Raw genomic sequence first — 57,671 nt, 5'->3', positions numbered from 1 at the left:
CTTCGGCAATCCCACACCATCAAACCTCCTTTCAATGAAGCCAAGCCGCGCAAGCAATACCAAAAAAGCACCAGATAATCCAAGGAAGAGGAGAGGCCCAAAATCATTTACCATACCTCCAAATCCCCAAGTCAGAAGATACCCCCACTCATAAGGAGCGATTTCATAAGGCAACCCATATTTGTAAAAAATTATAGAGTAGAACGGCAAGCAAACCAACAACCCACCAAAAATGCACGCTATGAGCTTCAGGACGAACCTTTTTTTCAATTCAAATTGGTTTGCAACAAGCGCATAAAATGGAAAAAGTACGATTGATGATGGATGGGCCGCAACGGATATTCCTAATAGAATAAATAAAAAAATTCTTCCTCGTCCGGTAGAAAGGATTGCAGCAATATGCATTAGTGTATATGCAAAAATATGTAGCGTTACATTTGATGCTGTAACTAACACAAATACTTCAGAGATTGTAATAAGTGCCCCTAGTACTCTAGCCCTCTTTAAATACTTAAAAAAAAGCATATATAAGCTAGCAAAATAGAGTGAAGCGATAAGTAAATGCTCAAACAGTCTCACAGTTTCAAAATCAGATATAAAAAATGCGCTTGTAAGACCAGCCGCAAACTGAAAATACGCAGGCGGATATGTAAACGGTCTTCCCAAATAACTCAGGAGATCAGAGTAAAACACCCCCCCTTTATCCATGACGGCCTGCACATGCCTATAATAATAAGGCCCCCACAAATCCAAAGAACCTATAAAAATGTTTGATAGGACAACAAGCCCCAAACCAACTAATACAAACCATAGCACTTCCTTCTCGTCAATCTTCGGTAGCCAAAATCTCCACCTTAACTTCCTACTAACAAACAAAATAGCAAGAAAATCAGCTATTGCAGGAACAAAAAATTCGGCTTTAAAAAGCGACACTACCTCATAATGAAAAGCAAAAAAAATAGCAAGAAAGCAGAACATACTAAAAATTCGTTCAAGATGCCCTCTCCCAACTGCAAGAGCCAAAATCACAGAGCAGGTAACAATGATTACTTGAGACACAGGAACCGTTAATCCTTCATAATCAAATACACCTTCAACCACGACTCCATTGACGTCAATCTGATAGGTGTGCTCCCCCCTATCAAATCTAAATTTTTCACCAAAAACAAACTCCCCAGAGACGTTTTTTTCAAAAAATCTTCTTTTTAGTATTCCATCAATAAAGTAGCTAACTTGCAAGTCACCTCTGTTTTTTGTTGCCCCACTAACAAAGATAACTCCCGCTCCCCCGTCATCTTCCCTTTTACTCCATGTATTTAGGTTAATAACCTCAGCTATTTTAGGACGCAAAAAAGCCAGAGAACTATTCCTCCCTTGCTCATCAGCGCATTCAACTATAATGCGGCTTTCACAACCTCCATAACTCAACCGGTTATCTCCACTCTGAATCTCACGCCTTATACCACATATGCTACATTCCCCATCAAAATTTGCTGAAAGATTAAACGAGTCCCCACCCCGCCAGCTTACAAATATCTCTTGAGGCTGTTTGATCTGAAAAAAATTCAAGTCAAGATGCTGGATATTGGCCCAAACAACAAGCAGCGAAGAAAGAAAAAGCAGCAACATCAACCAAAACAAAATTTTTCTCTCCACACATGCATCAAAACAATTTAATCTTTTAATCCTTTCCAGATTCAATAAAAGAAACATTTTATAACTTATAGTCGTATTACCTTCGCTTATGCAAAAAATCAGAGTTGCATCGCGAGTAGCACATATCACTTATGAAATTCGGGATATCGTCCAAAAAGCAAAGGAAGTTGAAAAAAAAGGAAAGAAAATGATTTGGCTCAATATAGGCGACCCGAATCTGTTTGGTTTTTGCCCCTCTCAGCACATAACCGACGCAGTCATCGAAGCGTTACACCAACCAAAATACTCTGGTTATTGCCCTTCGGAAGGAGATCCTGAACTTCGCCAAACAATAGCTAAAAGGGAAGGTGTGAACCCACAAGCAGTTTTTATAACAAACGGACTCTCCGAAGGAATAGACTTCCTTTTCCAGTCACTCTTAAACCCAGGAGACAATATACTACTTCCATCTCCAGGCTATCCGCTGTATAATACAAAATCACGGGTTTTGGGAGGAACCGACAACTTCTATCCATGCGATGAAAACTATCTTCCAATTCCAGATGAGATCAGAAAAAGAGTAAATAAGAGAACCCGTGCAATTGTAGTCATAAATCCCAACAACCCTACAGGCACAGTCTACCCTCATTCACTACTAAAAGAAATAGTTAACATCGCAGGTGAAAACTCACTCCCAATCATTGCAGATGAAATATACGACCAGCTAATACTCAACGAGCAACCCATGATTAATCTACGCTCCATTTCACATGACGTTCCTCTGATTTCTGGAAACGGTCTATCAAAGAACTTTATCTATCCCGGTGCACGAGTTGGATATCTTGCATTTCATGGTGAAGGTACAGAAGACCTCCAGACTGCAATAATGAAGCTATGCAACCAGCGTTTATCTGTCAATTGGGAGATGCAGCGTGGGGCATTAGCTGCCTTTACCCTACCTCCAACCCATCTTGCAGATGTCAAAAAACAACTTCTTTTAAGAAGAGACGCACTCATCCGCTCAATATCAAAAATACCAGCCCTTCAGTGTCCTACTCCAAACGCAGCGTTTTATGCATTCATCAAAGTAAAAACAAAAAAATTCAAAAACGACAAAAAGTTTGTGTATTCGCTTCTAGAAGAAACAGGAGTTGTAGCTATCCCAGGTAGCGGTTTCTCCCCAATTTTGAACGGTCTCTACTTCAGAATAACCTTTCTCCCTCCTCCCGATATAATAGAAGAAGCAGTATCCAAAATTGGACAGTTTATAGAAAAGTACGCCTAAAAAATCCAATCTATCAACAAACAATCAACCAAACAACAAACAATCAACCAAACCAAAAGCAGAATTCTAAAACCCTCATGTCCTATCTTGCAATTATCTTTATGATGTCGCCATCCTTTAAGATGTACTCCTTCCCGACCTTCTTTTTTGTCCTTGCATCAATTGCACCAAGAAATCCGCTCTGTAATTCAGTATGTATCTTTCCAGCAAACTCAAGCGCGGTTGTGCCGTCTTTTACAAGATATGCGTCAGGAAGCACACTTCCAGCAGAATCCGAAAATCTGTTTTCATCCTCAACAGGATAAACAACCAATAATCTTAGTACCTGTCTTGCAACATAATCTATAATATTTTGTACACCTGTGCCGTTCTCTCTAACCATAGCTTCAATTTTTTCAAGAGTCTCCCTCTGCTTCCCAGTTGCCCCCTTTAGTATTTCGAACCCCAACATTCCAGGCACATAGCTTACCACCCCTGCCCTTTCTCCTTTTCTTAGTGCAAGCTCAACAGCCGAAGAACAAGGGAATACTCCCCTAACTCCACGCAGACCGTTAAGTTCCGAAGCCAACTTTTTGGCGTTTTCACGTGCCTCTGGAATATCACATTTATTGGCAGCCACCACAATAGGCTTACTCTCTACCCTGACTTCTTGTGCAAACTTTAATATCTCCTCATCGCCCCACGCAATTCTTTCAGCATCTAAACCTAACCGCTCAACGATTCCCTTAATCTCTCTTTCGCCGACCCCAAATCCACTTAGTGCAGAGCAAACAAATTTTATGTCTCTTCCCTTTATTTTGTCCCAGTTTCTTTTTATTATGCCAGCAACCCAAGCATCAATTTCCCTTAAGAGGAACAAGACTTCTTCTGCGGGGTTTGACCATTCAACAGGTTTTCCTTCTAAATCTGTCTTTCCAGTTGCATCAACAACTTGAATCAGAGCGTCAGCCTGCCTCAAATCGTCTAAAAATTTATTCCCCATCCCGCGCCCGGAATGTGCACCAGGCACGAGCCCAGCAACGTCAACCATACTAATAGGCACAAGCCGGGTACCACCTCTGCAAACACTGTTTCTTGCGTTGCAGGTTACTCCCAAACCTACACAGGCACATCTAACACCCACATACGCAACCCCTCGATTTGGCTCAATGGTAGTGAATGGGTAATCTGCAATTTTTGCATCAACAAGAGTAGCTGCTGAGAAAAAAGTGGTTTTTCCTTTATTTGGAGCTCCAACAACACCAACAAGCATACTAGATATACCCACATCTACTACTCCTACTAATACTTAATCTCTTGTTTCCGGCCATTTATCCATTTAGATACATACATCAGCACTTATAATTCTTCTGCAGAAGCTTCATTCACCAATACGCCGCCAATCAAAACAACAACCACTCAAATTCTAACAATCAACGTTTAAACTCACTAATAACCAATGCTATCAAAATCCAAATCCAAGGCGGATGTACTCAACTCCAACAGCTGAGACTATTATCCCTATAAGCCTGGAAGATATCTCTAATCCCCTCACGCCTACTAACTGCGCTATCGGGTTAGCCGCCATTAAGACGACATAAACGACAATGCATGCAGCAATCCCCCCCATAAGCGTTACTAAAACACCATGACTTGCTGAAAATAAAAGTGCAGTTGTCATAGTTCCAGGACCACATATAAGAGGGACGCCTATAAGCAATACCTCACTCGTAATCTCCTTCTTTCTTCTTGAATTATCCTCAAAATGGAGGCCAAAGACGAACACAATCCCAATCAACAAAAGCAAGAGCCCTCCAGCTATTTGAAAACTCTCAACCCTCACAGCCAAAATCCGAAGCATCTCAGGCCCAATAAGTGTAAACGTTACTAGAACTATGCCTGCAGTAATGGTTGCAACACCCGCAAGACGCACTCTCTCTTTCACACCCGCATTCTTAGTAACAGCTAAGAATGGGAGAACAGATGAAAAGGGATCCATAATAATGAAAAATATTATAGCTACATCCGCAATTTCCGACAGAAACATAATAAGGCTTACCCACAATATCCATAAAAATATATCCATACATTAAACTGTCCGGGGCTTTTTTTGATAGGCACACGGTCCATAGCACTAATCTGTATCGCTGGTTCGGCAATTTCCCTCCTTCTATCTATCTCTGTCGGCTCAGCTTTCTTTGCGTTTCTCTGCGCCTTCTTATTGTCAATTTCCTTTTTTCTTTGGAAGTATGGCTATGCAATAATGCCGTCCATATTCCTTGGATTAGGGCTAAAGGAGAGAATAGGCGAATTTCAGATACCGCCGAGTCAAGACGTTCTTGTCAAGAAAACACAAAACGGCTATCTTGCAACAACATTTCTTTCAATTAATCTTGAGCCAGTACAACCAACAGCCCAACCCAACAGCTCAAGCTTTGCAAAAGCAATATCTTCAATACGTTCACCCTGCAAACTTTCCGTACTTCTCTATAATCCAGACCTCTCATCAGTTTTAGATGAGCTAAAGGCACGGAGAAGTCTGGCTGAGAATAAGAAGTCACAACTGCTTCTTGATCAACACAAAAATGCCGCCCAAATAGCGGTTCTCGAGCGCGAGATTTCGATGTGGACCTCACAAATAAACAAACTTGCAAATGGAGAGAAGCCAATCCAATCGTTAGCGTTTGTCTCAACAACAGCATATGGTGATAGCTTCGAAGAAGCTCAAACCAAATCACGTTCACAAGCAAACGAAATAAAAGCAATATTCGCAAACGCGCTCTCTGCGCGGGTTTCAATTTTACGCGGAGAAGAAATGAAAAAGTGCTTTGAATGGGAGTACGCAATCCCAGAAACAGCTACCGAAATAAAAGAGGAAACATCCTGAGTTGCTTAATATGGGTAATATCAATTTAGAGAGGTTTTTTACCTCTGATTTTGATAGTAGACAGATCTTTTTTTCAGAAGAGGAACCTCCCATTACCTTCCTTTCAAACAACCCTTCAAATTCAATTTACGTTGGCAGAACCTCTATTTTTTCAACCCCATTTTTCTGGAATCCGGCACTCCTTGCAAATCCACACATAGTAATCTTAGGTATATCCGGAAGCGGGAAGAGCTACCTTATAAAGACATTCCTGGTAAGGGCAAGTCTCGTTTGGGGCGCAAACGCACTAATTCTTGATTGGTCAGGAGAATATGTGCCATGGGTACGGGAAGTTGGTGGAAAAATAATAAGCTTTAAGGAAGGGCATAGCCTCAACCTTCTTGACTGCATAGGAGAAAAGGAGGAACGAATAACCCAGATAATAGATGCGCTTGAAATACTCACAGACATTTCCAACTATCCATCACAAAAAAGAATAACTGAGAAAGCTTTTCGCCAGGCATATAAATGTTCAAAAAACAGAGTCCCTACAATTGCAGATGTTTTTGACCATCTTCACTTTTTTTTGAAGAAAGCAAAAAGTGAACAGAAAAAGGACGATATTGAAGAATGCATATACCGACTTGAGAAACTATGTTCCCCAAACCAGAACTTCTTTTTTGGAAAATCTACAACTAGCATTTTACAGCTTGCTTCTTCAGGCTTAGTATGCGTAGACCTCCATAGCTTACCCTCAGAGCAATCAAGAAGCCTAGCCGGCCTCACTATCCTCCAATTCATAATTGAATTAATGCGCAGCCAACCAACTCAAGAAGATAAAATAAGGCTGTTTGTTGTGCTTGACGAAGCATGGAAAATAGCTCAAGATGAAAAGAGCGATGCCGTTTCTCTGATAAGAGAAGGAAGAAAGTACGGCTTCTCTCTCATAGTGGCATCGCAAAATCCAACCGATATAAGCAAAACAATCCTCTCAAATGCAGGAACAATTTTCATCTTTCGTCTTCTTCTTCATGAATACAAAGACTACGTCCGCTCCTCCTTAGCTTATTCTGATGAAATAGCCAAACAGATATCAACCTTCAACGTTGGGTCAGCCGCAGTTCATCTAATACGGAAAGAAAAAACAACGAGCTCGACAACGTTTATAATAAAAAAAATTGATGGTGAAGAGCCTTTCGTGCTCCTATCTCTGCGGGGTGATGGAATGAAATTCGAATTTGAAAAAGAAGAGCTGAGGCGAAAGCTACACTTATTCGGCCTTCAAGACGAACAGGTTTCAGAGATCCTTTTAAGGTTTTCACTGTCTGGCAACACTATTCCTGCACAGGAACTCGTCTCCTTACTCGAAAAATATGGTTTTGCAAGAACACGGATTCTATCACTCTTCAGAGAACTCGGAGCGCCAGAGGCATCACTTTTAAGCCTCTTTTCTACCCTTCAGCGTTCTCGTCTCGGAGCCGATGCTGATAAACTCGCAACACTAACTTTGGATGGTGATTAGATTGAAATTACAAACAGAAAAAATTAGCCTCAAATGCAAGCGCACAAAAAACGCAGACGAACTAATTAAGAACCTCTCCTCCATCGGCTTTCGCCCATTAAAGAGTTCAGATACTATTAGTATAACCCATGTAGAATCACAAGACTTCATTGGCAATCCACGCGCTTTTTGGACTCTTTCTTTAATGCCCACTGGATTTGAACTTGAATTTACAACTGAATCAGAGAGACACCTCACGCGTCGCCTCTCAATGCTACTTAATTTATTTGACATACTCGCCATCTGCAACTGCTATAATATACCTCTTTCACAAGCCCATTCCATCCTCAGAGGTCCAATAGACCATCTTCTTAAGCTTACAAACACCCAGCAGGAAATCCTCTCCAACCAATGTGAAAAATTGACAGCAGAATGCAGACGCCTATCTAAAGAGTACAAGACAATGTCGCAATTATTGGAAAAGGAAAGCTCAATCAGAATGGAACTTGAAAAAACAAATTCAATACTAAAAAAACGTCTTGATTCAATTGATGGAATATCCGACACTGAGCTTGAATGTATGGTTTTTGATTGGATAAAGATACATGGTGGTAGAATACGTATAAGTTCCTTTTCGAAGGCACACGGCGTCTCCGAAGTCCGCGTTGAACAAGCACTTGATAGGCTCCTAAAAGGCGGTTATATTGCAAAAGCAGAAAATCCCTGAACTCTATTTCAGAACCTTAAAATCAAAGCAGAAGGACCTTTCTTTTATTGTTATAAAGGAGCGCCTCAACCTTCTATCCAAAATAAAAAAAGTATTACTTGATTTACTCCACATTTAAAATTCTTCTCTTAAAATAGAATATGATACGATGGCGCAGATAACTACCTCACTTAGAGATATCCAAAACCAGACAGGACTTTCCGAAGAAGATATACTACAAACTCTTCCGCTTCTAGGAGTACCAACAAACAGAGCAGACAAGGACGAGCTTCATCTTGAAATAACTCCAAACAGACCAGATATGCTTTCTTCAGAAGGAATATCACGGGCGTTAAATCTATACTTTGGAAAACCACCAAACACATATGTTGCAGAAGAAGGGCTTGCCGGCGAGCTCATAATAGACACTTCTGTGCGGCGGGTGCGTCCATTTATTGCAATGGCCAGAGTGGATGGCGTTAGTCTTGACGACTATTCAATAAAATCAATAATCCAAATACAGGAGAAGCTCCACGAGACACTTGGACGAAAAAGAAAAAAAGTTGCAATTGGAATACACAATGCAGACGCCGTCAAACCACCCTATAAGTATTTTGCATGCAGCCCAGAAGCCGTTTCATTTGTGCCACTTGACATGCACTCCCCAATGACTCCAAAACAAATTCTTCATGAACATCCAAAAGGAATCGAATACCGCCATCTTGTAGGAAGAAAATGTCCTCTAATTACTGACGCAGACGAAAACGTCCTATCCTTTCCACCAATAATAAACGGAGAGCTTACGCGTGTTAGTGAAAACACAAAAAATTTACTGATAGACGTAACAGGCACCTCAAAAGATGCAGTGCATGCAACCCTCAACATATTGGTCTGCATGTTAGCTGACCGTGGCGGCAAGATTAAAAAAATAAAATGTGGAAAAGAACTAACTCCTAACTTAACCCCACACATAAAGAAATTTTCAATAAAAAGATGCGAGCGCCTTTTAGGAATAAAGTTTACAGAGTCGCAAATTAAAGACTATCTACTCAAAATGGGCTATTCTCTGGCCGGCCCTTCAGCGGTTCTTGTCCCACCTTATCGCGCAGACATAATGCACGAAGTGGACATATACGAAGATATAGCAATAGCTCACGGATACGACAACTTCACTCCAACACTTCCCCAGCTATCGACAACCGGAAGCTCAAAAGATGAGCATCCAGCAAACGCTATTCTCGTGGGAGCAGGTTTTCTTGAAATAAAAAGCTGGCTCTTAACCTCTCCCCACGAGTTGTCACTTTGTGGAATAGATGCTAGAGGCGTAAAAATAAAGAATCCTCTAACAGAAGATTTCACGACTTTTCGCCCATCACTAATCCCAGGATTACTCCGCGTCTTCTCAGAGAGCAAAAACGAGCGATTGCCTCAAAAAATATACGAGATTGGTACCGTATCAGTTCCAGAAGAAAAAGAGAAACTATGCGTTGCAATTTTGTCTCACAACGCATCGTTCTCAAAGATAAAGTCTGTGCTTGAGCTACTGATGCGCGAGAGCAACAAAACCTACACCCTAAAGAAAGAAGAAGGAGTTGCCGGCACAACATTTATTGAGGGCCGCTGTGCCACAATTAATTTATTAGGAAAATCTGTCGGCAGGATTGGCGAGATTCATCCACAGGTCTTGGAAAATCTTTCAATTGAACACCCAGTAGCCCTCTTTGAGATTGATGCTGACTTTTGAGTTTTCAATCGTGACTTAGACAAACAACGTTAAACAAACATCGGAAGCCCAAACAACATTCCAAACAATTCTTAACAATTCTTAACAATTTGCCCCACCATCAAAGCAAGCTCTTATTTGTTCATATATCTTACGCGTGAGCTGTATTCCCTATAAAGCATCTCGACTTCTCGTTCCCAATCACCCCTCCCACCTCGATGCCCATGAGAAAGGAGTGCACCTGAAAACGTTTGCGGTATGTGCATAAGCTCATGTATCAATACCTTTGTCTTATCCTCATCACTCAGTCCATCAAACCTCTCACTCAAGACCTCAATAACATAAAATGTGCCTATGTCAAGCGCTTTCTGCCAAATCTTGGGCATGCTCCATATTCTTGCATAGGCTCTTGAACTTGAACCCCGGCTCCGCATACAGATTATCCTAAACTGGTTTATCCCCTTTGGCCGTAGTGCATCAATAATTTTTTCGATTCTCTGCTGTACGTCAAGAGCCTTTTCGACTTCCATAATCCCAATCTATAAAATCTTCATTGAACCATATTAATATCTGTATGGGACTTACAGACAAATTGAGGGAACTTGAAGAAGAACTCAGACGCACTCAGAAAAACAAAGCAACAGAATATCACATCGGTATATTGAAAGCTAAAATTGCGAATATCAAACGACAACTTGCATCGCCAAAAAAATCTGCTAAAAGCGATACAGGGTTTGCTGTAAGAAAATCCGGCGACGCAACGGTGGCGATAATAGGCTTGCCATCAGTAGGAAAATCAAGCCTTCTAAATGCTCTTACTAACGCATCAAGTAAGACGGCGCCACATTACTTTACTACAACCTCCTGCATCCCAGGAACGATGGAATATGCGGGTTCTAAAATACAGTTACTGGACCTTCCAGGCATCTTAGAGGGTGCTCATGAAGGACGAGGCAGAGGCAGAGAGGTTATTGGAGTGGCAAGGAGTGCCGACCTGATCCTCATCCTTCTTGATATATTTAAACCGAACCCCGAGCCAATCAAAAATGAGCTTGAAGCAATGGGCATTCGACTTGACAAGTCACCACCTAAGATATCAATAATAAAAAGAACATCTGGAGGCTTAGAAATAAGCTCAACGCTTAGGCTTACAAAGCTCTCTCCAAAGACAATAATAGGAATCCTAAACGAATACAAAATACATAACGCCCATATAACGTTTAGGGAAGACGCAGACGAAGATTCTCTTATCGACATCTGCGTAGGAAATAGGTGCTACATCCCAAGCTTAATAGCAATAAATAAAGTTGATCTGGCGCCGCCAGACTATCTCTCAAGCCTCCAATTTGACTTTATCCCAATATCAGTTGAAAAGAACATCAACATAGACCTCTTAAAGCGTGAGATATACAAAAAACTCAATCTAATCCGAGTATATACCAGGCCAAGAGGCAGCAAGGCAGACATCCAATATCCCCTCATGCTACCGTCAGGTTCAACAGTAGCGGATGTATGTAAAAGGATACAGGAAAGTCGGTTAGAAGACCTCCAGTTTGCAAGAATTTGGGGCCCATCCGCTCGCTTTGAAGGTCAAATGGTTGGGCCCTCACACACACTGCAAGATGGAGACATCTTAACTCTCTACTTCAAAAAACCTCAAACCAGCCAATGAGCAACCAACAAACTCAAATCCAACAAACACATCATGATCTTTCCATTTCAATTCTATATCGTTCGTAACGCAAGAGTTTTTCTGCATCAATGGGAATCCTACATAACTTATTTATAAATGCAATAATTTCAATAACGCAGCTTGGAGAAACCCCGGACTGCTTTATTATTTCAGATGGCGTCTTTCCTCTTTTGTACAACTCATAGATCAACATTCCATCAGAACCAAAACACTTCAAAATTTCCGCACCAATTGCTCCATACTTCTCTTTTATTTTTTCTCGCCCAAATCTCAGGATGGCCACAATCTTCTTCTTTTCAAAAAATTCAATGATGTTTAACGCATGCTTTATACTAATACCAGCCTCTGCCGCTATCTCCGGAACAGTTGCCTCTTTTTTTATCATTTTAAACACTATCAGCGCCGCAAGCCCAAACCGCATTATGGCATTAAAAACTACTAAAAAATATAGTGGGTTCCACAAAAATTTAGCATAGGCAATTGCATTTCGACCAAGATTTCTTATGTACTTCACAGAAACTGCAGATGTGTCGGTTTCTCTGTTACGTTCAAGTCTTATTATCCCCTCACGTTCCATCTCAAAAATAATCTTTTTAGTTTCATCTGCTGGGATACCGCTTTTTCTTACTATATCCTCAAATGCAGAATCACCTTCTACGCTATCGTAAATTCTGATGCCTTTTTCTCCCCAAATGCTTTTAATGCGTTTTTTTGTTTCTCTAATTTCCTCTTTTTCGCCTGCATCTACTTCTCTATCACGCCGATACTCTAAAAAAATCCGGTTAAGCTCAATAGGTTTTCCCATATCATCGAGCGCTCTTATTACTCCTCCAACCTGCATGCTTGCTAGAATTGAGCCAAGCTCATTTTGAGTCAGCAAAACTTCGCGTTCGATGTCAACAAACTTACGCTTCCCTTCAATTCGTTTATAAATATCAATCCCAACCTCACCAATCTGTTGTCTTACCCATTCCTCATCTCTCTGCCTTTCTTTGGCAGTTTTGTTTGGCTTTATCACACTTATCTCTTGCAGATCCTGTACCACTCTTGTTTCACCCAACTTCAAATAAACTTCCATCCACATCTATAAAAAGACTTTTTGAATTTTCCCTCCCCTCAGACGCCTCCTTGTTAATCTTTAGAACCTCCCCAACAATTATGGCGCGCTCTCCACATTCAAAGCTTCCAACAGCGCGGCACTCTATATTTGCAAGTGCACCTACAATGTAGGGAGCACTTACATATGCTCCCCTTTCCGTAACAATCCCTGCCTCTAAGACTTTATCCACCACATTTCCAGAAACGCTTCCTGCAAGGCGTACTGCATCTTTAAACCTTGCGTCAACAATTGCAATTACAAATTCCTTTGATCTCTCGATAAGTTCAAGCGTAAATGAGTTTTTTGTAAGAGTAAAAACCACAAAATCCGGTCCGTCGCCAACTGGAAGGATTGCATCTAGACACGAGAGATTGCTTCTTCCGCGATAGGAGGACGTCAAAAGAACAACCTGACGCGGATAGAATAATCCTTCGCCCATACTATTACCTCTGACTCATCACACTCAATCTTTATTAATTCTTCTTACACATCTTCAATTATATGGGAGAACAATTCCAGACAGATTTTGCATCACTCTCCAAAGCGGTAGCACAAATGGAGAAGAAAGCAACAACGCCAAAGAAAACGACAAGCTACGAGCCGATAGTTCCCCTTGCTTTTTTTCAGCCCGAGCCAATTATCTATCAGAATCTGCTAATACGTGTCAATGCTCTTGAATCACTCCTTGGAAAAGCACCAAAAACGCAAGAAGTAAGTCAAAGAATAACCTCCACCAAGCCAATCAAAGAACCTTCACCAAAGAAAATAATACTTGACGAGATATACTTGACTGTTCCGCCAAAACCAATGGAAAAACCAACGCCAAGCATGCAAGCAAACCAAACCGAACAAATCGAATTGACTAATGAAACGGATACCTTCCAACCTCAACAAAAATACCAAAAACAACGCGACGACATGCCTCTCACTCCAGAAGATCTCCTAGGTGATATAGAGCTTGCAAGAAAAGAAATTCATCTTTCAGAAGCCCAAAAGGAGATAGAACGATTAAAAAGAGAAATAAACAAACTGAAAGCGGAACAAGAAGCAAAGCTAAGCGAGGAAATAAAACGCCTAAAGGAGGAGGCAGAAGAAGCAAGAAAAAAAGAAATGGAAGAGGCGCAAAGAAAGCTCTCTACAATTGCAAAATCGCTAGAAGACGAATATGAACGAAAGCTTGCAAAAGAAATAGCGAAGGTAAAAGCGGCCAAAACCGATAGCGATATTTCAGCAACTTATTTATCTAGCTCGCGCACACTTTCAAAAATAGAGAATTATGCTCGTAGATTCGGTTCATCTAAGAAAAGCCTGTTTGAAAGCATTTCCCTTTTAAAAGACCTACTTGCTAAAAAAAGCTCGAGCATTTCCAAACCCAAAATAGAAAAAGGGATTCCCTCTAGATACACTGCGGGTCTAAAAGTATCCAAACAAAAAGAACCTTCTACATACCCCAAAGTTACCAGCTCCCCCTCAAAACAACTAGACGAAATAGATAAACTGCGAGAGGATTTTGAGAAAAAATCAAGAGAAATAATGTCTCTCCTAACTCCAAAAGAGGAAAAAAGTAACAAGAAAAAGTAACATCTAATCGTGCTTCCAAACCCACCATCCAATAGCAGTTCCTAAAAGTACTACATATTCCCAATAAGGCATTTTCTCAATCACTACAGGAACAAGCGCCAGCAAAACCCCCAAAACCCCAGCAACCCTTGACCAGAAATGCATATAGGCGCATACAATAAAGCCCAAAAAAATTAAAACAACTGACACGGCCGAGAGAATTATAACATCTATTTTCCCATAAGCCCAAAGAAAAAAACTCAACGACCCCAAAACAACAAGTACGTAAGAAGAGAGCCTCCCTCTAAATTTTTTTTTGTGCCTCTTGTGCATATCCACCAGCTTAATCCGTTTTCCCATAAGCTTTCAAGCTCCAGAACACATCTCTTATTTCTTCTATATTGAGTGTATAAACCTTTCTGTCTTTGTGGGGCAGCATCTCAAGAACCGATGAGCCAAGAGTTTGAAATGCATGCTTAATTGCATTCTTCACCTTTTGTTTTTTATAAGAAAATATCTTCCTGATGAAATCAGACTCTTCATCTCCAAGCGCCTCTCCTCGTCGCTCCAGCATAACTATTGCTGAATCTACCTTTGGCTTTGGTCTAAACGCTTCGGCAGGAACAATGCGCATTATTCTGCTGTTAAAACAGTGCCCTGCAGTTACCGACAGTCTTCCATATTCCTTTGTTCCTGGCTTTGCCACAAGTCTGAGAGCAAATTCCTTTTGCAAGCATAATACCGCTCTATTAATTTGTTGCCTTGCAAGCAAAAACAGAAGCGGAGAGCTTATACTATACGGTATATTCCCAAACACAACATCAAATCGAGAGAAATCAACCTCAAGCGCATCACAGTTTAAGATTGAAACATTACTCATATTTTTAAACTCACTTTCAAGTACTCGCGCAAGATTCCTATCTTTTTCAATTAGTACAAGCCTGCTTGGGTTTTTCAAAACAAGTTTCTTTGAAAGTCTTCCATCGCCTGCGCCAATTTCAATGACTCTCTTTCCACTTATCTCAACAAGACTAGCTTCAAATTCAAGTATATCCTCATTGCAAAGAAAATTCTGTCCAAGCCGCTTATCTGCCACGTCCTGCTTCCTCCCTACCAAGTGTTCGCTTTCGCGTTTCCCTAATCAAATCCACTCTCTCTTCTTCCAAAACAAGCTTTCTACAAATAAAAACGACACCTAAAAACCCAAATACAACTACAAGTGCAAGCAAAAAAGAAAAAAGAAGAAAAAAATCGGCTTGCCCCTCAAACACCCTCGTTCGCGGCTTCTCGTCAAAGACAAACACATCTCTTTTTTCTTCCCCAACCCAGATCTCCCACCTACCAACCTCACTAGCATTTATTCTCCCCTGCCCATGATATAATTCAAAAAAAATTTCAGCGCCCGTTGGAGTTTGAGCCTTCCCCACCCCATCAAACAACTCGCCTCTTTCCTCATAAACTAAAACATAAATGTCCTTTCCAACAGTGGCATTGGAAACCAAAAGCTCAAGACCATAAAATAACCCAACCAAAACAAAGAAAAAGATAAAAGCGCAAACCGATTTAATCCTCCTTCTGCCTGCCGACATCCTCCCCCCACCTTCTAAACCAAATGATGCCTAAGCCAAATAACGGGCCCGACGGGATTGTCACAGTTATGCTTAGGCAATGTCAAAGTCCTAACATCAGCTGATTCGAACCCGCAACCTCTTGGTTTCTTCCACTTTCAGGCTCAATTGTGACCGAAGCCAAGCGCGCTATCCGTTGCGCTACGGGCCCACCAACACTAAAAAATATCCCCTTTTCTTTTTAATATAATCCTTTCTTTGACGATAGAGGAGGCTTTACAAAAAGATAGTATTTTTCAACGCCCTCTAACTCCCGCGCGATCCTTGTAACAATTATATTTAATGGGTCACTAAGCAAGGTCACTCTGTTTCTTATATCAGCAAAGGTCTCAAATCCCCTCAACTCCCTCTCCTCCAATATCTGCTCCATATGCTTTTTTCCAACCCCCGGAAGAAGCTCAAGTTGGTGCAGTCTTATTGATATAGGACCGCACTTGTTAAAGAACTGTACAAAATCCTTTTCTCTTTCCTGCACAATTTTTTTCAAAACCGGATGCAGCTCTGTCTTTGCAGTATTTGTTAGTTCTCGGACACCAATTCTTCTTTTTATCCTATCAACCTCTACGCGTTTGTCTCGCCCCACATAAACCTTTGATTCAATAGAAACCGCAACTCCCGGCTTCAGAATAACTTCAAGTAAGGTGAAAAACTTTGTTCCAATAACCTGTGCCAACGGTTCGGCTTCTCGAGAAGCAGCCATCCCCTGCGGCATAAAATCAAGAACGTAAGCCCATTCCTCCATTTCTCCCATAAGCAACAACCACAACCAATATAACACTCACTTCCCTTTCTTCTTTTGACTCTTTTTCTTTTTTTCATCTTCTCCCTTTTCAGATTCAGAAATCTTTTGCTCATCTTTTTCTACTTTTCTACTTTTATCTGCAACTTCCAAATACTTTTTTACAATGTTTAATATTTTCTCAACTTCATTTTCGCTTAACTCTACCTTTGCCTTCTGACAAATGAGCCGAATTTGAGACGCATATTCTGGCAATATATCCACTATCTTTATCCTTGCTTCTTCGTTTAGCTTCTCAACTTTCCCTAGTTCTTCCAAAAGACCTTTTGCGTCCTCTAGACTAAGGTGACAAAACTTCTCGCAATAATCATAAGACGCCTTTTGCTCAAATCCGAACTCTCCATCTTTCTTTCTACTATCCAAAATTTCCTTTACTTCTGCAAGGCATAGTGGTGTTTTTGACTTTATGTTTTTTCCTATCACAGAAATACCCCCAACACAAAGTTTAACTAAACTAACTTACCGAGCCTGAAGATGCATAGGTAAGACGACTAATTCTTTTTCTTTTTCTATATCCTTTATTCTAACAACACATCCTTTACCCCTTTTCCCTACAATCATTCCTGCCTTACCATTAAACCGCGGGTTAGGGGCGCCGCCATATCGCGCATTTATTTTTATAACTACCCGGTCTCCAATCCCATATGTCTTGACAACACGGTTTATGCTGAGTCTTTTTGATGACCTTCCAAGGGCACGCGTTTTCCTTCTAAGCAACCCTTTTGACATCTTTGCCATCAAATCACCCACTAAACTCAACACTACCTATAGCTCAAAGGCGTCATGCTATTGATAGCTCCATTATAAATTGATATATATACCTTTTTAAAGCCGTCATCCAAAATATACCTATTTAAAAATGTTTTCAAAGTAGCAGGTGTTGTGTTGAGATGAGTGGAATAAGAATACCAAAACCAAAATTCAAGATAGAAAACATTGTCGCAAGCGCAAACCTCAACATAGAGCTTGACCTCTATTCTATAGCATTTAAAATACCTGGAGTAGAATACGAACCCGAGCAATTCCCAGGCGCAATCCTGAAGCTAAAAGAACCAAAATCCTCTCTCCTTCTTTTTAAAAACGGCAAGATAATCTGCACGGGCTGTCAGTCAGAATCCCAAGTCCAAACAACAGTCAACAGAACAATGAACCTTTTAAAACCATACGCAAAAACAACTCCACAAACACACGCAAAACCAAAATTCAAGATAGAAAATATCGTTGCTTCAGCATCACTTGGCGTTTACCTTGACCTTTATTCAATAGCTGCGGAAGTAGAGGACGTAGAATACGAACCCGAGCAATTCCCAGGCGCAATCCTAAAATTCAAAAATCCAAAATCCTCTCTCCTTCTTTTTAAAAACGGCAAGATAATCTGCACTGGCTGTCAGTCCGAAAATGACGTAAGAAAAACATTGTTACACCTTACCAGAGTATTAAAAAACTATGCCTCAAAGCCACCTTCAAAATAATCAAAAAGCAATAACTTAAATTTCCCCAAAAACCCTGACAATATCATCTATATCGCCTGCCTTTGATATCTTCTCACGCATTTCTCTAGCTCTCTCAAGCCCAAAGCAAAAATCTAGTGCATGCGACCTGACACTTTGCAGGTTCAAAATCCCAAACTTTTGTGAAAGTTCAACATATCTTTTCAAAGCGCTCATCCTCTCATACTTTACCCTTTCAGGATTCTCAATTTCTTTGCTCGTTATTTTGACGGATGAAGCTTTCAGAAATATAAATGGATCATACAACGCACCCCGCGCAACCATTACAGCATCGCATCCAGTCAAGTTGCGCATACGAATTGCATCTTTCCAGCTAATGACTCCCCCATTACCTATAACTTGAATATTCACGCTCTCCTTCACCCTTTTTATAACCTCCCACTGCACCGAATTTCTTTTCTTTCCACCAGCGATAGTCCTTGCATGAACGGTCAGAGCAAAAGCACCACAATCCTCAATTTCCTTTGCAATTTCAATAGTTCTTTCTACCCCTCCGTCTATTCTAATTTTTGCACTGATTGGTATTTTTGAATTTTCAATACATGCGTTAAGTATTCTCTTAATCTCTTCTTTATTTTTAAGAAGGGCAGCTCCAGCACCACACCTCATAACATTTTTTCCAGGACATCCAAAATTTATGTCAAGAATGTCAGGGCAGATTCTCCCGTGCTCTTTCAGCTCATTTATTTTTCTACAAGCCTCTCCCATCCTTTTAGCACCTTCCCCAAATATTTGCACTCCGACCGGACGCTCTGATTCTTCAGTTCTCATCACTCGAAGAGCGTATTCCTCATTTCTCAATATGCCCTCGGCACTTGCAAATTCACAAAATACCAATGAAGCCCCTAATTCTTTGCACAGATGCCTAAACGCAATATCTGTTTTTCCAGCCATAGGGGCAAGAACGAGCCATCCATCAATTAGAATATCTCCAATCCGCATCAGAAAATTTCTCACTTAGAAATCAATTTAAATTAATTATGTCTAGTGTTTATGATGCTTGGCTTTGTGATTTTTGACAAGCGCTCCATATTCGCCATACTATTTTTCACTCTTCTCCTTTCAAGCGGAGTTTTCTTTGCTCAAAGTAGCCCCCCTGCTCACATATGCGGAAACGGAATAGTCGAGCAACCACAAGAGCAATGCGAAATTCACAGCGATTGCCCATTCGGCTTTTACTGTAACCCCGGATGCCAGTGCGTACAGGATAACTCAGTATGCGGCGACGGAAAAATTACGGGACGGGAACAGTGTGACCCGGCTGATTCTAAAATAATCTGCAAAAGCGGACAACTCTGCGATCCTCTAAGTTGCCAGTGCGTATCTTCCCTTCCAGTATGCGGTGATGGATTTTTAGATGCTGGAGAGGAATGCGACAAAGAACAAAACCTCAACTGTGGCGCATACGTCTGCTCGCAATCTTGCACATGCAAAACATCATGCCTAACAAATGCTGATTGTAAAGCAGGATATTCCTGCCTAAATAACCAATGCAGCCCAACAGCCGAACAGATAGCTTTTGGACCACAGTGCGGTGATGGATTTTTAGATGCTGGAGAGGAATGCGACATAAACACAAACAATTGTGCTCCAGGCTACACATGCTCTCAAAATTGCACATGTGAATCAATTAGAGATTTCAATCCCTATACTTTCACATCCAGCTGTGGAAACGGAGTTCTTGACCAAGGCGAAGAGTGCGATTCAGATGCAGACTGCCAAGTCGGTCAGAGATGCTTCTCCTGTTCTTGTGTGTCAGTAAATGAAGTGGCTAGAGCAAACCCACCTTATTGTGGAAACGGAATAATTGACGAAGAAAACGAACAGTGTGAATACACCAACCAATGTGCAGACGCCTTTATTTGTGAAAGTTGCCAGTGCGTTTCAGCCCCGCGCCTATTTGGCAATGCAGTCCAAATCGCTATTTCACCAATAATCCTAATAGGTCTTTTTGCAGCCGTCGTAATTTCAGCCATTGCCTATATGCTTGCAGAATTTACCAACTCAATCCAACTCCACGTTTGGTCAAAATCAGAATTTAGAGAGGTTTTTGCAAGTGCAGCATTAATAATTGCCACCATTATTGCTATAGCTGGAATAGAGACATTTGCAAGTGCGATTACGGGTTCTCCAGATATGACTTCAGCTGCGATTTCTCACATTGATTACTTTATCCAGAATTCGAGAAATTCAATAAACTATCTGGCTGAAGTAAACTTTTACATTTCAAAGATTTCAAGTTTTTCTTATTCATTAAGCACTCCACTTATTCCGTTTTACTCAAATAAATTTATATCCCGTTCTCCATCAGCTGGACTATCTATCCTAACCTCAAGCATCCTCCAAGCTTTGGATAATTTATCAAAAATAATATATGCCTTTTCAATACAAAAAATGCTTCTTTACTTTTTCTCATCAACAATCCCAACACTTCTTCTACCAGCTGCGTTTGCCCTAAGAACATTTCCATTAACAAGAAGGGTAGGTACTACCCTTATTGCTGTGTGTATTGGAGCATATCTTTGGTTTCCTGCCAGTATCGTTTTTGCCTCATGGGCCTATACACAAACAAACTTAGACCTAAACTCAATAAAAAATGCAACTGATTTTGATCCCGGTAGTCCACCAGCACAAAGTTTAGTGTGTTCATCTACATTTGCGCTGTTCGTTTTACCCGGAGAAGACTTCTATGAGTGGCTCATATGTAGTATTCTTCTGTCAAATCCTGCCACTGCAGGCGGCTTCTTTTCATGTGCGAACATAGTAAAGCTAACTTACCTTGCAATTGTGCAGGGATTCCCGCTTCCATTTGGGCCAGCACTCTATAACTATGCAGCAATATCTCAATCAGAGCTCATTTCAGACTATTACTCCCCTCTTGAATCAGTTCTACATCTAATATCTGGCTTTTACACAAATGCGCTAATATCCATCCTCTTAACAGTTTTTATAACGGTCGTAATGACCAAAGGCACATCAGAAGTTCTTGGAGGCGATACCAGAATAATTGGTCTTTATAGGTTGATATAAATGAAAAGCCCCTATAGTTTCATCCTGCTCTTTCTAGTATTTGCTGCTCAATTTCTTATGTCACAAAATTGCATAATCGGTGATGATGACGAGGGTGCAGGCGGTAATGTTGTGTCCGGCATTCCAGAAAAACCAGAGCTCACACTAATTTCAATTCCTTCGTATTCAACAACAGTTAGCATAAGCAATGACTGGAGCGGAGGCTGCCGAGCAGGGAGTTATTTTGCCAGCAGATTATGCCAGCTTGCTCAGGGAGCTCAAAATTCACAAGCAAGATGCAGTATCCTAAACCAAAATAATTGTAATTCTTTGAGTGCCCAATATAGCGATTATAACGCTCCTTATTTTCTTCAAGAGCAACCCGCCGGTTGTCACTGGGATGTAAACTCAAACTCTTGTGTCCCAGATGAAGGGCTTGAAGGCGAAAGTGGACCTCCGTGGAACATTCGATGCAGAGGATACACTTCAGGAATAGATTCAGCCACTGTCGCAAATAGAAATTATTGCAACCAAATATCCGGCCGCTCCTCATGTCAACTTGTCACTGCCGGACAGGGAGACGCAAGTAACTTTATCTATCAATTTAAGTGGGTTGCCTATCTTGGAGACGGACCAGACTTTGAAACTCCATGGATGGAGGGCCAATCAGCAATGTCTTTTAGATGCTCAGACTATCCAGGGTGCTCAGCCTCATCACCAAGAAACGTTCATGTTCGTGTAAGGGCATGCTCTGTTTATGCTTGCACTGATTACTCTCAATCTGACGATGCATACTATGAACCTATCCTCCCACCATCAGTTTCAATTAAACCAAAACGTGCGAATCCCCGAGACGTTTTTAACGGAATCGTCACAATACCTGAAAACATCATTGAGCCCAACACTATAAACTGGCGCTTCGAATTAACGCAACCGGACGGAATGAGTGTAACCATTCATCAAGGAACACAGGCCTACAGAAGAGGAACAACAAATTACTCATATCAAACCTACTACTGCTTCAATCTGGATAACGGTTGCCCTGATCGTTCAACTCTTAGGTTTTATGCAACTCTTTCTTATGGCCAAGGAGAACGCTACACCTCCAATGAAACATTTGACGAAGCTACTATAGATGAATTAGTGCCAGAACATCCCCCTCCAATTCTTTCTGACATTACGCCAAACCCCGCCACAGAGTCACAATCACCATCATTACGGATCACCATTCCGTCTCCAGAAGGTGTTAGCCCCCAAAGTCTTGAGTGGGAGTGGGTAATCCGTTCAGAATCTTCATCCGAAGTGCTGTTAAGTGGCTCTACACAAGTACAGGCAGACCAACAACTAACAAGGTCAATAGTATGCCCACTCTATGAGTCCTGCTCAGAAGGAAAAACACTGGTGTTTAAAGCGTCGATTATCTATTCAGATAGCATAATCTCAGCGCAAGAAAGCAAGGAGGTTTTAATAACTAAACAGCCTCCTCAAATGCTTTGTGGAAACGGAGTTCTTGACCAAGGCGAAGAGTGCGATCCTGGAATAGAAAACAACTGTAGTGAAAAGTTTAGTTGCGACCCCTATTCTTGCAGGTGCATCCAAACATCATTTGAATGTGGAAACGGCAGATGTGAAGGAGCAGAACCTGTCTATTGTCAACAGGACTGCCCTAGCTCAGGCAACATCGCTGCACTGGTGCACTCTGCATTTTTTTTAATCGTCCTGCTCATAGCCCTTGCATTTATGTACTCAAAATATTTCGGAGGCAATGTACATCTTGACATATTGCTAAGAGACGAAGCAGTGCATCTTGGTTGGTCAGCTATTTTTGCCGTTTTGATTCTAGCAACAAACTTTCTTGAAAACTCAAACGCCGTCATAGGCTCATTTTTAAATGTCCCGGAAGGTACAACGATGTACGTTTACTCAACAAAATACCTTGACTCTCTTCAAAGAATCGGAACGGCAGAAGTTCAACGTCTAACTGAAGGTAGTCTTACTAATCAACTCAAAGCAACAAACTATCTCTTTGTTGGCATTCCATTTAAAGGTGGCAAAGGAGAATCAAAAGACGCAATCAGGAGAGCGTATTCACAATCCCAGGAAGTGATGATAGACCTGCTCATACCAATGATAGTCAGCATAAAACTCCAGTTAGAACTATTTAGGCTTCTTTTCATTTCCACCCCTCAAGAAAACCAACCAATAATAGTACTCTTCCTATCCTTTGCAATTTTTCTAAGAGTCCTTCCACCAACCAGGACCGCAGGAAACTATCTTATGGCACTCTGCTTTTCACTTTACTTAATATTTCCAGCAATCTATACCCTCTTCGCAAACACATATCCTCTAACAAGCCAAGTTCTTGATTCATTTTATATTGCTGCAGACCCACACGTTTCCTTTAAAACGCTCGCCTTGCTTCTCCCACAAGCCGTTTTTCTTCCGAATCTCGCGATAATTATAATAATAACCTCAGTGCATGGGTTTGCATCCGCAATCCGTAAGGTTTCTGAAATAGGGATGTAAATGAATACAAAATTAAAAAAGACGCAGATCCTCCTCGTTCTTTTGCTATTCTCTACTTTCTCGTACCCACAGCCACTCCTACAGCTATCCCCCATAGATCTTACATATAATCAATTTCTTGGAAATGGAAATTGGCAATCGGCATCAATAATCGCGCTGGCCATCTCCTTATCCATCGTTTCTATTGCATATATTGTTGGGATAGGGCTAAACATCCCAGAAATAAAAGTCTGGGCAAATACAGAACTCTCACAAGTCTTTGCTTCAGCTCTGATAATAATCTCTCTTATCGCTATTTTCTCGTTCCTTTCTTCGTTTCTACTATCAATAACAGCAGGCCAATTTGCCTGCCAACCCATCCAGAATCAGCCGTATGTAATCTCGCTTGGTTTGTGCTACTTAGATTCGCTTCTTTCAATTACAAACTCAACGCTAAAATCAAATCTCATAGATGCGTTTGAAAATGCAAAAAAATCCTCTGAGCGAGAAGGAGTGTCTACCAACACGTACTACACACTCTGGGCCGCTTATTATTCAGGAAAAAATGCCGGCTATTCCATGTACACAGAAAGATATTCATACAACTTCGATGTTCTCTCAGGGATATACTCTTCGCTTGCCACCCAAAAAAGCTTTCTATCCAATCTGGCTTCAACAAATAACCCGCAGTCAGCATCTCTTTCATCTGTGCTCATTTTTTATGGAGTTATCCTCCGCACATTTTTCTTTTCGCGCAGATTAGGAGGGCTTTTACTTGCAATCGGAATATCCCTGCTTTTAGTCTGGCCAATGCTCTACGTCTTTTCTTGGTTTACTCTAAAAGTTGCAGTGTTTGGAGACCAGATGGTCTCCCCACCTCCAGATTATTGTCCTGGAGAATGCACTTTCAACCCACCGAAAATAAACACTTGCGAAGAGCTTGGAAGTTGCAAGAGACAACTGACAAATCAAATGGTTGTAAATCAAGAAGGTGAGACTATAACTGGCCAAACCGTAATCCTCTCATGTCCCTCCATATGTAGAGAAATTCCCTATCCTATCCAAAATCCTTCTTGCACCAAATCAGATCTCATAGCAGAAGACTCTGAACACGCAGGTCAAATAGTTAAGGACGTTGATGTACGGGCCGTTTGCTCCACTTGCCCGGACGAGTGTAAGGTTGGAGGAAAAAGTAAGCTGAATTCAGACAACCAAGCATATGTCCCTTATCGCGAGAGGACAACATGTTTTTCTGATGACGAAAAACCCGACCCCCCGGAGGAAATCAAACAGTTATTTGGTGAAAATACTTGCTCCAGAGCAAATAGAATAGAAGATTCTCAAGATGGCTGCTATATATCTGGATGTGCAATAATAAATTCAGTCAGTTATATGTCGCCAGAATGCCAAGGCAAGTGCACACTATGCCCAGACTTTTGTCGTGTTTATTACTTCAATCCACTTTATCCGGATGATAAGTCAGATGATGACCCAAACGACCCCGTCGATGGCTATTGGAGAATTCCAAAGCCATCAGACTTTCCAGTGCAGGAAAACGGAGAATCTGTCTGGAAAGCATGCGAGGAATGTACAGAAGAACATTGCCCAATGGGAAGAAGCGAAAACGAACCAAACTGCAGGATAGGGATTCCAGACCCAAAACTACTTGACTGCCTTACCCTTTGCGGAAGCTGCCAGCGCGAATGCCGCATCGCCAACATCCAAGACAATGAGGACGCTGACAACTACTTCCAATTACATTGTAGGACCAACCCTTCCTGTGTTGCCTGTCGAGCTTATTGTGGAATTCAGATCCCCTCTCCCTCTCAAAACTGTGCAAACTTTCCAACTCGTCAAAACTACGGCTCAATACAACCACAACCCGACGGAACATGTTCTGCATGCCCAAAAAGGTGCAGAGTTGCAGACGCTGGAGACATAAACTGTCCCGCAAGTTGCCTTGAACCATATTGCAACAAGGAATGCAAAAGCAATTTCACAACAGACTCACCGCCATCACTTTGCACTTCGTGCCTCAAATGTGATGATGACTGCACCACAATACCCCCAATACGGACAAATTGTGCAGAAGTTTGCAATCTCCCAACCGCCGCTTCACGCGATTTTACCCCTGCAGGCTTTATATCCAGCCAGACAGGAGCAAAAACAACCATGAGTGACACAAAAAATGTAGGTGTGCTTGCAATTCCTGCTTACGTTCTTCCACTCTTTAATATAGTTGTCTTGATAGCATTCATTAGAGTTTTTTCCCAAACATTCGGAGGAGATATAGAACTTCCGGGAATATCAAGATTTTTGTGATGTGGAGCAAAATGAAGCAACAAAAGGCGTTGATACTTGAGCTCTTTTTCATTATCCTAGCCTCAGCTGTTCTTTTCTCCGCTGGAGAAGGAGGAAACGCTGCACTCTGCTCCCCTCCATGTCAAGAAGGTTATATCTGCCAAAACGGCGAATGTATTGCAGAAAACGTCAACGTTCAGCTTCCAATCTGTGGAAACGGAGTTCTTGACCAAGGCGAGGAGTGCGAAGTTTCTGCAGTAGAACTAAGAGGCGGATGTCCTTTAACTGCCTCATGCTCTAACTGCCGTTGCCAGTCACAATGGCTTCCTCTAGTACTCATAGCTTTTCTTATCTCCGCTTCATTAATATCGCTACTTTATATGGGTAGCTCCGTCTTCAATATAACTGAACTAAAAACCTATACTAAAGATGAGCTGACCCAACTTATCTTTACAGCACTGATTCTAGCTTCTCTTACTAGCATGGCTTATTATCTAGACGCCTCTCTCCTCCCAGCATTTAAGTCTTTAGCTGGTGGGGCAGAAGTAGAGGGGACATTTTATGACTACGCGTTTGCAACCCTTGAAGATGTAAAGAGCAATTACGAAGACCTACTCTCAAACTATCTTGAAATTTCAAAGAAATCGGGACAAGAAGGCTCAAAATCCGGCTATTGCTCAATATTAGGTGTTGGGTATTCAATAATCACATGTTCCGCCATAAATGCAATGCGCCCTTCCATCACCCATGCGACAACATCATTGTCTCTTGCTGTTACAGATTTTCAGGCAATTTTCCTTATCATGAGCTTTGCAAAGAATTATGCTTTCTCTATCCTGCTTCCTATAGGAATCTTCCTTCGCACTTTCAACTTCACGCGAAAAGTAGGTGGAACGTTAATAGCATTTGCAGCTGGGCTATACCTTGTCCTGCCGCTTACTTTCCTTTTTTCAGAAAAAATTCTTTTTGGAGAAATTTTAGACTCTAATGAGTACTTGCAAGCTTACAGAAGCAACCAAAATTCTAATCTTGCAAATACGATTCGCACTCAAACATGCGACCCATTTGATTTTTCCTACGCAAGCACACGCGAAAAATTCATCGAACCATTAATCGGCCAAACAGAAATAGGCGATAACAAAAGCATTTACAACTTTGAACCACTCATCTTTCAAGTATATCTGCGCTCCATATTTGCGACTGCGCTGAACCTAACAATAACGCTTCTGTTTATCCAGTGGCTTGCAGCAATGTTTGGCTCTCAAATAGACATATCGACCCTTGTGAGGTTGTCGCAATGATAAGAACAAACAACACACTATTATTTTTTGTTCTTGCCCTCGGAGGGTTTGCATTTTCCCAACAAGCGATATGTGAGCAGCCACAAAATCTATTTTCGCCTGCAATCTCTTACGCAACCGCGGGATTTGCGGCACTTGCAGGACTGATAGCAATAACATATGCTGCTGGAGAGTTTCTCAGCTATCCTCGGCTAGTGGCCTGGTCAAAAGATGAAGTTATGCAACTTATCAGCACTGCCATTATAATTGCACTAATACTCCAAATTTTGACGCTCTTCTGCTCTATTGAGGTAGGAAGCGCAGTAACGCTCACCAACCTTCCGCAGATACCTATTGAATCTCAAGCCAATGTAGATTTTCAGGAGTCAGACAACGTCTACACTGCAGCAAAAAAGTTTTTAGTCTATATGCAAACAATCTCCTATTCTACGTTTTATAATCTACGCGAAATTATAGGCCTAAATGAAAGGAAATTGACTCTCACACTATGGAACTGCAAAACCCTCTGCATCCTTGGGGGTTCTGGAGTTTCTTTAAATCCAGAATCCGGAGTGCAGGCACACAACGCAGTTCTCACTTTGTTTATGAACTCGTCTCTAATATCCCTTGCTACCATCCTTGCGCAGATAGGCGTCTATAACATTCTTCTTGTAGGCACCGATTATACTAACTCCTTTCTCATCTTCTGCCTTGTTTGGGGTATCATACTTCGCAGCATACCATTTATGCGCATGTTTGGAGGTTCCCTGATAGGCCTTGGAGTCGCGCTTTACATCTTCTTTCCGTTCCTCTTGATGTTGGAGGGCCTTTTCTTTCCAGCGATTTACTCCTCTACAATCCAAGAAGGTACAGACGTTATCTTCCTTATAAAAAATGCAACTCTAATATTCTTTGGTTCAGTCTTTATAACTTCCATCAATCTTATTGTTGTTGTTGCGGCTATATCGCAGGTTTCAGGATTGTTAGGACAAGAGGTTGATGCAGGAAGATTATCGAGGTTGATATGAATGGAGCCCGCATACATCCTCCAATCTTATGGCTCAACCACAGGCCTCATCTCCGTCTGGGAAGGCCTTGGGTGGAATGCCGTTGCGCTTTCAGCAGTAGCACTATGCATTTTCTTCTTTACAATAGTATACGTCATTGGAAGGTCATTATCTCTTGAAAATATAAAGCGCTGGGCCATTTCAGAGATGCTTCAGGCATCTGCATCATCAATCCTCATAGTCATGCTTATAAATCTTGTCAACCTAGCCGCATTTATCACCATTGCAATAATAATAGGCCAAGATACCGCAATAGAGTGTGGAGGACAGCCGATAACATTTTCAATCGACCAAAACGGACTTATAATCGGAAACCCAATATCCTTTGCAAAGTGCAGAATACAGGAAAAAATAAACTTTCTTGACAAAATGTATCAGAGAATTTTTGAACAAAACAAAGAAACCGAAAAGCAAGCTGCATTTTGTTTGAGCTTTGTAGGCATTCAGGTTTACTGCGGTGACTGGTTCTTGCGTGGAGATGTTGAGCGCGCCCATCTTCTTGGCTCAAAAATAACTCCACTCCTTATCCATCTACACGCGCAATACATCTTCCTCGATTATATAGAGAAGAATATGCTGTCAGTTTTTCTTCCTCTTGGCATCCTCCTTCGAATATTTCAATTTACAAGAGGGGCCGGAGGCCTTCTTATAGCCGTTGCGATGGGCTTTTATTTTATACTCCCTGCATTCTATGTCGTTATGGATCCAGCATATGCTCACGGATCCGGCGATATAGACGTCACTCCAAAAACAGAGGTGTTCAATGCATGCTATGCCGGTTTTTCTGGCGCATCAGTTACACTTTCAACAATAACCCAGAACGTTGACATAAGCAGAAGTACATTTGAACTCTTCTCATCAGAGCTTGCAACCCTTACCATCGGTATAATGTACTATCCATTTATTGCTTTTGCTCTAACTCTTATTTTTGTGCGCATAATAACACCACTCCTTGGAGGGGAATTAGGAGAACTTACTTCAGCTATATCAAAGGTGATATGAGTACATGAAAAAGATTTCAGTTTCGGCATCAATCGGCTCGTTCATTTTAGTGATATCCCCTCTCCTTTTTCTTGTCGGATGCGTTGCTCAAACCGCATACACTTCTTGTTGCGCTTCAGGTAACTACACCTCAAGCTTTCAATGTAGAGATGTTCTAAGCCTCAATGGAAGCCAGAGGCTTGAATGCCCAAGCATATCAGATTTAGGTCCCGAAAATGAAAGGCTAAACTGCACATATTACTGCGACCCTTCTATCTGTCCAGCAGATGCAAATGGAAATCCTCAATGGTGTCCACCAGGCTGTGTCAATGGTGTAGACAGCAAAATCCCCGTTTGCGGCCAAATTCCATCTGACCCCTGTATAGCGCCAGACTGCGCGGCAATGATTTGCGGCAGGACCTCCTATAACCCACGCATATCTATGAGTTTGTCTGACTACCTTAATGCACGAGACCGAGCACTACCCCAACCACAAGACCTAAACCCAACCGCCTTCTCTACTTCTTCTTTTGATTTTACAGATGTTCCGGAGGGGCTGTTTGGAACTTTCTGTTCTTTCAAGCCACTCAACAAAGAGACAAATAGGGAATTTAAGTCGTCTCCGACAGCGTTCATAAACACATTCCGCTTTGGAGTCGCAAACAATTTCTCAACATTCGAAGAGGCGCGCCTTTATACTCCCATCTCAGATGTCTTCTGCGGCTTTAGTGATTATAACAAATACCAAAAAGACAGATATCTAAATTACGTTGAGCGGCAGTTTGCATCAGGGCCACTCAAAGGCTACCTTATCGGGTATACAACTAAATGGGGCGAAGCCCACCCCGTAAATTCTCCTTCGGGTGTACTTATAACAGCAAACTGTTATTCAAACATAGATGAGCTTCTAAGGGGAACACCATGCGAGGACTATAAATACGGCGACGGCGGCGAGTGCCACTGGACAAAGGAGTTTAACATATCCATAGTAAAGAGAATAAAGTGGACTTGTGCCAGCACAGGAAAGCAGTACTCAAGCAAAGGAGCGTGCATGGATAATTGCTACCCACAGCGTTCATGCTCTCTCCCAACAGGACAGGCTGATGAGAGAGTATATCTACCATTCTTAGCAAGAAGTCAATATGTAACAACAGAAGAAAAATTAAATATTTCAAGGCCCAATGGCACGCTTTACGCAACAGAGACTACAAAAAAAATAGACACCGATTATTATATCTCCAAAATAAAAGAACAATACGAATTTGAAATAGCAAACGGCTACTGCCCAGAACCAGGCTGCGTTTGCTACTTGGATGAAAATTCCAACAACAGGCTTGACAACGAAGAGCAGGTAGGGCCAGAACTGTGTGATAATCGCAACTCAAAAATCCTAAACATAATTCCGGGCGCAAGTGCGCTTTGCCAATCAAACGGGGAGTGCTACTCTGGCATCTGCAACAAGAATATACTCCCAACCAACAAATGCATTCTTAAAGACGGAACGCCCGTTGACTGCGGCTGCTACATCGATAGCTTTGGAAAGACAAAGTGCAAGGTAAACGCTCTTTCTGCTAACGAAAAACTTCCTATGAGAGCTACTATTCATCCGCGAGATACATCGGTCGGTTCAGCATGTTATGTTTGCACAGGAGGCAACTTTTCTAACAGCGGCAGTTCCCAAACCTTTCGCTGTACTGCTACAATTGACGGCAATACTTATTCATTTTCTAGAGACGGAGACTCCCGAGGTTATCAAGGCCTTGGAAATCAAGACTTCTGCCCATACGAAGGACAGCCTGAAAGAGCAATTCCACCAATTCCAGATGAAAGAACTCTATTCCCTAATGATAGGTGGTCTGATACGCTGTATATCTGTCACTCAATTTCAGTAGGCAGTGGTGAAAATCAACAAGGAGTTGGTCAGATAGGCGATAACCATTATAATTGCAGATACTGGTACGAGAACAACAGACTCGAAGGCCCGCTAGAGATAGACATGTCCAAAACAACGACTTCTAATGAAACTTCTCGTGCCTATACTGTCCTGTACAACTCCCACTACACAGAACAAGAAATAAAACAAAGAATACCACTTCTTAGCGCCTGCAACATGAGGCTTGGAACTGATTTTCACATAAGATACGGCACATTCACTATTTTCGAGCTTAAATTCTTTGATCATGAGGGAGGCAGTTTAGATTGGTGGCCCCATGAACTTTTCTGGGAACCAACAAGAACCCAAACCCTTGTGCTTATCACTCCACACCAAGGAGAAGGCCAAGATGCTGGAAAAATCCTTTTTGGAGACTGTCTTTCCGACCCAGAGCGCGAAGGCCAACTTCTCATCTACTCTTGGGGAGGGTGCGAGCCCTGCTCACTTTCTACCAGTGCAGTGCAACAAATTTCGCCTACCGAGCAAAACACTCCAGTTTGCCTTACTCAAAGCGAGAGCTATGGGGAATGCACAGCTTCCAATGGATATTGTTATGACTGTGCGCCTCCCTCTCCCTTTAAGTCATACAACGACACAGACGCAAAGGGTGTGACAGTGTATGTCCAAGACGAACAACCCAACCAATCACCCCATCCAACAATGACTGCCCAAGGTCCCTCGTTTTTGCCAGACCCAAACTACCTCCATGTAAAAATACAAAAATATCAAAAAGCCTCCACTCTTCCAATTCTTGTTGTTCCAAACACGCTTCCGTATTTAGCAAATGTAACTTCTTTTTCCTGTATAGGCGACTGCGAAGACAAAACCATGCTTCGATGCGAAGATTCTCCATCATGTGAATGGACCGGTAGTGCCTGTGCATCAAACGGGTGGTGCGAGCAACACAATCCTTCAGAATGTTACTCCTATTACTCCTGTAGACTCTCACCACAAAACAAATTCGACACATTTCTTCCAGCAAATCTTGCAAAATACCTAAAGGACCAAGGAACAACAATACTTGCTCTTCACACTATTAACCTCTCAGAGGTTACAATTCTAAACAACAACGGACAACAGTACCTTCTGCGAAACACCTCTAAGATAGAAGACATAAAAAACAAAGTCATATACTACAAACGCAAGTTTCCTCACGCCCTAACTGCAGTCATAATTCCTGCCCTTAGAGGCGTTTCACCGACTTTAGATGGCGAGGCTATTCCAATGCAAGACGTTAATGCAATTTCTTATGCCTTGCTCCTAAATGAGCAGGCAGACGGAAACGTACAAACAATTAACGGGATAACTTACAAAAGAGTAGTGCACACGCCCTCGCCAGGTACGATAGACACTGAATTTTTAAAAGAGCTTGACCTGATAATCATAATGCCCTATATTCCCGAAATGGCTTATTATTCAGGAGGAAATCCGTCGTTCTGCGCGCTGTCCCCGGAAGAGCAAGCGCTCCTGATGGCAACAAACTTGACAAACGCTTCAAGAAAGCTTCTTATGGATTTCAACTTACCATCCCTCATATACTTTGGAGAAAGGGCAACAGAGGCTCCTCAGTGTGACAGCTGGCAAGATATAGACAGGGCGCGACTGATTCAGGAGCTAATAAAACTCTCGTCAAACTTATCCTCCAGTGGAATTATAGGAATCCATGAGCCAAGAAATGAACTCCAACCTTATGGTTTTAATGAGACTCTCTCTCCAGAGGAGCAGCCATTTTGCGTGATTCAAAACGCCTCAAGGCTCACCGTTGACTTATCAACAAAAACGACTTATGTTAGATTGGTTGCAGATAGCCAGAAGTGCACATGTGAAAGAAGAACAAAGTCAGAGCAGACAGCCGGCGTTTCAAATATTTGTGCAGATGGCTCTATGTGTGATATTCCAGCAGGAGATGACTGGCCTTACGGCTATAAATGCCCACTTCTATGCGCAAGAAGAGAGGTATGCAGCGAGAGACTCTGTACAAATCCGTCTTACGATGGGGACGAATCTCAAGATTTTGTTAAGTGTACTTATACTGACGGCACGGTAAAAGAACCACCCTCCATTCAGAATATGTCTTATAACAACCCAGAAACAGAACAAGACGAATCCTTCCTGTACATTGAGTATCTTGCGTCACTTCCTCCATCCATGAGGTGTTGCATAGCAAGCGAAGAGGACAGCAATCTCGACGGGCAGATTCAGCCTGACGAAAAGGTATACCATACCTATGCAAAAATGGAAGTAGCAGGGAGAGACGTAACCCCAATCATATATGGAAACAGAGGAAGAGACGTTCCAGCATGTAAACCCGGACTTGACATCTCCAAGTCATGCGTCTTTGCAAACGTTGTGTCAAATCAACAGCTAAAATGCGAGGAGGAAACTTAGATAGCAAAGATTAGAGGCAGATAGCGCAAGGAAGCCTATATCCTTCGTTTTCAATATTGTGGCAATATTATTACCCTATAGGCAGCAACAACTATAGAAAGCAAAGATTAGAAGTTAGATAGCGCAAGAAAGAGCCAGTCTAAACACATTCAAGCACCAGAACTTCAGAAAAAAGTGTTTTTAAGGATTTTGAGAAAACCGCAAGCTCCAGAAGAGGGAATGGATATGATATACATCTGGCTTTTAGTAAGGGGCAGGCTGAAAGCCTCGCTTGCGCTTGGCTCTTACACCTCCCTCCTATCAAAGTCGTCTGCTACGACCGCCAAACCGCCTCGTTTTGAGATGAGCTTCGACCTTAGATGCTTTCAGGTCTTATCCCATAAAGCGTAGCTGCCCGGCATCTGCTTTTCACAACCGGTACACCAGAGGCTTCGAACCCAAGTTCCTCTCGTACTTAAGGGTTCTTCCTCTCAGGCGGATTTGCACTCCCAGGAGATACTACCGAACTGTCTCGCGACGTTCTGAACCCAGCTCGTGTAGGTCTTTAATGGATGAACAACCCAACCATTGGCGGCTCCTGCACCGCCAGGATGACCTAGGCCGACAGCGATGTACCAAACCGCGGGGTCGATGGGTATTTGAGCACCTACCTTCTTTTTTAAAAACTTAAAGATAGGCGTCTCTCGCCCGCGACGAGCCTGTTACCCCCGGGGTAGCTTGTCTGACAGCTTGGACCCTCATCAAAAGGGATACCAAGGTTCGTTAGGCCCGGCTTTCGCCTCTGCATCCGATGCTTTTAGGGATACAGTCAGTCCGGCATTTGTCCTTGTCCCTTAACGGTGCATTTCTGACGCACCTAAGCCGAACATTGGGCATCCTTGTTTCCTTATCGAGGATGTACCGCCCCAGCCAAACTATCCACCTGTCGCTGTCCCTTCCGGTAAGAAATGCAATAACAGCCGAATGGTGTTACAACGGCGCCTATCCGCACCCCAAAAGGTACGGCTTAACGGCTCCCATTTACGCTCCGCGACCATCACCGCATTCCAACAACAGGCTATAGTAAAGCTCCACGGGGTCTTCGTTTCCCCCTGGAAGTCCTCTGCATATTCACAGAGTAGTAAGTTCACCAGGTCCCTCGTAGGGACAGTGGGAGACTCGTTATGCCCTTCATGCAAGCCACCAATTAAGCGGCGAGGTATTACGCTACCTTAAGAGGGTCAGAGTTACCCCCGCTCTTTGCTGGCGCTTCGCTCCGTTGGACCGGAGTTTGACGTACCAGTAGTGAGCAGGCATCGGCCATTGTACTCAGCCTTTCGGCTCAGCGATGACCTGTGTTTTTGGTAAACAGTCGGTCTCCCCTTGTCACTGAGACCTGCAGTTCCTTTTTAGAGAACCGCAGGCATGGCTTATCCCGAAGTTACGCCACTAATTTGCCAAGTTCCCTTACGAGAGTTCTCCTGCCACGCCTTGGCTTTTTCTGCCAGCACCACCTGTACTGGTTCTAGGTACGAGCAGACGGAATCGCTGTGTCTTTCCTTTTCACGGGCTCCAGGGGTCAGCTCAACCGTGTGGCCTTCGCAGTTTGTTCTCCTTCTCCTAACAACTAGACTCCAGAGAACTATCCTGCTTAAATGGAGTCTCCTCCACTGAGCCTACCCCAAAGCGTCAGAAAGACACCCTCGCGTTACCGCACCTATCCGTCTGGAACCGGAATCTTAACCGGTTTCCCTTTCGCGTCTTTGCGATTAGCGCGACGCTTAGGATCGCCTTACCCTTGGCTGACGAGCATCGCCAAGGAACCCGCGTGCTTCCGGCGTCCAGGATTCTCACCTGGATATGCTGCTACTAATACCAGGATTATCATAACCAGCCGGTCCACGCGAGCTTACGCCCGCGCTTCTGCCCAACCGGTTCGCCTCCTTACCAGATTGCGCGCATCTACATAATGCGCCACTCCGCGGTATCGGCACTTGGCTTATAGCCCCGAGCATTTTCAGAATCTGCGCTCTCGGCTGGTCCGCTATTACGCGTTGTTTGAAGGATGGCTGCTTCTAAGCCTACCTCCCAGCTGTTTTTGAGCAGAGACTCTTTTAAGTTGCACTTAGCCAAGATTTGGGGGCCTTAACCGCGGTAACGGTTGTTCCCGTACAGTCCTCTCGGCTTACCCGAGAGAAGCCTACTAGCACCATCTACGCTTCATACAGATTCGGAGTTTGACAAGAAGGCGAGCCCTCTCGGGCCCATTCCTCCTAATCAGTGCTCTACCCTGTATGACATGCTCCGGCGCCGCTATACTGAGATATACTTCAGGAGGAGCCCGCTATTGCCGAGTTCGACTGGACTATCACCCCTATACGCAGGTCACCCAAACAGAATATACTAGTACTGGTTGCGGGCCTTCACCAGCCGTCAGGCCGGCTTCGCCCTGCCCACGTATAGCTCACATCGGCTTCGGGTCTTTCCCCAACGACTTGTCGCACGTTAGTACTCGCTTTCGCTCCGGCTTTCGCCTCGCCGTTGAGGAAAACTCCCTGGCCCTTGCTTATAGAAGGACGATGCAACCATGCTACTTCCTTCTCGCTTCTGCCGTCTCCAGCAGTTGCTTTGAAGGACATAAACCGCTTTTTGGCCGCATCAAACTGTGGCTTGACAGTTTCAAGCTCTTTTCACACCCCTCCCGGGGTCCTTTTCAGCTTTCGCTCGCGCTACTTGTACGCTATCGGTCTTGGGGTATATTTAGGGTTGGCAGTTGATTCTGCCATATTTGTGCCCAATCACCAATGGACACTACTCTTTTTACCTCGTCTCTCTCCGGTTCGAATACGGGGCTTTCACCCTCTATGGCACCACTTTCCAGAGGTTTCTTCTCCACAGAGAGAGATTTTGCGGTCCCACATCTTTTCCGCCTCGCGACGGACTATTCGGGTCGCCCTGTTTGGCGTTCAGTCGCCCTTACTAGCCAAATCAAATTTTTTTCTTTTCCTGCGGGTACTAGAATGTTTTAATTCCCCGCGTAAATCCGCAACCCCGTGATTACAGGCAGCCTGCGCCTACCACGGGCATTTCGCTGCTTGCCACGGCGGATATATTGCCCAAGCCAAGCTATCCCCTGCCAAGCCTAAAGCAGCATATCATATCCATACTCTCTTGTGAATCTTACGGTTTTCCCTTCATCCTCATAAAGCGCTCGCGCAACCGCACGACGCGCTCGCATTCTTCATCCGCCGCCCTTAGCGTCAAAAATGCGATTGCTTACCCTAAGGCAAGTAATAATTCCATCGCAATCCCTTGTCTGGGATGCTAATGTTTCAGGCCAGGTGCCAGCCTGAAAATCGGTAAGCCATATTTGAATACAAAGTTATTTATAAATGTTCCTCCAAATCTTCCACATTCTCAGAGAATCGGCACACAGAGAGCAAGACAAATTTACGCTCTTATCTATAATTCGACCCTTCAAGCTAACTTTCGTCGCGGTTGATGAAGAGGATAGAAGGAGGAGCCCGCTATAACTCTACAAAAGTAACAGAGGTGATGTAAGTATGAATAAAGCATATATAAACAAAACACAAGATAAGATTCCAAACCAGCAGGAACCGTTACATAAAAAGCCTTTGACGAAGTATATACAGAATTCAAAATGTCTCATAGAGAACGAAACACTGTCTTATATCAAAAATAGGGGAAGTCCAAATTACACAAGATTGGACACACTCCCTTACTTTAAAAATAACGGCTTTGTCCGCCAGACAATCCAAACCCCACCAATTCTCCTTCACAGATATAACTATTTTGACCTCTCAACCACTTTATTTAATAACAAAGCCCACCGGCTGTGGCTGATTGAGTACCTAAAAAATTTCCTTTCCTCAGCAAGCCAAGACCACACGAAAAAAACAGGAAATCTCCCAGGCGCTCCTGCATTCTCATTTTATGGAAGCTCTGCCTACACTTCAAAACCAAACAAGAAGTTCTATGTTCTGCAATATGTGCTCTACGATAGCTCCGTTGGCAAATATCTAAACTCGGAGAAAAGCAACGGCTATTTAGTCATATCAACAAATTCCAGTACGGACAAGCACGCATTAGTTGCAGCTGAAGTTCTCAAACTAATCGCAACCAAGATACTAAAAATACCTCTCCACGTAGAGTTTGCCTCGCCACCCCATATGGAAGAAGAATTAGATTCAAGATAATCAAAATAAAAAACAGGCAGTCCCCCTTTCTATTTTGCGAGAAACTGAGAGAAACTAAAAACCAGTTCTTCAAGACTAACTAATAAGTCAATGCTAATTAATAAGTTGTAATGCAGACGAAAGCCCATAAGTCGACTCTGATTAATAAGTTGTAATGCAAAAGCAAGTTCGCAAGAAGATCAAGCTGTGTGGCAGAGCAGGAGCAAACATGGGCACGCTGTTGTGCTTAAAGATGGACTCGGTGGGAATTTCAAAAGGAAGAAAGCAAGCTCTTTCCCTTCCATTTTTGAACCCACGGCCTCGTGCTTTTTTGTTCCTCATCAATTTCTCTTTCAGAAATGCAAAGCACGCGCGCTACCACTGCGCCACGAGCCCATCGCAAAGTTTCTATTTATCCCTCATCCACAGTGCTACTATTTTATATTTATAATATAGGAGAGTTTATAAAAATCGGCTAAAATAAAAAGTAGCTAAATAACTTAAAAAACCAACATGCCACGAAGACTACCCCCAATATTATAAAGCAAATGAGACTAAACTCGATTAATACTCGAAAGCCAAGCCGTCACAAAGAAAAAACAACAGCTAAAATTCGCGCAAACTAAGAAGCGAAATACTTTTCTCGTCTTAGATACCACAAGAAAGAAAGCAAAGAGTACTTCTAAAGGGTGTTCTTAGAATGGGGCTGCTGAGATTTGAACTCAGACCGCCAGGTCCCAAACCTGGAAGCATACCAAGTTAGCACACAGCCCCTTTCAAAGTTTCTTAAATCCACTATTCCCTCGCAAGCATCGGTTTATGAGGGTTTTCGTCTTTCAAGCGTATATGAACCGAATGACTCTTTTTTTAGATAAAAACCTTTTTTTAAATAGAGTAGCACAGCAGGGTTTGTGCATCTTACTCTTAGCAATATACGCAGTGCTCCTTTCTGTTCACAAAATTTTATGGCTTTATCTGCCAACTTGCCTCCTATCCCTCTGTTGCGGAATTTTGGAAGAACCCCTATCCCCTGTAGCACATAAGTGCCACCGCCCTTATCAAAGACATGCGAAAACCCGACAACCTCTTTTTTAACTCTTGCATAGAAATAGACGTCCTTGTCTGAAAACCGTATTTGGCTGCTAGGAAAAATAGCCTTAACAACTGGATAGATATCGCAGAAGTCTTCTTCATCCAAAACCCGAAAAATCCGTATTCTCCCCATTTAAATCTTTATAAAACTGACTTTAATTTCATCTTTGATTGTTATCTCAGCCGCATTTAGTTTCTCTCCGCTTCCAAGCTTTACTACCGTCGTTTCCTTGTGAAGAACTTTTCCCTGATGCTCGTGTATATGCCCACATATGCAGAGAATAGGCTTCTTGTCTTCTATGGCTTTGCGAACAGATACGCTTCCCACATGAACTCCGACACCAACAGTGTCAAAGAGCCCAAATGGAGGCGGATGAGATAGAAATATAGAATATTCATCCATATTAGAATCAGATATACACTTTTCTATTGCCTCCTCAGAATATTCACAAGGAGTCCCAAAGGGAGTAGGATTCGAGCCGCCCAACCCAACAACGTTCCATTCGCCGATATTTATTTTTTTTCCATGAACTGATGCACCTTTCTGCTCGATCAACTTTTGAACAGGAAACGGATCCATATTTCCATGTACAAAAAGCCCTTTTTCTCGCAGTATATCAAGAAGGTCTTCGGCGTAGCTAACAGGGCCATTAGTGGTAATATCGCCAACTATGAATATCCAGTCATAGTCGTTTTCTCTCATCATTATTACGCGGAGGCGATCAAGCGCCTCTTCGCTTGCATGAAGATCAGAAAGTGCAAGGAATTTCATTCTCGTCTGCTCCCTCCTCTTATCTCACCAAGGCGATCAAGCGCCTCTTCGCTTGCATGAAGATCAGAAAGTGCAAGGAATTTCATTCTCGTCTGCTCCCTCCTCTTATCTCACCAAGGCGATCAAGCGCCTCTTCGCTTGCATGAAGATCAGAAAGTGCAAGGAATTTCATTCTCGTCTGCTCCCTCCTCTTATCTCACCAACTCGCCTTTCAAACTCCTCCTTTAATTTTTTCCCTATTTGCGCTCCAGTGAATGCATCCGCCCTTGCGGCTATGGCTATCTTTGATGCAAGGGCGCGCGCGATTTTTCCGCGAAGCTTTCTTGGCGCTCCTGATATTGAAGGATGCTGAAAGATGACCCCGTGCTTTGGTGGTTTTGAACCAGTTTTTAGATGCTTAAATAAAGCTTTTGTTGCACCCATAACCTGAATCGTACTTGCAGGAAGAAGAGCAAGCTTCCTAAGTGAGCCTGCAAGAGATACCATCTTCGCGGCAAGAGCCGGCTCAAGCAAGTAAGATAAGTTTGGATAGAATTTCCTTGCAAGAGAAGCCTGATACTTTTCAATCTCATCACGCAACTCATAAAGCTCAAGAACGTGCCTTGCAAGCTTGCGCACTTCTTCCAAATCATCATCAGAGAAATCTGCACCGGCAGAGGTCTTGGCTTTAGAGACTACTACTTCTGCGTTCTTCTCACCAACAACAGATAGAATAGAAGCGACGTTTTGCTTTTTTCTGTCAAACTTAATGACTACCTGGCAGTATGTGCGCATATCTGACAGCTTTAACTCTGGAAAATACAGTCCGTACCATTCAGCCAATTTCTCATACAAAACATTTATGCATCTGTCAAGTTCGCTTATAGTTGCAACGGTTTGGGAAATAAGGAGATCAGGGGAAGAAATCTTCTCCTTCATAGACATGCGTGCCATTTCTAGGTATTTCTCTCTTTCAATCATAATTTGCCCTATAAGTTAATGCAAGGCAAGATATAAAATATATACACAATTAATAATTTGCGATGAAGCACCAGAAATTGTATGAACGGCTAATGGAAATAGCGCTCCAACGTTCTTTTTTGATTCCCTCATTCGAAATCTACGGATCAATCAGTGGTTTTTATGACTACGGACCTGTAGGTTGCCTGATGAAAAAGAAGATAGAGGACTATTTCAGAAAATTTTTCATAAAAAGCGAGGGTTTTTTTGAGATAGAAACTTCTACAGTATTGCCTTCAGTTGTGCTTGAAGCCTCAGGGCACGCAAAGAATTTTGTTGATCCTCTAATCAGATGCAAGGCCTGTTCATCCGAATTCAAAGCCGACGAGTTCCTCGATCAAAAGAAGCTCGAAGCGTCAGGCTGGAATTCACCCGAAGAGCTATTACCTCTGCTAAAGAAGGAAGGAATCGCCTGTCCAGCCTGCGGAGGGGAGTTTGAAAGCAAGGGTTGGTTTAACTTGATGTTCAAGACGAACATAGGTCCAGTGGAAGGAAATACAGGATACTTCAGACCAGAAACCGCCCAGGGAATATTCCTGGACTTCTCAAGAATTTTCAGGAACCATGGAACAAAGCTTCCAATCTGTGTCGGTCAGATAGGAAAAAGTTTCAGAAACGAAATCTCTCCCCGCAAGGGTATCTTGCGCCTCAGGGAATTTACACAGATGGAACTTGAGTACTTTTTTGACCCGCGAAGCCCAACAATAGAGAAATTTTCTCAAGTCGAGACTGAACAGATAAGAATAATGGTTGCCGGAAGCGACAGAATCCAAAAGATGTCGGCAGCCGAAGCTGTAAGAAAAGGAATAATCCCGAACGAGATAATGGCATATTTTATGGTCAGGCAAACGCAATTTTATACATCTCTTGGCATTCCGTACGAGAAATTTTATTTTAAGAAAATGGGAAAAAAGGACACACCCCATTATTCAGCCGGGAATTTTGATCTGGAAATCGAAACCTCTTTTGGAGTCATAGAAACTATTGGCAATGCCTATCGGACCGACTTCGACCTATCGTCTCATTCTTCAAAAAGCGGAGTTGATCTTCGCGTTTATGTAAACCACAACAATCCAAACGAAGCAAAAGAAGGAAAGGAAAACGAACGGAAGATAATCCCACATGTAGTTGAACCTTCAATGGGGCTTGACAGATTATTCTGGTGCATACTCGAACACACCTTCAGAGAAAAAGGAAACAAAAAAGATTGGGCGTGGTTTGATTTTCCCCCAGTCATTGCTCCTTACTCATGCGCAGTTTATCCGCTTATGAGGAGAGACGGCCTTAGTGAGAAAGCACTTGACCTTCTTGGAAATTTAAGAGCAGAAGGATTGGACGTTATATATACTGAGAGCGGTTCAATAGGACGTAGATATGCTCGAGCAGATGAGATAGGCATCCCCTATTGTCTTACAATAGATTATGACACTCTCAAAGACGATACAGTGACTATACGTTACAGAAACGATGGTAAGCAGGAGCGCATAAAAGTTGGAGAAGTCTACAGCACCATAATCCGAAACATAAAAGAAGGAAGAGTAACCCTGTAAAAATTGCAGTCATCTAAATGTTCGGATTCTGGAAGCGTTATCAATAGCTTATGTGGTCTAATCCTTAGAAAATTCAACCATATTAGAAAAAAATCATAGAGCCTGCTCCCGAAAACGATTCGAACTTGACAAATATCTAACATAACTTAACAAATCAACCCAACAAACATAGAGCAAAACACACCCCCAACGTCTGTCCAAGCTAAAGTCAAACAACAACTCGCAACATCCGCTTCGCATCCGAACATTTCCTCCTCAAGAACTCATGCACTATCTTGCACTATCTTATACTCAAAGTCTCATCAAAAAAAAGACTAAGCTTGCGGAAACGCTCCAGCTACAAACCACAAAACCTCAACAACTTATCTTAAAGGTCCCCAAAACGTTTATATAACTATTGAAATCAAAAGATGCTAAGATGAATAAGACAAAAACAACAGAAAGGGGGGCTACTCCCCACGACCCGACAGTTACACTTTTTATTGGCATCGTTGGGTTTCTTCTTTTTGGTTTGTTCCCTGCCCTGGGGCACATTTATATCAGAAGAATAAAACGTGGAATTGTCCTAAACATAATTTATCTACTCGCTCTAGTTATAGGGGCAATTATCTACTCACTTGTCAGTGTGGCATCCCCTTTACTTGGAATTGGGGCTCTATGTTGCATTCCTTTTGTTGTTTTTTTATTATTAGTCGGGTTCGCTGTTGCAATAATAGCTGATGCATACAAGATTGCAAAAGGGGAGGGTGAATTTATAAAAATAAATCTATAAAATCTCCAGATTCTTTAGCAAAGGTTGATTTTTTATGCACATAATTGAAGCCGGTGACAATGTACAACGAGGCATTTCTGTTGTTTTAGGCGGACTTAGCGGCGGAATCGCTGGAAGCGTCTGTTGCTTTATTCCTTACATAATTGGAGGAGCAGTATCCTCAAGTGCACTGCGGTTTCAATATGGTGGACCAATATCAACAAAAGACGGCGCAGTTATTGGAGCCATGGGAGGTTTTGTTGCTGGCATACTTGGAGGATTTTTAGCTGGCATAATCTATCCTCTTTTCCTTTTTCCAGCTCTTGGACTCAGATTCAACCCGCTTTTTAGTGGGGTTGCCATATTTTTTGCAAGTCTAATTATATCTCCTATCCTCTCTGCAATCGGAGGCGCAATTCTGGCAAAGATATATAAATAAGCTTTTAAAGGAAGGCCTGACAAAAAGAAGATAAACCGGGCACTTATTCTTACAAATAAGGCCAATGATGCCGCCATCTAGACAGCGGTGAGGTGAAAGGTCGTATGGGAAAAAATTACGTCAAGTTTGAAACCCCAAAAACCATTTTGGATAAAATAAAACAAGCCGTTTCAGTTGCAAAGGAGAGCGGAAGAATTAGAAAGGGAATCAACGAGGTTACAAAAAGCATAGAAGCGTCTAATCCATCCCTTGTTGTCATGGCAGAGGATGTAGATCCGGAGGAAATAGTCCTTCACATCCCACTCCTCTGCGAAGAGAAAGGAGTCTATTACTGCTATCTTCCGACAAAGAAGGAGCTTGGCAGTGCCGCAGGCCTTGATGTACCCTGCTCCTGTGTTGCTATTGAACAGGAAGGTCAGTCTTCAGAGATTGTCCGAGATATACGAGAAGCTCTCGACCCATTACTTCCAAAAAAGAAGTCTGAAGAGAAAAAAGAAGAGCAAAAGCCGGTCGAAGAACAGCCACAAGCCGAAGCAAAAAAACCCAAAAAACCCAAAAAACCAAAAAAGAAGGAAGACTCACCAGCAGCACCGTCTTGAAACCGACAAACTAAAACAAACAAATAGTGGTGTATGATTATGTCTGAAGGTTCTGAGCCAATACCTGTAGAAATAGTACAGATACGCGGTCGAACAGGCATTCACGGAGAAGTTAACCAAGTCATGTGTAAAGTATTATCTGGAAAAGATAAGGGACGCGTTATTAGGAGAAACGTTAAAGGACCAGTAAAAGTAGGAGACATAATTCTACTGCTTGAAACCGAACGAGAGGCAAAAGAGATTAAAGCGAGGTAGAAAAGATGCGCTCAAGCTTTTCTGGAAAGGAGATTCCAAAAGGGACCGGCCTCATGTACGTAAAAAAAGATGGCACCGTACTTTATTTTTTGAACAGAAAAGAATTTAGAAGCTGGCAGATGGGACGCATTGGAAGACGACTAAAATGGACACGTGCAAAGAAGAAAAAGAAATAATTCAAAGACCTAGGGGGTTTAGATGGAAGAAAACGAGCAGACACTTATCATCCTTAAACCGGACTGCCTGATTGGAGGGTTTGTTGGAGAAGTCATCAGAAGATTTGAGAGACGAGGACTAAAGATTATCGCAATGAAAATGATGCGCCTTGAAGACTCTCTTTTGGATGAGCATTATGCGCACTTGAAAAACAAACCCTTTTTTTCAAGCATAAAGAAGTTCATGAAATCTGCACCCGTCATCGTTGCAGTTCTTGAGGGCAAGGAATGCGTGAGGGTGGTTAGAGAAATGTGCGGGCCGACAAACCCAAGAAACGCTGCACCCGGAACCATACGTGGCGATTTCTCGCTATCAATACAGTGCAATATAATCCACGCGTCTGATTCACCCAAAACTGCGGAAACGGAAATTAAAAAATTCTTCAGAAAGGACGAGCTACACAACTACTTAACGGCAAGGGAAATTGGCTTGGCTGACTATCTACAAGAAGAAAGCAAAAAATAAGAATCCAAAGAATTTTACCAATCAATCATTCTTCCAAAGATACGTTTTTCAAACGCAAAGTTGCAAATGAAGCAAGTTTCGTAGCAACAAAAAACAAACTCAGGCGAAAAGTTGGGTGAAAAGATGGCGGTTATCCTCGGAAAGACAATTTCAAAGAGCGGAATCGCAAGTGATTATCTAGATGCAATTCAATTTCAGCCTGGAGGCATCGATTTGAGCCTCAGGGACGTGTATAAATTTAAGGGCTCAGGTGTAATTGACTTTTGGAATAAAAACAGACGCCTTGCTCCAACAGAGAAAGTAGCTTTCTCAAAAAAGGAAAAGCTCAAACTGAATAAAGGATGTTACAAAATAGTATATAACGAATATATAAAAATTCCAACCGGTTGCATAGGCCTTGCATTTCCACGTTCAAGTCTTCTTAGATGCGGAGCATTTATTCATTGCGCGGTTTGGGATCCGGGTTATGAGGGAAGAAGCGAATCTCTTCTTGTAGTAGCAAATGAAAATGGGATTTGGCTTGAGAAAAATGCAAGATTGGTGCAACTGATCCTTCTAAAACTTGAGAAAAGCGCCGAACAAGGATACCAAGGAGTCTATATGAAAGAAAACAGAGCCAAAGGCAAAGGCGTTGGTGCAAAATGTTAAGACAACCAATCGTTTGCGTTCTTGGTCATGTTGACCATGGAAAAACAAGCTTACTCGACTCAATAAGAAGGACTTCCATCCAAAAAAAGGAAGCCGGAGCAATCACACAACATATTGGCGCAAGCGAGGTCTCAATAACCACAATAAAAGATATTTGCGGGCCTGCTTTAGAAAGGATGAATATAGAAATCAAAATCCCAGGTCTTCTATTTATAGACACTCCTGGCCATGAAGCATTCACCAACCTGAGGGAAAGAGGGGGAAGCATTGCGGATATTGCCATACTTGTTGTTGATATAAACGAAGGCGTGCAACCACAAACCATTGAAAGCATAAAAATACTCTCACAATACAAAACACCTTTTTTAGTTGCAGCAACCAAGGTGGATACATTAAATGGCTGGATACCTCGCGCTGGAAGATGTATCGCAGATAGTCTTCGAGAACAAACTGACCGAACAATCGCCCAACTAGATGAGAAGCTTTATAAAATAATCAGTCAGATATCTGAGTTTGGGATAAATTCCGAGCGCTTTGATAGAGTCACCGATTTTACAAAAACAGTCGTAATAGTGCCTATATCCTCAAAGACTGAGGAAGGAATCTTAGAGTTACTTCTCCTTCTTTCAGGGCTTTCACAGAAGTTCTTGGAGCGTGAGCTCTCTATTGGTAATGAAGAAAAGGGCGAAGGAAGCATCCTAGAAGTCGGAGAGGAACGTGGGTTGGGAACAACAATCGACGTTATTCTCTACAGAGGCATTTTACGCAAAAACGACACGATTCTATTTGGAACAACTCAAGGTTGCGCAAAGACAAGCGTGAGGGCAATAATCAAGCCAAAAAGCCAACACACAAACCAAGCCGAAAAATATGAATACCCAAATGAGGTTAGAGCAGCCTGTGGAATAAAAATATTTGCAAGTGGACTTGAAGACGCAATTCCTGGTTCTCCTCTTGTCGTTGCAAATACTCCAGAAGAGCAAGAAATTGCACAAGAGAGAATTTCATCCCAAGTGAAAAGGATACTTTTCGAGAATGACTCTGCCGGAATAGTAGTCAAAGCAGACACTCTTGGCTCCCTCGAGGCGCTCTTAAAAATAATCTCAAATGAAGGAATTGCCGTAAAAAAGGCAGGCGTTGGCAACATTACAAAAAAAGACGCAATGCTTGCAAAAGCATCAGCATTTTACGACCCACTTCTTGGTGTTGTTTTAGGTTTTGGGGTCAAGGACGAGAGCGACGGGTCCGGGGTTGAAATTATGTTGGACAATGTGATTTATTCTCTTGTTGAAAATTATAAAAAATGGGTTGAAAAAGTAAAACAAAAGGAGCGCCAAAGAATTCTCCAAGAGGCCATTTATCCTGCAAAGCTGAAAATACTTCCAGGATATATATTTAGAAAAAGTAGTCCAGCGATATTCGGTATCGAAGTACTCGGAGGAAAGCTTGTGAGGCGAGCAGTCCTTATGGATAGTGCAGGAAGACGGATTGGCGAAGTTGGGGGCATCGAAAAGGATAGACAAGACGTGAATTCTGCAGAGGCAGGAGAGCAAGTTGCAATATCTGTTGATGGAACTGAAGTTGGGAAGGAAATCAGAGAAGGCGATATTCTCTATACGCACCTCAATGACGAAGCCCAGAATAAGCTCTTGAAGGTGAAGGATATTCTACCTCGTTCGGATTCTGCCATCTTAAGTGAAATAATATCAATATTAAAAGGAAAATATCTCTAATGCTCTTTATGATTGCACGCCAAATGGAGAATCTGGAGTATGCAAGGATATGCTCTGAGCTCCATCATCTATGTGGCTGTCGCCTTGATAACATATACCAAACTGGTGACAAGACTTTCCGCCTTAGAATTGGTAAGGCAGATATTGTTTGCACCCTTGGCCTTCGCCTTCATGAGACAAAGTACATACCTAAAACGTCACCACAGCCGTCAAACTTAGTTATGCTTCTTCGTTCAAGGTTGCGAGGCCGTAAAGTGGAGTCCATACAACAAATCAGAAATGACCGAATAGTTGAATTTACAATTTCTGGAAAGGAAGGAAACTATCATTTAATTCTGGAAATGTTTGGACAAGGAAACCTTATACTAATTGATGAGAACCAAACTATAATAAGGGCGTTTGAGCAGAGAATATGGAACGAGCGCGAGCTTCTGCCTGGCAGAAAATACACCCTCCCACCGACAACTCACGTTTCTCCAAACCCAACACTTGAAGAACTAAAAATGGAAGTCGAAAAAAAATATGCAATCGCTAATTTTTCAAAGATACCTCTAGGAACTTTATATATACGAGAGGTCCTTGCTCGCTCGGGTATCGAAGAAAGAGAAGATGCATCCACCATTGATGAAAGCAGACTTATGAGGCTGTTGCAAAACATCAGTTTAATTAGAGCCGAAGACGATCCCGCAATATACCTCGATACACAAAACACACCTATCCAATTTTCTGCTGCAAAACTGTCTATCCTCGAGGGCAAGTTTGAAAGAAGAGAAACAGAAACGCTCTCCGAAGCAGCCGATGAATATTATATTGCAATCTTACAAGAGAAAGATAAAAAAGAAGAAGAACTTGAAGAACAAATAAAAAAGTTATCGCGGCGAATCGAAGTGCAAGAAGAAGAAGTGCGAAAGCTTGAGAAAGAAATAGCGAAAAATTCTGCATTCGCAAAAGCCATCTACGAAAATTTTGATTCTGCAGAGAAGAAGATAGAAGAGGCAAGGGCAAGAGGCGAGAAAAAAGCCTACCTCGAAATTTAAGTTTTATTGGTCAAACCCAACGCATCAGGGCACATCCTCAAGCCAAAGATAAGATGAAAGTACCTTTTCCGCTTTCTTGTTGTTGTCAGTTATCAAAGAGTAAATATGATGAGTTCTCCCTTTTGTAAGAAGCTGAACGTTTAGGATGTTTATCTTCTCTTTTTTCAAAAGACCGGCAGCCTTTGCCCATTCTCCCGGCTTGTTTTCAAGTCTAAGAACAATGTGCTCTGGAGATATCACATTATACCCATTTATAGTAAGTATCTTTCGGGCTTTTGTGTCATCCTTCAAGAAAATATGAATTATCCCCTTTCCACCTACTACTTCAACACTCACATTTTCCATGTTGATTTTTGACTTTCCAAGCAAATAGGATATGTCCGCAAGTACGCCCGGTCTGTCATCAACAACAATAACAATATGTTTCATCCCCCTCCCCAGAATTAGTTTCCCTAGATACAATTTTAATTTTTATGTTTAACAATTCTTGTATTTCTGAAACTTTTCGTCTCATTTTTTGGCAATAACGGAAAGATTGTACAAAATCACATGCGGCACTCCGGATATAAAAAACACATCATCATCAGTTATTAATCCTGCTTTTTTTGCGACTTCAACGCAACGGTGTCCTACAAGATTTGCAGATTGCGCCTCCTTTATTGCAAAAACTATCCTTTGAGTATCAGAGATTTTTTCTCCATCGTAAAATGAGCGGCACCGTTCCAAATCAAGAGAGATGTGGCCCTCAACAAATTTCTTACCAACCAGCTCAGAGTCGCAGACAGCAACAACCTTCTTTCCTCCTACAACATGAATTTTTAGCAGCATACCAAAAATTTCTCATGCAAATAAATAAATAGACATGCGCAAGAAGCGTTATCTATGCAGAAAGCAAACAAACCTATGCAAGAGGCAGAATTTTTTGATAGGCTAATGGAAGAAACCAAAATTTTGGAGCAGAAGGGTCGCTCTCTTGTTGCAGGGCAGCCATCACGCTATGTTATAAGAAAAGTAAACAGCACAGACCCCGAAGGACTCTTTAAAAAGACTGCAAAAGAAATAGAACGAATAGTGAAATAACTCTAAACAAACCTCACTCCACAAGCTGGACATGACAGCATATAATAGTCTGCCACATATCCGCATCTAGGACACGTATACCTTACACTTGTAATAGGTGGAGAAGGCGGTGCTTCAAAGCTATAACCACACTTCTTACATTTCTTTGCATCAAGTTCATTTGGCTCACCACATCGAGGACACTTTATTCTAAACATTGAAGATAGATGCACGCCACAGCGCGGACATCTTTCCAAACTTGAGTCTATCTTCTCCTTACAGTTTTGGCAGACGAGAGGTATCCCTTTCTTTTTTTGTCCAAGAAGAAGTTCAAGTATGCCCAACCATATCACGTTTAGCTTGTCTACTTTTTTACTTTTTTTTCTTCGAGTGCAGAGGCCTTTGTTCCTCTCTAACTTGCTCAACCCGTCCAGTAGCAATTTCGGGCGGCGTTGAAGCCTTCTCGCTACCCCCACCTACATTCGAAGATGCCAATTTCCTTTTTTTTACAAGATAAAGCAGAGCTACTATGAGAAAAGTGACTATGACAATAAACCCTCCGATAAAAAGAAGTATGGTCTGGGGGAACTCTGTCTTTTTTTGCTCCATCTCTGCCGAGCTACCGACTTCTTTAGGAGGCAAAGGTTCCGCTATCTCAGACTGTGGCTGTTCCCACCCCTCATCCTCATCTTCTGCAAAAACTAGATACGGCGTATCAAGATAAAAGAACCTATAGATGCCGTTTTCTAGTGCAACTACCCTTACTTCACCTTTATAGTCCGTAGTTCTTACTATCCTCTCATAAGACGGAGTCAGAATTTCTATTCGTGCACCTCCCAGTGGGGAGGAATTCGAAAACAGGGTGCCCGTAATCATTTCGCCCTTCTTGACTTTCTCGGGAAGCACAAACATTATCCCCTGAGGTGCCGTCAAGTACTGCCCTGCTGAAGGTTCGATGTCCACACTCTTTTTATCAAGGCTAAAGTCAAGTCTAAGTGACGTTTTTTCAGCAAGAGTCACTTCAATTTTCTTTTTGTAGTCCCCAAGATCAACCGAGATATTGTACTTGCCTGGCATTAGAGAAACAAAAGCATACTCTCCATCGTCCTGAAGCCTTGTTTTTGAAAAGATAACTCCGTCTTTATATAGAGCTATCTCTTTTCCCTTCAAGCTTGTAGGATGCATTACTTGCCCATACAGAAAGACCGCACTTTTCTGCATAAAAAGATCGAGATTTTTGTCTGACAAAAGCGAAACCGAATATACGTGGTCCGGGTAGCCATCTCTCTTAAAAAATATGAGATACTCCCCCTCATCAGCTGAGAGAGAGTACTGCCCAAAAGAGTCTGCTGTGGTTTTTGATATTAGATACTTACCGTTCCAAAGTTCAGCCGTTGTACCGGCAAGCGCAACTGGAGATGCTCCCATCCCTCCCTTTATTTTACCTGAAATAGTATAAGCAAACTGGAAGCTTACCAAAATAAGAAAAAAGACAAATGCGCTTGTCAAGAAGCGTTTCATATTTAGAAATTACCAAAAGAAAAGATTTAAACCCTTGTAATCTTTGTAACTATACTAAGTGGATTTAGACAATTACTGCATCTCCCTTCCTTATCTATATTTAGCTCAAGAACACTAAAGCCAAACCGTCTTATTGCTACTCTCCCACATCGTGGGCAGCATGTATTCTCCCCCTCATCTCCAGGTATGTTTCCTGTATATGCATATAAAAGTCCTTCTTCAATCGCTATCCTTCTTGCGTTTTGTAAGGTGCTAAGTGGGGTTGGAGGAATTGTCATCTTGTTTGCTGGGTAATAAGCTGTAAAATGAACGGGTATCCTTCGGTCTATCTGTTTTATCCACTGAGCCATCTGACGAAGTTCATCTGGCGAGTCGTTTAGAGTAGGAATCAGAAGGACAATCAGTTCAACATGTATCTTCTTGTGCAGTAATTTTATTGAGTCAAGGACGCCATCGAGGCTGGCGTTGCCGCAAACTTCCTTATAAAATTTGTCATTAAAGGCTTTTAGGTCCACTCGCGCCGCATCGACGTATTCCATCATCGAGATTGCCTCAGGGCTCATATAACCGTTTGTAACAAACACATTTGCAATTCCACGCTCGTGTGCAATTTTTGCGCAGTCAGAGGCGTATTCAAAAAATATTGTTGGTTCTGTGTACGTGTATGCGATGCTTTTTGAGCCATACTTCTCAGCCATTTTGACAATCTGTTCAGGGCTAATGTCGTTTCCAAAAATTTCTGTTGGCTGGGCAATGTCCCAATTTTGGCAATGAAGGCATCTAAAATTACAGCCAACGGCTGCAAATGAGAATGAGTACGTGCCCGGAAGAAAATGATAGAAGGGTTTCTTTTCTATCGGTTCGTTGTTGTATGCACAACATTTTCCATAATTTAGCGTGTAGAGTTTTCCACCATCATTTTTACGAACACGACAAAAACCAACACCGCCCGGGCCTATGGTACACCTTCTTCTACAGAGATTACAGCGGACGAGCCCTTTTTCCATCTGCTCATAGAGCATTGCTTCTTTCATAAAACAAAAGTAGTTTTTGTTGTATAAAAATTAATGCCTAAAATGCCGCACGCCGGTAAAAGCCATCGCTATCCCATAAGAATCACAAGCAGAAACTATCTCTTTGTCTTTTATTGAGCCACCGGGTTGGATGACTGCCTTTACCTCTTCCTTTGCAATTTCGTCTATAACGTCTGGAAAAGGAATGAATGCGTCGCTTGCCATTACTGACTTTGAAAGGTCAAACCCATCCCTGCGGGCCTTTTGGATTGCTATCTTACATGCATCTATCCTGCTCATCTGGCCTGCACCAACCCCTGTAAGTTGGGTATCGGTTGAAAAGACGATCGCATTTGATTTAGTATGCTTCACAAACTTTGTAGCAAATTTCATTGCCGCAAGTTCGTATTTGGTTGGTTTCCTTTTAGTCACGAAGCGAAGGGCAGATTCATCATAAATTATATTGTCGTATTCCTGATAAAGAATGCCTCCCCAGACATTTCTTGCTACAAGCCTTGGAGCAGGTTCGTAGAGAAGATTTGTTATATCTAAAATCCTTCTGTTATTTTTTTGTTTTAGAACAAGAAGTGCATCGTCATCATAGCCGGGAGCAAGGATAACATCTACGAATCGGTTACCTATCTCCTTTGCTGTTTCCAGGTCAACAGGCCTTGAAAATGCAACTACCGAACCAAAAGCGCTTCCTGGGTCAGACTGAAACGCCTTTTTGTAAGATTCAACAAGAGTTTTTCCAATTGCGCCGCCGCAGGGATTGGTATGTTTTATTATTATTGTTGCGATATCGTCTTTAAATTCGCGAATGAGTCCAAGAGCCGCATCAGCATCAAGAAAGTTGTTAAATGACATTGTCTTGCCAGCATATATCTTTGCGTCGAATATAGAAATCTCTCCCCATCTTGTATATGCTGTTGCTTTCTGATGTGGGTTTTCACCATAGCGGAGGTTGTATGAGCGCTCGTACCTCATCTTTAAAAATTGAGGAAAGTCCTCTTTTTTTTGCGAAAAGAATTTTGCTATATTCCAGTCATATCTTGCTGTTCGCGTGAACGCCTTTGCCATAAGCCTTCTACGTGTTTCAAAAGAGACTGTGCATTGCTTCTCCTTCATTTCCGTAATAACTGCCTCATAGTCGTCAGGATCCACGACTACTACCACATGTTCAAAATTCTTTGCTGCTGAACGTATCAGTGTTGGACCTCCAATATCTATACTCTCAATTATCTCTGCTTCTGTTGAACTTTCCCGGCCAGCTATCTCTACAAAAGGATATAGGTTTACAACTACCATATCTATTGGAGAAAATGAGAACTTCTTTATCTCTTCTTCATCTTGCTTGTTCCCACGCCTAAAAAGTATTGCTGCATGAATTTTGGGGTGGAGTGTTTTTATCCGCCCACCAAGCATTTCAGGAAAGCCAGTAAATGATGAAACTTCCTTTACCGGAACCCCTAATTCGCGTATTTTTTTTGCAGTTTTGCCAGTTGAAATTATCTCTACTCCAAGGGCGTTGAGTTCTCCTGATAGATAAGCCAGGTTTCGCTTGTCATAGACGGAAATGAGAGCGCGCTTTATCGTTTGCACGTTTATTATATTGTTATCGCATCAATTTTTAAATAAGCCGGCTGGAGCACGCATTGTTGCATTTAGGGGTGTTAGTATAATTGAACTATTTTCTTAACTTCGTCAGATGTGAATTTATTTTTTAAAAGAATTAATGCAGCAGAGAACTTTGCTCTTCCAGCTCCTTTTGCCATCGTACTCATAAATTGTTAGCCAGGCCTCCACATTTCCATTATCTAATAATACCTCCACATATCTGCTAGAAAGGTTCGATATCCTCAAAGCATCTTTTTCTTTCTTTTCTATAATCCTTTCTATACTTTCTATAATTCTTCATAATCTCATTTTTATCATAGTTAATCTAGGAATACTCTCATCTTTGTTTACTTTTTCCATAGAGTCAATCAATTTTAATAAAATAGGCAGAGGATGAGGATAACCATTTTTGATGGAATCTAAACCTTTTAACGTGGTGGTGAATTAACAATACCATCGACGAAGTTATCTTTATTATCTTTTATAATTTTCATATTGGAATATGCAAAACCCCCGCAGAGGAAAGAACCTCAATTAGCCTTAACCACAAAAAGCGATTAAGTTTGATTAGATTAAGCAATAAAACAGATACTTAATTTTTTTATTTAAATTAGCGCCTGAAATTCAACAATGCATAATGCGTCCGGAGTATTATTTATTTTTATTTGTTGCGTCTAAAACTAGACATTAGGCCAAGGTAACTCAGCCTGGTTAGAGTGCCAGACTCATAAATGACAGAGGATAGTGAGTAATGAGCCGTTTTTGGCGATGAGCTATAATGGCAATTTTCTAATCAGTGAAATCTGGAAGTCGCGAGTTCAAATCTCGCCCTTGGCATTTTTATTTTTTGTAACGGCTACAGGCATCCGCCTGCTTTTGTCTGCTGTATATAAAATCAGATGCCAAGTGGCGGCACACAAACTTTACATTATGTCTCTAGTCATAAAAATCAAAATCGCCAGCTGAAATATTAGGCTTAAGGCTAATATATTAAGCTTAAGGCTCATATATTGAGTTATTATAAATTATAAATAAAGCTCCAACGCGAATCAAAAAGCAAGTTACAGGAAGCCGCAGGCCAGAAAGCGAGTTCTTTCTTTTTTGCGATAAATTTATAAAGAAGAAGTAACATAATTCACCGCCAGTTTTTTTCTATTTTTTAAACAAAAACTGATGGAAATCCGGGCATCTTTTCCGGATTTGACTTGCGCTTCAAGATGCAAAAAAAGGCAAAGCAAACGCTTGAACCCTTGCCAGATCCTTTGGGTTTGGACAAATGCGAATTAAATTCGCAACTCCAGTTGATCCTGCTGGCGGGCACTGCTATCAGAGTTCGACTAAGCCATGCAAGTCTGCCCTCAAACCTTTGAGGACGGCGTACGGCTCAGTAACACGTAGTCAATCTGCCCCTGCGATGCGGATATCCTCGGGAAACTGAGGGTAAACCGCAATAGGCCATCTATGCTGGAATGCTTGATGGCTCAAAGGCGCGTGAATTGGAGCGCGTCCGCGCAGGGATGAGACTGCGGCTGATTAGGTAGTTGGTGAGGTAACGGCTCACCAAGCCGATAATCAGTAGGGGCGATGGGAGTCGGAGCCCCGAGAAGAGCACTGAGACAAGGGCTCTAGTCCTACGGGATGCAGCAGGCGCGAAACCTCTGCAATGCGCGAAAGCGTGACAGGGGAACTCTGAGTGGCGGAGAACTTAGTTCTTCGTCTTTTGACAAGCCTAAAAAGCTTGTAGAATAAGTGCTGGGTAAGACCAGTGCCAGCCGCCGCGGTAATACCGGCAGCACAAGTGGTGCCCACGAATATTGGGTCTAAAGAGTTCGTAGCTGGCCTGTTAAGTTCACTGTGAAATCTTGGCGCCTAACGTCAAGAAGTGCAGTGAATACTGACAGGCTTGAGAGTGGGGGAGGTGCGAAGTACTTACGGGGTAGGGGTAAAATCCAATAATCCTGTAAGGACTCACAGTGGCGTAGGCGTCGCACCAAAACACGTCTGACAGTGAGGAACGAAGGCTAGGAGAACAAATCGGATTAGATACCCGAGTAGCCCTAGCAGTAAATGATGCAGACTATGGTGTTGCGTCAGCTTAGAGCTGGCGCAGTGCTGTAGCGTAGGTCTTAAGTCTGCCACCTGGGGAGTACGATCGCAAGATTTAAACTTAAAGGAATTGGCGGGGGAGCACCACAAGGGGTGGAAGCTGCGGTTCAATTGGATACAACGCCGGGAATATTACCAGGAAAGACGGCAGAATGACGGCCAGACTGAAGATCTTGCCCGACAAGCCGAGAGGTACTGCATGGCCATCGTCAGCTCGTGGTATGAACTGTCCAGTTAAGTCTGGAAACGAGCGAGACCCTCGTGCACTGTTGCTAGTTTGTCCTATTGGACAGACGCACTCTGTGCAGACTGCCTGCGTTAAGTAGGAGGAAGGAGAGGGCGACGATAGGTCAGTATGGTCTGAATTTCCTTGGGCTACACGTGGCTTACAATGGCCAAGACAATGGGCAGCAACTCCGAAAGGAGAAGCAAATCCCACAAACTTGGCCTAAGTTCGGATTGGGGGCTGGAACTCGCCCCCATGAAGCTGGAATCCCTAGTAATCGCTTGTCACCATCGAGCGGTGAATACGTCCCCGCTCCTTGCACACACCGCCCGTCAAGTCACCCAAACGGAGTCTTGGTGAGGACGTGTTGCTTTGGCATGTTCGAGCCAATTCGCCGCGAGGGGGGCTAAGTCGTAACAAGGTATCCGTAGGGGAACCTGCGGATAGATCACCTCCAATAATTAAAAATTGGAAAAAGAAAGAAGGGGACAAAAAGCGTCTTTTGCCTTTTTGCAATATCTTGAAGCGCCAGAATTTTTAGCAAGTTAAGTTACATGTTCGTTTGCGTAATTTTCAGTTTTCGAATTCATTTAAAAGAACTTCAAGCAAAAGCTTGGATTATGAAGTTCTCGCTTACTCCAGCACTATCCTACCTTATAGGGCTTTGGAAAGCAAGACGAACAGCAGAGGGCATAGGTATTAGTGGCAATCGTGAGATTTGCGAAATCTTCGCAAGTCAGGCCATAAAACTCGGTATTGCACAGCCGAATAAAATCCAGGTCAAAGGAAAAAAAGTATTTTTTTATCATTCGGCATATAGAGCTTTTTTTGATTCGATTCTCGAAGAGAGGCTAAAGAGATTTATGCACAAAAACGAGTTTAGTGCAAACTACCTTGCAGGGTTATTCGATGGTTGCGGAGGTTTCAAAAATAGCATAGCTATCTTTTTTAGCAAAGCCGATTTAGAGGATGAGATGATTCTACTAAGACTTGGGTTTAAGGTAAAGCGAACCGGAAAACACCTTGTTGTTCTCGACACCAAAAACTTCTTTGAGTTTGTAAAGGGGCATCTAAAATTCTTTGGGCATCCTCATTCTCGACCTCCTACTTAAAAAGAAAAAACTTGAAGAGAATTTTGTGACAAACCTTTATTAATAAGAATGTCCATAATAGCAAGACAAAATTGAATACGGGGTGAAAAAAAGATGAACGGCGGGTGTTTTGGCATCCGACAAAAACGGTGGTATGTTCTCCCAGAGAAAGGGTGGTGGGGCCACCTGGGTTATGAGAAAGAATAGCGTCGCAACTACAAACAAATCTAATTCTAAAAAGAATTCCACTTTTGAGATTAATAAAGTTGAACAAGAAGTTTTGAAAAACGGTTTTAGATCTTCTTCTGGGCGGAGAGGAAGACCGTCCATATTTAGTTCTGAGAAGATGCGCGAGCTAGTTAGAGTTGCATACTCGGATTACTACACAATTCGGGAGCTTGCAACTATTTTTGGGGTTTCACGAACTTCAATTTCTCGAGCTCTTGAAAAAGCCGAACAGCTTGGCATTGCATCAGAAATCCTACTCCCCCATCTACGTATCTGAAAAAAAGAGCCAAAGGCTTGAAAATCCTGCTTTTGGCTCTAACCTGATATGTCCTAAACCAAATAATAAACGAGGTGTTGAAATATGAATATGTCGAAAAAAGTAGAAGAAAAAGAGCAAACAACAAATAAACAAGTCCTTGGTCCATATAGACAGGTCAGCGTTGGCCTTGCCATTGGCCTTAATGGAAGCTTCTTCAAGAGAATAACTCCGAAACTCTCTCGTTTAGGAGAAGCAAACACGCAAACAGATAAGCAACAAAAGAAGGAAAACCAACAGGAGCCCCAAACCACAGACGGGCGTCTTCCTTTTGGGACTTTACCGCCGCTTCAACGTCCTCAGTTGGAGATGAG

Annotated in this window: 52 protein-coding genes, 4 tRNA genes and 2 rRNA genes (1 of these 58 running past the window's edge); 32 read left to right on the top strand and 26 right to left on the bottom strand. The window is 42.3% G+C overall.

Annotated features, from left to right (window positions below):
• Positions 1–1,629, bottom strand: partial view of a hypothetical protein gene (locus tag QXF67_02950; GenBank protein ID MEM3060466.1) — the 5' portion only. Its footprint begins 543 nt before the window's first position; only the first 1,629 of its 2,172 coding nucleotides appear in the window; the start codon lies at positions 1,627–1,629; its stop codon lies off the left edge, out of view.
• 115 nt (positions 1,630–1,744) lie between these two features.
• Here QXF67_02950 and QXF67_02945 point away from each other — a divergent pair, with 115 nt between their 5' ends.
• A complete protein-coding gene (locus QXF67_02945) occupies positions 1,745–2,920 on the top strand; it encodes an aminotransferase class I/II-fold pyridoxal phosphate-dependent enzyme (GenBank protein ID MEM3060465.1) in 1,176 nt (391 codons plus the stop codon).
• Positions 2,921–3,002: 82 nt separating this feature from the next.
• Here the strand turns inward: QXF67_02945 and QXF67_02940 are convergent, their stop codons facing one another.
• Both QXF67_02940 and QXF67_02935 read right to left on the bottom strand, forming a co-directional pair.
• On the bottom strand, positions 3,003–4,187 hold the full coding sequence (locus QXF67_02940) for a redox-regulated ATPase YchF (protein ID MEM3060464.1): 1,185 nt from the start codon (positions 4,185–4,187) through the stop codon (positions 3,003–3,005).
• A gap of 177 nt (positions 4,188–4,364) precedes the next feature.
• Positions 4,365–4,946, bottom strand: coding sequence for a MarC family protein (locus QXF67_02935; protein MEM3060463.1), 582 nt, complete (start codon positions 4,944–4,946; stop codon positions 4,365–4,367).
• Positions 4,947–5,009: 63 nt separating this feature from the next.
• Between QXF67_02935 and QXF67_02930 the strand changes: the two genes are divergently transcribed.
• From QXF67_02930 to pheT, 4 genes are all read left to right on the top strand, one after another.
• On the top strand, positions 5,010–5,786 hold the full coding sequence (locus QXF67_02930; protein MEM3060462.1) for a hypothetical protein: 777 nt from the start codon (positions 5,010–5,012) through the stop codon (positions 5,784–5,786).
• 10 nt (positions 5,787–5,796) lie between these two features.
• A complete protein-coding gene (locus QXF67_02925; protein ID MEM3060461.1) occupies positions 5,797–7,287 on the top strand; it encodes an ATP-binding protein in 1,491 nt (496 codons plus the stop codon).
• Position 7,288: 1 nt separating this feature from the next.
• Complete coding sequence (locus tag QXF67_02920; protein ID MEM3060460.1) at positions 7,289–7,993, top strand: hypothetical protein; 705 nt, start codon at positions 7,289–7,291, stop codon at positions 7,991–7,993.
• A 148-nt stretch (positions 7,994–8,141) separates the two neighbouring features.
• On the top strand, positions 8,142–9,716 hold the full coding sequence (gene pheT / locus QXF67_02915; GenBank protein ID MEM3060459.1) for a phenylalanine--tRNA ligase subunit beta: 1,575 nt from the start codon (positions 8,142–8,144) through the stop codon (positions 9,714–9,716).
• 113 nt (positions 9,717–9,829) lie between these two features.
• Here pheT and QXF67_02910 read toward each other — a convergent pair whose 3' ends face one another.
• Positions 9,830–10,225, bottom strand: coding sequence for a putative metallopeptidase (locus tag QXF67_02910; GenBank protein ID MEM3060458.1), 396 nt, complete (start codon positions 10,223–10,225; stop codon positions 9,830–9,832).
• A gap of 44 nt (positions 10,226–10,269) precedes the next feature.
• On the opposite strand from QXF67_02910, the gene QXF67_02905 reads away from it, so the two are divergent.
• Positions 10,270–11,367, top strand: coding sequence for a GTP-binding protein (locus QXF67_02905; protein ID MEM3060457.1), 1,098 nt, complete (start codon positions 10,270–10,272; stop codon positions 11,365–11,367).
• A 31-nt stretch (positions 11,368–11,398) separates the two neighbouring features.
• On the opposite strand, the gene QXF67_02900 is transcribed toward QXF67_02905, so the two are convergent.
• Both QXF67_02900 and QXF67_02895 read right to left on the bottom strand, forming a co-directional pair.
• On the bottom strand, positions 11,399–12,448 hold the full coding sequence (locus QXF67_02900; GenBank protein MEM3060456.1) for a hypothetical protein: 1,050 nt from the start codon (positions 12,446–12,448) through the stop codon (positions 11,399–11,401).
• A complete protein-coding gene (locus tag QXF67_02895; GenBank protein MEM3060455.1) occupies positions 12,441–12,926 on the bottom strand; it encodes a flavin reductase family protein in 486 nt (161 codons plus the stop codon). The genes QXF67_02900 and QXF67_02895 overlap by 8 nt, the downstream gene beginning before the upstream one ends.
• A gap of 62 nt (positions 12,927–12,988) precedes the next feature.
• Between QXF67_02895 and QXF67_02890 the strand changes: the two genes are divergently transcribed.
• Positions 12,989–14,068, top strand: coding sequence for a hypothetical protein (locus QXF67_02890; protein ID MEM3060454.1), 1,080 nt, complete (start codon positions 12,989–12,991; stop codon positions 14,066–14,068).
• A gap of 3 nt (positions 14,069–14,071) precedes the next feature.
• Here QXF67_02890 and QXF67_02885 read toward each other — a convergent pair whose 3' ends face one another.
• From QXF67_02885 to QXF67_02855, 7 genes are all read right to left on the bottom strand, one after another.
• Positions 14,072–14,407 (bottom strand): hypothetical protein, encoded by a 336-nt coding sequence (locus tag QXF67_02885; protein MEM3060453.1) that lies wholly within the window; start codon positions 14,405–14,407, stop codon positions 14,072–14,074.
• A complete protein-coding gene (rsmA, locus tag QXF67_02880) occupies positions 14,391–15,143 on the bottom strand; it encodes a 16S rRNA (adenine(1518)-N(6)/adenine(1519)-N(6))-dimethyltransferase RsmA (protein ID MEM3060452.1) in 753 nt (250 codons plus the stop codon). Before rsmA ends, QXF67_02885 begins: the two co-directional genes overlap by 17 nt.
• On the bottom strand, positions 15,133–15,636 hold the full coding sequence (locus QXF67_02875) for a hypothetical protein (protein ID MEM3060451.1): 504 nt from the start codon (positions 15,634–15,636) through the stop codon (positions 15,133–15,135). Before QXF67_02875 ends, rsmA begins: the two co-directional genes overlap by 11 nt.
• A gap of 43 nt (positions 15,637–15,679) precedes the next feature.
• A tRNA-Arg gene (locus QXF67_02870) sits at positions 15,680–15,826 on the bottom strand.
• Positions 15,827–15,856: 30 nt separating this feature from the next.
• A complete protein-coding gene (locus QXF67_02865) occupies positions 15,857–16,426 on the bottom strand; it encodes a DUF655 domain-containing protein (GenBank protein ID MEM3060450.1) in 570 nt (189 codons plus the stop codon).
• 27 nt (positions 16,427–16,453) lie between these two features.
• Positions 16,454–16,897, bottom strand: a complete 444-nt coding sequence (locus QXF67_02860) for an RNA polymerase Rpb4 family protein (GenBank protein MEM3060449.1) — start codon at positions 16,895–16,897, stop codon at positions 16,454–16,456.
• Between the two features lie 36 nt (positions 16,898–16,933).
• Positions 16,934–17,212 carry a hypothetical protein gene (locus QXF67_02855; GenBank protein ID MEM3060448.1) on the bottom strand — a complete coding sequence of 93 codons (279 nt, stop codon included), beginning with the start codon at positions 17,210–17,212 and terminating at the stop codon, positions 16,934–16,936.
• Positions 17,213–17,364: 152 nt separating this feature from the next.
• Between QXF67_02855 and QXF67_02850 the strand changes: the two genes are divergently transcribed.
• Positions 17,365–17,946 (top strand): TATA-box-binding protein, encoded by a 582-nt coding sequence (locus tag QXF67_02850; GenBank protein ID MEM3060447.1) that lies wholly within the window; start codon positions 17,365–17,367, stop codon positions 17,944–17,946.
• A gap of 15 nt (positions 17,947–17,961) precedes the next feature.
• Here the strand turns inward: QXF67_02850 and QXF67_02845 are convergent, their stop codons facing one another.
• Positions 17,962–18,927: a tRNA-dihydrouridine synthase family protein gene (locus tag QXF67_02845; GenBank protein ID MEM3060446.1), complete on the bottom strand. Its 966-nt coding sequence runs from the start codon at positions 18,925–18,927 to the stop codon at positions 17,962–17,964.
• Between the two features lie 51 nt (positions 18,928–18,978).
• Between QXF67_02845 and QXF67_02840 the strand changes: the two genes are divergently transcribed.
• The 7 genes from QXF67_02840 to QXF67_02810 are packed head-to-tail and all read left to right on the top strand — an operon-like array spanning position 18,979 to position 33,449.
• The gene (locus QXF67_02840; protein MEM3060445.1) at positions 18,979–21,015 is read left to right on the top strand and encodes a hypothetical protein; all 2,037 of its coding nucleotides are present in this window, start codon (positions 18,979–18,981) and stop codon (positions 21,013–21,015) included.
• Positions 21,016–23,520, top strand: coding sequence for a hypothetical protein (locus tag QXF67_02835; protein MEM3060444.1), 2,505 nt, complete (start codon positions 21,016–21,018; stop codon positions 23,518–23,520).
• A complete protein-coding gene (locus QXF67_02830; GenBank protein ID MEM3060443.1) occupies positions 23,521–25,821 on the top strand; it encodes a hypothetical protein in 2,301 nt (766 codons plus the stop codon).
• A gap of 11 nt (positions 25,822–25,832) precedes the next feature.
• Complete coding sequence (locus tag QXF67_02825; GenBank protein ID MEM3060442.1) at positions 25,833–27,101, top strand: hypothetical protein; 1,269 nt, start codon at positions 25,833–25,835, stop codon at positions 27,099–27,101.
• Positions 27,098–28,108 carry a hypothetical protein gene (locus QXF67_02820; protein ID MEM3060441.1) on the top strand — a complete coding sequence of 337 codons (1,011 nt, stop codon included), beginning with the start codon at positions 27,098–27,100 and terminating at the stop codon, positions 28,106–28,108. Before QXF67_02825 ends, QXF67_02820 begins: the two co-directional genes overlap by 4 nt.
• Entirely contained in the window at positions 28,109–29,149 is a 1,041-nt protein-coding gene (locus QXF67_02815; protein MEM3060440.1) for a hypothetical protein, read from the top strand.
• A 4-nt stretch (positions 29,150–29,153) separates the two neighbouring features.
• A complete protein-coding gene (locus tag QXF67_02810; GenBank protein MEM3060439.1) occupies positions 29,154–33,449 on the top strand; it encodes a hypothetical protein in 4,296 nt (1,431 codons plus the stop codon).
• 223 nt (positions 33,450–33,672) lie between these two features.
• Here QXF67_02810 and QXF67_02805 read toward each other — a convergent pair.
• Positions 33,673–36,589: ribosomal RNA gene (locus tag QXF67_02805) — 23S ribosomal RNA — on the bottom strand.
• A 402-nt stretch (positions 36,590–36,991) separates the two neighbouring features.
• Between QXF67_02805 and QXF67_02800 the strand changes: the two genes are divergently transcribed.
• Positions 36,992–37,645, top strand: a complete 654-nt coding sequence (locus QXF67_02800) for a hypothetical protein (protein ID MEM3060438.1) — start codon at positions 36,992–36,994, stop codon at positions 37,643–37,645.
• A 233-nt stretch (positions 37,646–37,878) separates the two neighbouring features.
• On the opposite strand, the gene QXF67_02795 is transcribed toward QXF67_02800, so the two are convergent.
• From QXF67_02795 to QXF67_02775, 5 genes are all read right to left on the bottom strand, one after another.
• Positions 37,879–38,020, bottom strand: a tRNA-Ala gene (locus QXF67_02795).
• 305 nt (positions 38,021–38,325) lie between these two features.
• Positions 38,326–38,398, bottom strand: a tRNA-Pro gene (locus tag QXF67_02790).
• Between the two features lie 43 nt (positions 38,399–38,441).
• Positions 38,442–38,849: a GNAT family N-acetyltransferase gene (locus tag QXF67_02785; protein ID MEM3060437.1), complete on the bottom strand. Its 408-nt coding sequence runs from the start codon at positions 38,847–38,849 to the stop codon at positions 38,442–38,444.
• The gene (locus QXF67_02780) at positions 38,850–39,488 is read right to left on the bottom strand and encodes a metallophosphoesterase (GenBank protein ID MEM3060436.1); all 639 of its coding nucleotides are present in this window, start codon (positions 39,486–39,488) and stop codon (positions 38,850–38,852) included.
• A 168-nt stretch (positions 39,489–39,656) separates the two neighbouring features.
• A complete protein-coding gene (locus QXF67_02775) occupies positions 39,657–40,448 on the bottom strand; it encodes a hypothetical protein (protein ID MEM3060435.1) in 792 nt (263 codons plus the stop codon).
• Between the two features lie 62 nt (positions 40,449–40,510).
• Here QXF67_02775 and glyS point away from each other — a divergent pair, with 62 nt between their 5' ends.
• The 10 genes from glyS (at position 40,511) to QXF67_02725 (ending at position 48,180) form a co-directional block, all read left to right on the top strand.
• Positions 40,511–42,037: a glycine--tRNA ligase gene (glyS, locus tag QXF67_02770; protein ID MEM3060434.1), complete on the top strand. Its 1,527-nt coding sequence runs from the start codon at positions 40,511–40,513 to the stop codon at positions 42,035–42,037.
• 418 nt (positions 42,038–42,455) lie between these two features.
• On the top strand, positions 42,456–42,809 hold the full coding sequence (locus QXF67_02765; GenBank protein ID MEM3060433.1) for a hypothetical protein: 354 nt from the start codon (positions 42,456–42,458) through the stop codon (positions 42,807–42,809).
• 34 nt (positions 42,810–42,843) lie between these two features.
• On the top strand, positions 42,844–43,227 hold the full coding sequence (locus QXF67_02760; protein MEM3060432.1) for a hypothetical protein: 384 nt from the start codon (positions 42,844–42,846) through the stop codon (positions 43,225–43,227).
• 104 nt (positions 43,228–43,331) lie between these two features.
• Positions 43,332–43,826, top strand: a complete 495-nt coding sequence (rpl7ae, locus tag QXF67_02755) for a 50S ribosomal protein L7Ae (protein MEM3060431.1) — start codon at positions 43,332–43,334, stop codon at positions 43,824–43,826.
• Positions 43,827–43,865: 39 nt separating this feature from the next.
• On the top strand, positions 43,866–44,081 hold the full coding sequence (locus tag QXF67_02750; GenBank protein ID MEM3060430.1) for a 30S ribosomal protein S28e: 216 nt from the start codon (positions 43,866–43,868) through the stop codon (positions 44,079–44,081).
• A gap of 5 nt (positions 44,082–44,086) precedes the next feature.
• On the top strand, positions 44,087–44,257 hold the full coding sequence (locus QXF67_02745) for a hypothetical protein (GenBank protein ID MEM3060429.1): 171 nt from the start codon (positions 44,087–44,089) through the stop codon (positions 44,255–44,257).
• Positions 44,258–44,279: 22 nt separating this feature from the next.
• Entirely contained in the window at positions 44,280–44,762 is a 483-nt protein-coding gene (gene ndk, locus QXF67_02740; protein MEM3060428.1) for a nucleoside-diphosphate kinase, read from the top strand.
• Positions 44,763–44,885: 123 nt separating this feature from the next.
• Positions 44,886–45,410, top strand: a complete 525-nt coding sequence (locus QXF67_02735) for a deoxyuridine 5'-triphosphate nucleotidohydrolase (GenBank protein MEM3060427.1) — start codon at positions 44,886–44,888, stop codon at positions 45,408–45,410.
• On the top strand, positions 45,404–47,143 hold the full coding sequence (gene infB, locus QXF67_02730; protein MEM3060426.1) for a translation initiation factor IF-2: 1,740 nt from the start codon (positions 45,404–45,406) through the stop codon (positions 47,141–47,143). The genes QXF67_02735 and infB overlap by 7 nt, the downstream gene beginning before the upstream one ends.
• Positions 47,144–47,151: 8 nt before the next feature.
• Entirely contained in the window at positions 47,152–48,180 is a 1,029-nt protein-coding gene (locus tag QXF67_02725) for an NFACT family protein (protein ID MEM3060425.1), read from the top strand.
• Positions 48,181–48,204: 24 nt separating this feature from the next.
• On the opposite strand, the gene QXF67_02720 is transcribed toward QXF67_02725, so the two are convergent.
• Positions 48,205–48,609, bottom strand: a complete 405-nt coding sequence (locus tag QXF67_02720; protein ID MEM3060424.1) for an ACT domain-containing protein — start codon at positions 48,607–48,609, stop codon at positions 48,205–48,207.
• Positions 48,610–48,690: 81 nt separating this feature from the next.
• On the bottom strand, positions 48,691–49,008 hold the full coding sequence (locus QXF67_02715) for a DUF424 family protein (protein ID MEM3060423.1): 318 nt from the start codon (positions 49,006–49,008) through the stop codon (positions 48,691–48,693).
• 54 nt (positions 49,009–49,062) lie between these two features.
• Between QXF67_02715 and QXF67_02710 the strand changes: the two genes are divergently transcribed.
• Positions 49,063–49,260: a hypothetical protein gene (locus tag QXF67_02710; protein ID MEM3060422.1), complete on the top strand. Its 198-nt coding sequence runs from the start codon at positions 49,063–49,065 to the stop codon at positions 49,258–49,260.
• A 2-nt stretch (positions 49,261–49,262) separates the two neighbouring features.
• On the opposite strand, the gene QXF67_02705 is transcribed toward QXF67_02710, so the two are convergent.
• Genes QXF67_02705 through purH form a run of 4 tightly spaced genes read right to left on the bottom strand, consistent with a single transcriptional unit; the run spans position 49,263 to position 53,375 of the window.
• A complete protein-coding gene (locus QXF67_02705) occupies positions 49,263–49,583 on the bottom strand; it encodes a zinc ribbon domain-containing protein (protein MEM3060421.1) in 321 nt (106 codons plus the stop codon).
• 28 nt (positions 49,584–49,611) lie between these two features.
• Positions 49,612–50,760, bottom strand: a complete 1,149-nt coding sequence (locus tag QXF67_02700) for a hypothetical protein (protein MEM3060420.1) — start codon at positions 50,758–50,760, stop codon at positions 49,612–49,614.
• Between the two features lie 26 nt (positions 50,761–50,786).
• Positions 50,787–51,794, bottom strand: coding sequence for an AmmeMemoRadiSam system radical SAM enzyme (amrS, locus tag QXF67_02695; GenBank protein ID MEM3060419.1), 1,008 nt, complete (start codon positions 51,792–51,794; stop codon positions 50,787–50,789).
• A 30-nt stretch (positions 51,795–51,824) separates the two neighbouring features.
• The gene (purH, locus tag QXF67_02690) at positions 51,825–53,375 is read right to left on the bottom strand and encodes a bifunctional phosphoribosylaminoimidazolecarboxamide formyltransferase/IMP cyclohydrolase (GenBank protein MEM3060418.1); all 1,551 of its coding nucleotides are present in this window, start codon (positions 53,373–53,375) and stop codon (positions 51,825–51,827) included.
• A 706-nt stretch (positions 53,376–54,081) separates the two neighbouring features.
• Here purH and QXF67_02685 point away from each other — a divergent pair.
• The 5 genes from QXF67_02685 to QXF67_02665 form a co-directional block, all read left to right on the top strand.
• Positions 54,082–54,227: transfer RNA gene (locus tag QXF67_02685), tRNA-Met, on the top strand.
• Positions 54,228–54,684: 457 nt separating this feature from the next.
• Positions 54,685–56,179 (top strand): 16S ribosomal RNA (locus tag QXF67_02680).
• A gap of 163 nt (positions 56,180–56,342) precedes the next feature.
• Positions 56,343–56,834: a hypothetical protein gene (locus tag QXF67_02675; protein MEM3060417.1), complete on the top strand. Its 492-nt coding sequence runs from the start codon at positions 56,343–56,345 to the stop codon at positions 56,832–56,834.
• 172 nt (positions 56,835–57,006) lie between these two features.
• Complete coding sequence (locus tag QXF67_02670) at positions 57,007–57,318, top strand: hypothetical protein (protein MEM3060416.1); 312 nt, start codon at positions 57,007–57,009, stop codon at positions 57,316–57,318.
• An 84-nt stretch (positions 57,319–57,402) separates the two neighbouring features.
• A partial coding sequence (locus tag QXF67_02665; GenBank protein MEM3060415.1) for a hypothetical protein occupies positions 57,403–57,671 on the top strand: 269 nt, incomplete at its 3' end.

Source organism: Candidatus Anstonellales archaeon, assembly GCA_038869735.1.
Taxonomy (GTDB): domain Archaea; phylum Micrarchaeota; class Micrarchaeia; order Anstonellales; family CG1-02-47-40; genus JAWCQO01.
Note: the sequence above shows the minus strand (reverse complement) of the source record. Positions and strands in the feature narration are given on the sequence as shown.

What these genes read in the sequence shown, in the direction of transcription:
- QXF67_02945 (MEM3060465.1), top strand. Translation starts at nt 1,745, where the DNA reads ATGCAAAAAATCAGAGTTGCATCGCGAGTAGCACATATCACTTATGAA.
- QXF67_02935 (MEM3060463.1), bottom strand. Translation starts at nt 4,946, where the DNA reads ATGTTTCTGTCGGAAATTGCGGATGTAGCTATAATATTTTTCATTATT.
- QXF67_02925 (MEM3060461.1), top strand. Translation starts at nt 5,797, where the DNA reads ATGGGTAATATCAATTTAGAGAGGTTTTTTACCTCTGATTTTGATAGT.
- pheT (MEM3060459.1), top strand. Translation starts at nt 8,142, where the DNA reads ATGGCGCAGATAACTACCTCACTTAGAGATATCCAAAACCAGACAGGA.
- QXF67_02910 (MEM3060458.1), bottom strand. Translation starts at nt 10,225, where the DNA reads ATGGAAGTCGAAAAGGCTCTTGACGTACAGCAGAGAATCGAAAAAATT.
- QXF67_02905 (MEM3060457.1), top strand. Translation starts at nt 10,270, where the DNA reads ATGGGACTTACAGACAAATTGAGGGAACTTGAAGAAGAACTCAGACGC.
- QXF67_02895 (MEM3060455.1), bottom strand. Translation starts at nt 12,926, where the DNA reads ATGGGCGAAGGATTATTCTATCCGCGTCAGGTTGTTCTTTTGACGTCC.
- QXF67_02890 (MEM3060454.1), top strand. Translation starts at nt 12,989, where the DNA reads ATGGGAGAACAATTCCAGACAGATTTTGCATCACTCTCCAAAGCGGTA.
- QXF67_02885 (MEM3060453.1), bottom strand. Translation starts at nt 14,407, where the DNA reads ATGGGAAAACGGATTAAGCTGGTGGATATGCACAAGAGGCACAAAAAA.
- QXF67_02875 (MEM3060451.1), bottom strand. Translation starts at nt 15,636, where the DNA reads ATGTCGGCAGGCAGAAGGAGGATTAAATCGGTTTGCGCTTTTATCTTT.
- QXF67_02865 (MEM3060450.1), bottom strand. Translation starts at nt 16,426, where the DNA reads ATGGGAGAAATGGAGGAATGGGCTTACGTTCTTGATTTTATGCCGCAG.
- QXF67_02855 (MEM3060448.1), bottom strand. Translation starts at nt 17,212, where the DNA reads ATGGCAAAGATGTCAAAAGGGTTGCTTAGAAGGAAAACGCGTGCCCTT.
- QXF67_02850 (MEM3060447.1), top strand. Translation starts at nt 17,365, where the DNA reads ATGAGTGGAATAAGAATACCAAAACCAAAATTCAAGATAGAAAACATT.
- QXF67_02845 (MEM3060446.1), bottom strand. Translation starts at nt 18,927, where the DNA reads ATGCGGATTGGAGATATTCTAATTGATGGATGGCTCGTTCTTGCCCCT.
- QXF67_02840 (MEM3060445.1), top strand. Translation starts at nt 18,979, where the DNA reads ATGATGCTTGGCTTTGTGATTTTTGACAAGCGCTCCATATTCGCCATA.
- QXF67_02835 (MEM3060444.1), top strand. Translation starts at nt 21,016, where the DNA reads ATGAAAAGCCCCTATAGTTTCATCCTGCTCTTTCTAGTATTTGCTGCT.
- QXF67_02830 (MEM3060443.1), top strand. Translation starts at nt 23,521, where the DNA reads ATGAATACAAAATTAAAAAAGACGCAGATCCTCCTCGTTCTTTTGCTA.
- QXF67_02825 (MEM3060442.1), top strand. Translation starts at nt 25,833, where the DNA reads ATGAAGCAACAAAAGGCGTTGATACTTGAGCTCTTTTTCATTATCCTA.
- QXF67_02820 (MEM3060441.1), top strand. Translation starts at nt 27,098, where the DNA reads ATGATAAGAACAAACAACACACTATTATTTTTTGTTCTTGCCCTCGGA.
- QXF67_02815 (MEM3060440.1), top strand. Translation starts at nt 28,109, where the DNA reads ATGGAGCCCGCATACATCCTCCAATCTTATGGCTCAACCACAGGCCTC.
- QXF67_02810 (MEM3060439.1), top strand. Translation starts at nt 29,154, where the DNA reads ATGAAAAAGATTTCAGTTTCGGCATCAATCGGCTCGTTCATTTTAGTG.
- QXF67_02800 (MEM3060438.1), top strand. Translation starts at nt 36,992, where the DNA reads ATGAATAAAGCATATATAAACAAAACACAAGATAAGATTCCAAACCAG.
- QXF67_02785 (MEM3060437.1), bottom strand. Translation starts at nt 38,849, where the DNA reads ATGGGGAGAATACGGATTTTTCGGGTTTTGGATGAAGAAGACTTCTGC.
- QXF67_02780 (MEM3060436.1), bottom strand. Translation starts at nt 39,488, where the DNA reads ATGAAATTCCTTGCACTTTCTGATCTTCATGCAAGCGAAGAGGCGCTT.
- QXF67_02775 (MEM3060435.1), bottom strand. Translation starts at nt 40,448, where the DNA reads ATGATTGAAAGAGAGAAATACCTAGAAATGGCACGCATGTCTATGAAG.
- glyS (MEM3060434.1), top strand. Translation starts at nt 40,511, where the DNA reads ATGAAGCACCAGAAATTGTATGAACGGCTAATGGAAATAGCGCTCCAA.
- QXF67_02765 (MEM3060433.1), top strand. Translation starts at nt 42,456, where the DNA reads ATGAATAAGACAAAAACAACAGAAAGGGGGGCTACTCCCCACGACCCG.
- QXF67_02760 (MEM3060432.1), top strand. Translation starts at nt 42,844, where the DNA reads ATGCACATAATTGAAGCCGGTGACAATGTACAACGAGGCATTTCTGTT.
- rpl7ae (MEM3060431.1), top strand. Translation starts at nt 43,332, where the DNA reads ATGGGAAAAAATTACGTCAAGTTTGAAACCCCAAAAACCATTTTGGAT.
- QXF67_02750 (MEM3060430.1), top strand. Translation starts at nt 43,866, where the DNA reads ATGTCTGAAGGTTCTGAGCCAATACCTGTAGAAATAGTACAGATACGC.
- QXF67_02745 (MEM3060429.1), top strand. Translation starts at nt 44,087, where the DNA reads ATGCGCTCAAGCTTTTCTGGAAAGGAGATTCCAAAAGGGACCGGCCTC.
- ndk (MEM3060428.1), top strand. Translation starts at nt 44,280, where the DNA reads ATGGAAGAAAACGAGCAGACACTTATCATCCTTAAACCGGACTGCCTG.
- QXF67_02735 (MEM3060427.1), top strand. Translation starts at nt 44,886, where the DNA reads ATGGCGGTTATCCTCGGAAAGACAATTTCAAAGAGCGGAATCGCAAGT.
- infB (MEM3060426.1), top strand. Translation starts at nt 45,404, where the DNA reads ATGTTAAGACAACCAATCGTTTGCGTTCTTGGTCATGTTGACCATGGA.
- QXF67_02725 (MEM3060425.1), top strand. Translation starts at nt 47,152, where the DNA reads ATGATTGCACGCCAAATGGAGAATCTGGAGTATGCAAGGATATGCTCT.
- QXF67_02720 (MEM3060424.1), bottom strand. Translation starts at nt 48,609, where the DNA reads ATGAAACATATTGTTATTGTTGTTGATGACAGACCGGGCGTACTTGCG.
- QXF67_02715 (MEM3060423.1), bottom strand. Translation starts at nt 49,008, where the DNA reads ATGCTGCTAAAAATTCATGTTGTAGGAGGAAAGAAGGTTGTTGCTGTC.
- QXF67_02710 (MEM3060422.1), top strand. Translation starts at nt 49,063, where the DNA reads ATGCAGAAAGCAAACAAACCTATGCAAGAGGCAGAATTTTTTGATAGG.
- QXF67_02700 (MEM3060420.1), bottom strand. Translation starts at nt 50,760, where the DNA reads ATGAAACGCTTCTTGACAAGCGCATTTGTCTTTTTTCTTATTTTGGTA.
- amrS (MEM3060419.1), bottom strand. Translation starts at nt 51,794, where the DNA reads ATGAAAGAAGCAATGCTCTATGAGCAGATGGAAAAAGGGCTCGTCCGC.
- QXF67_02675 (MEM3060417.1), top strand. Translation starts at nt 56,343, where the DNA reads ATGAAGTTCTCGCTTACTCCAGCACTATCCTACCTTATAGGGCTTTGG.
- QXF67_02670 (MEM3060416.1), top strand. Translation starts at nt 57,007, where the DNA reads ATGAGAAAGAATAGCGTCGCAACTACAAACAAATCTAATTCTAAAAAG.